Origin of the sequence: Streptomyces sp. NPDC048424 (assembly GCF_040651555.1) — a bacterium.
Lineage (GTDB): Bacteria > Actinomycetota > Actinomycetes > Streptomycetales > Streptomycetaceae > Streptomyces.
In genome coordinates, this window is record NZ_JBEZKE010000040.1 from 1 (window position 1) to 55204 (window position 55204).

Genomic DNA, 55204 nt, shown 5'->3' on the forward strand with positions numbered 1-55204 from the left:
AGCTCCAGGGCCCGCAGGTGGAGCCGCCGCGACACCCCGTGCCGTTCGGCGTCGAAGGCGATCCACGCGGCGACCTGGCACAGCTCGGCGCGCGCAGCCCGCCCCGCCCGCGTCGGCCGAAGCAAACCGGCAGGCCCCCGCCGGGCCGCGCAACGGGTCCACGCCCGCCCCGTCCGGAGCGGAGCCCCACCCGACACCTCCCACCAGCGCCGAGCCCGGCCCGCCCACGCCCACCCGGACGGTGTCCGGCTCGCCCGCACCCATCGGCGCGCAGGCCGCCCTACCCTCGTCGGCCGACACGAACCGGCAGGCCCCCGCCGGGCCGCGCAACGGGTCCACGCCCACCCCGTCCGGGGCGGCGCCCCACCCGACGCCTCCCGCCGGCGCCGAGCCGGGCCCGCCTGCGCCCGCCCGGGCGGAGTCCGGCCCGCCCACGCCCACCGGGGCAGAGTCGGCCCCGTCCGCGCCCGCCGGTGCGCAGGCTGCCCCGCGCGCGGCGGGCGACGCGGACCGGCAGGCCCCCGCCGGGACGGCCTGGCGGCTGCCCTGGCAGCGCGGACGGTCGGCCCGGTCCACGCCCACCGCCTCGCAGGCCAACCCGCCCGCGCCCACCGGGGTCGAGTCCAACCCGGCCACGCCCCCCGCCTCGCAGGCCAACCCGCCCGCGCCCACCAGGGCCGAGTCCAACCCGCCCGCACCCGCCGGGACGGCCCGGCGGCTGCCCTGGCTGCGCTGGCGGTCCAACCCGGCCGCGCCCACCGCCTCGGAGCCCCGCCCGGCCACGCCCACCGGGGCAGAGGCCGGCCCGGCCGCGCCCGGCCCCGCCACGCCCGCCCGGACAGAGCCCGGCCCCGCCGAGTCACGCCCGGCCGCAGGCCCCGCGGCGGTGCCCCCGGCTTCGCCCGCCGCCAGGCGACCCGCCGCGCCCGAGCCCGTCGCGCCCCGGGCACCCGCCCAACCCGCCACCCCAGCGGGAGCGACAACGTCGCCTCAGCCCGTGCAGCCCGCCAGGGCGGTCGCCCCGCGCCCCGTCGTGCGGCCCGCCGCGGTCAGCGACGACGTCGCCGGCGTCCCGTGCCCCGCCTGCGGCACGCCCAACCCACCGGACCGCCGCTTCTGCCGCCGTTGCGCGGCTCCGCTCACGCCCAGCACCGCACCGCCTCCCCTCCCGTGGTGGCGGACGGTCTGGCCGCTGCGCCGCCGCACCCGCGCCGGATCGGGCCGGATGGTGCGCTTCCTGGTGGTCCTGGCCGTCGTACTGGCCCTGTGCGCGGGCGGCTTCCTGCTGCTGCCGGCCGGACGCCACCTGATCGAGGACACCCGGGACAAGCTCGGCAAGGCCAAGGCGGTGACCGCCACCCGCGTCGAGGCGAGCGCCGAGGTTCCCGGGCACCCCGTGGGCAACAGCACGGACGGGCTCAACAACCGCTACTGGGGCGCGCCCGCCCCCGGCGCCTCCGCGACGTACACCTTCGCCAAGCCCTTCCGCCTGGTCGCCGTGATCATCACCAACGGCGCCTCCTCGTCGCCCGAGGACTACGCGAAGCAGGCGCGCGCACTCCAGATCGACATGGAGGTGACGGCGCGGGACGGCCGGAAGGTCCACAAGAAGTTCACCCTGAGCGACAAACCCGGTCCCCAGACCTTCCCCACCGGCATCAGCGACGCCACGACGATCGGCCTGACCCTCGACGCACCCGCCGGGTCGGCCCCGGACCGCCATCTCGCCCTGGCGGAGGTGGAGTTCTTCCAGCGAAGCTGACGAGCCCCCGGTCACCCTGACCCACCGCACCACCCACGACAGCGCGAAGTGGACCGGGGGATGAAGCCGGACCGCCGCACGCACCGGCCGCATACCGTGGGTCCCCATGGAGACACGTGTGCGGCTGGAGCCGTGGGGTGACGGGGACTTCTGGCTGCTGGAGCGCAAGAACGAACCCGCGATGACCGAGCATCTCGGCGGGCCGGAGACCCCGGAGAAGCTCGCCGACCGCCAGCGGCGGTACGAGGCCCTGAGCGCGCGGGAGCCGGCCGCCGGGCGGATGTTCCGGGTCGTGCTGGAGCCGACCGGCGAGAGCGTCGGCTCCGTCGGCTTCTGGGAGCGCGAGTGGCGGGGCGAGCCGGTCTACGAGGTCGGCTGGGGCGTGCTGCCCGAGTTCCAGGGCCGCGGGCTGGCGGTGGCGGCGCTCACGGAACTGCTCGCCTACGTCCGCCTCCACGGCACCCGCGACAGCGTCCACGCCTTCCCGGGGACGGACCACCCGGCGTCGAACGCGGTCTGCCGGCGTGCGGGGTTCGAGAACCTGGGAGAGGTCGACTTCGAGTACCCGCCCGGGGTGCCCCACCCGAGCTTCGACTGGCGCTACCGGATGGGCCGGCGACCCGGAACCACCCCGCCGGCCGGAACCGTCCCCTCGGCCGGAACCACCCCGCCGGCCGGACCCACGCCCTCGGCCGGGATCACGCCGTCAGGATGATGCGGCCGCGGACCCCCGCCGTGGCGAGGCGTTCGTGCGCCTTCGGCGCCTCGGCCAGCGCAACGGTCTCCGCGACCCGGAGCGTGAGCTCGCCCGCGTCCACCAGCGCCACCAGGCGGGCCAGGTGCTCCCCGTCCGCCGCGACCTCCTGCTCCTCGACCCGGATCCCGCGCTCCGCGGCCGGGGCCGCGCCGGGGATCACGCCGATGTAGACCCCGCCGTCGCGGACGAAGCCCAGCGCGGACTCCCCCAGTACGGCCGTGTCCAGGACCCCGTCCACCGGCCCGGCCGGAGCCGCGCCGCGCGGGACGAAGTCAGCCGCGCCCAGGGACCGTACGAGCGCCTCGTCCCCGGCCCCCGCCAGGGCCGTCACCACCAGTCCGGCCCGCGCCGCGAGCTGCACCGCGAGCCCGCCGACCACGCCCGCGGCGCCGGTGACCAGCACCGAGGCGCCGGGGGCGAGCCCCAGCAGGTCCACCGCACGGGCCGCGGTGAGCCCGGCCAGCGGCAGCCCCGCCGCCGCCACGGCGTCCACGGCGACCGGCGCGGCCGCCACCGCCGAGGCGTCGAGCACCACGTACTCCGCGTGCGTGCCGAGCGGCTTCACCGTCCCGTAGTGCAGCCCCACGACCCGGTCGCCACGGCTGTGGCCGGTCACGTCCGCGCCCACCTCGTCGATCTCCCCGGCCACCTCCCAGCCGAGGCCGATCCGCTGCCCGGCGCCGCCGAAGGCGCCGGCGCGGACCGCCCCGTCCACCGGGTTGAGCCCGGCGGCCCGGACCCGGATCCTGACCTGGCCCGCCGCCGGCCGCGGCACCGGGACCTCGGCCAGCTCGACCCGCTCCGGCCCGCCGAACCCGTTCACCACGACCGCCAGCATCGTCCGCTCGTCACCCATGTCGCCATCTCCCCTTGTACGTAACGCAGTTCGTCACCGCGTTGCCGCGTCGCCGCGTTGCCGTGTTTCCGATGGGCACTAACCTAGGGAGAGGTACTCTCTTTCCGTAAGTACGCACTCCAGAGTGCGTACCCGACCCGGAAGTGGGGACCCATGGCCACCAGCACCGCCGCGGCCCGACGCGCGGAAGCCCGCGCCGGCTACGACGCCTTCCTCAAGGAGTGCCCCACCGGCCAACTCCTGGCCCGCATCAGCGACAAGTGGGTCGGCCTCATCGTCAGCGCCCTCGCCGAGGCCGAAAACCGCTCGCTGCGCTACAGCGACCTCGGCCGCAAGATCCCCGGCGTCAGCCAGAAGATGCTCACCCAGACCCTGCGCTCCCTCGAACGCGACGGCCTCGTCGACCGCACCGTCACCCCCACCGTCCCCGTCCGCGTCGACTACCGCCTCACCGACCTCGGCGGCAGCCTCAGCTGCCTCCTCTCCTCCGTGAAGCTCTGGGCCGAGAACCACTTCGACGAGGTCAGCGCCCATCGCGACACGTACGACCAGGCCGCCGGAACCTCATAAATTCAGCCGCGACCACCGCCCCGGCAGTGGCATGCTGGCAGCGTGAACGGACCCGGCATTCAGCTCACCCTCGCCCCCGAACTGCGCCTCTTCGCCCCGCCCAGCCGGCGCGTGGACCGCGTACCGACCGTGACCGACGGCGCCTCCAGCCTCGGCCACGTCGTCGAATCGGCCGGCGTCCCGCTCACCGAGGTCGGCCGCCTCCTCGTCGACGGCCACGAGGTGCCCGCCTCGTACGTCCCCCAAGACGGCCAGGACGTCGAGGTGTTCGGGGTCGAACGCCCCCAGCGGATCCCCGGCGCCCCGCTCCGCTTCCTCCTCGACGTCCACCTCGGCACCCTCGCCCGCCGCCTGCGCCTGCTCGGCGTCGACGCCGCCTACGAGAACGAGGACATCGGCGACCCCGCCCTCGCCACCCGCTCCGCCGCCGAGCAGCGCGTCCTGCTCTCCCGCGACCGCGGACTGCTGCGCCGCCGCGAGCTGTTCGCCGGCGCGTACGTCTACAGCGACAACCCCGACGAACAACTGCGCGACGTCCTCAGCCGGTTCGCACCCGTCCTCGCACCGTGGACCCGCTGCACCGCCTGCAACGGCCCGCTCCACGAAGCCGACAAGGAGAGCGTCGGCGACCGCCTCGAACACGGCACGCACCGCTCCTACGACGTGTTCGCGCAGTGCTCCGCATGCGAGCGCGTCTACTGGCGCGGCGCCCACCACGCCCGCCTGGAACGGATCGTCGAGGACGCCCTCGTCGAATTCGGCACGCCCTGACCGACCAGAGCCCGTCCGGGCGGACAGACGGAGAAGCGGAGAAGCGGACAGGCGGACAGGCGGACAGGCGGACAGGCGGACAGGACGATCACGGAGGAACCTAGAAGGCGTAGGCGTCCCCGGTGTCCAGCGCCAGCACCACGTGCTCGTTGTTCACGTGGTTCCGGTCCGTCGCGCCGCCGTTCCACCACGTGTCGACGCGCAGCACCACCTCCGGCACCCGCTCCCGCAGCGCCAGCGCCAGCCCGATGTGCCGGCCGCGCCCGTGCAGCGGCAGCGGGCCCGTCTCGCACACCACCTCGCGCACACCCGCCCGCGCACAGCCCTCCGCCAGCTGCTGCCGGTCCGCGAGCTCGGCCGACAGCCGCACCCGCACCGTCGCGTTCGCCAGCGCCGCCGGCCCGTCGTTCTCCGGGACCAGCCAGATCCGCAGCTGCGCCCCCGACAGGTGCACCCGGCCGTGGTACGCCACGTCGGCCTCGGCTTCGGCTTCGGGCCCGGGCCCGGCCGACACCGAGGCCCACCCGGGCGGCGCACCCGCACCCGCACCCAGCGCCAGCAACCCCGCCACCACCACACTCCGTACGGCACCACGGCGCACCGCCACCACCTCCTCGCGCGGAGGCTAGCCACCGGCGACCACGGCCGATCGGACCATCACACGAATGAGGGCGGGCCGTACCCCCATCTGCCCCCGCGCGCCCTCATAGGCTTCCAGCCATGCTGATCGCACGCTCCGCCGCACTGTTCGCCCTCGCCGCCCTCCTGGAGATCGGCGGCGCCTGGCTCGTGTGGCAGGGCGTCCGCGAGCACAAGGGCTGGGCCTGGATCGGCGCCGGAGTGATCGCCCTCGGCCTCTACGGCTTCGTCGCCACCCTCCAGCCCCAGGGCGACTTCGCCCGCGTCCTCGCCGCCTACGGCGGGGTCTTCGTCGCCGGATCCCTCCTCTGGGGCGCCGTCGCCGACGGCTACCGCCCCGACCGCTGGGACGTCATCGGAGCCCTCGTCTGCCTCGGCGGCATGGCCGTGATCATGTACGCCCCACGCGGACGCTGATCCACGGTCCACCGGACCACGGGACCACGGGACCACGGGACCACCGGGCCGCCGGGCCGCCGGGCCGCCGGGCCCCGCCTATGCTGGCGGGTAATCGCCCGTACGAACGACCGACGCCACACACGACCGAGGAGCCCGCAGATGAGCACCGCACCGGCCACCCGAACCGCCGTCGTCACCGGCGCGAGCAGTGGCATCGGCGCGGCCACCGCCCGGCAGCTCGCCGCCGCCGGCTACCACGTCGTCCTCACCGCCCGCCGCAAGGACCGCATCGAGGCCCTCGCCGCCGAGCTCACCGAAGCCGGCCACTCCGCGGCCGCCCACGCCCTCGACGTCACCGACCGCACCGCCGTCGACGCTTTCGCAGCCTCCCTCGACCGCTACCCCTCCGTCGACGTACTCGTCAACAACGCGGGCGGCGCCATCGGAGCCGAGCCCGTCGCCACCGGCGACCCCGCCGACTGGCGCACGATGTACGAGGTCAACGTCATCGGCACCCTCAACGTCACCCAGGCCCTGCTCCCCGCCCTCACCGCCTCCGGCGACGGCACGGTCGTGGTCCTCTCCTCCACCGCCGGCCACTCCACGTACGAGGGCGGCGCCGGCTACGTCGCGGCCAAGAACGGCGCCCGCGTCCTCGCCGAGACCCTCCGCCTGGAGATCGTCGGCCAGCCCGTACGCGTCATCGAGATCGCCCCCGGCATGGTCAAGACGGAGGAGTTCGCGAAGACCCGCTTCCGCGGCGACGCCGAGAAGGCGGAGAAGGTCTACGCGGGCGTCGCGGAACCCCTGTCCGCCGACGACGTGGCCGACACCATCACCTGGGCGGTCACCCGCCCCAGCCACGTCAACATCGACCTCCTCGTGGTCCGCCCCCGCGCCCAGGCCTCGAACACGAAGGTCCACCGCGACCTCTAGGCCAGCCCGGCCGCCTTGAGGTGCGGCATCAGGGCCGCGGGCTTCAGCCCCGCGGCCCTCGCCGCGCCCAGCGCCCGCTCCAGATCCGCCGCCAGCGTCGGCGTGAAGTGCAGCAGCACGATGTCCCCGGCCTTCAGCCGCGGCGTGGGCGGGGTCTCGCCCCACGTGGTGAAGTCGTGCGTCCACGTGACGAGCGCCTTCACCCCGCACGCCTTCGCCGCGAGCCGCACCTCGTCGTTCACGGCCCCGTACGGCGGCCGCAGCAGCTTCGGCGCCCGCCCGAACGCCGCCTCGATCCGCTCCCCGGCCCCGCACACCTCGGCATCCTTGCCGACCGCGTCGAGCGTGGTGAGATCCGGATGGTTGACGGTGTGGTTCTCCACACTCGCCCGCCCCTCCTCCGTGAGCCGGGTGAAGTACCCGGTGTCGTACGAGATCGCCCCGGGCAGCAGGAACAACGTCACCGGCACCCGCTTCTCCAGCAGGATCCGAGCCGCCTCCGGATCGTGGTTCCACCCGTCGTCGATCGTGATGAACACGACCTTCTCCCGGGTCGGCACCTGCGCCACGACCCCCGGCAACCCCACCCCGGCCTGCGCGGACCCAGCGGCCCCCAAGGCAAGCGACAACGCCGCGCACACGGCGACCACCACACGAGATCTCCCCATGCCGCCCACCCTGGTCTAGACCATCTCCCACCGTCAACCCTCCTGCGCCGAGCGGAAGTTGACGACCTGCATACCCCGGGCCCGTATGGGTGAATCCGCGCAGAATGTCGGCGGCCACGCCTGCGCTCCGCAACCGTGAGCCGCGAGAAGGAGCAAGCCATGAGCATCACACAAGCCGCCGACCGTCTCGCCCGGGAACTCCCCCGCCACCGTGTGGAGATCCTCCAAGGACGGCTCACCGCCACACCTCACGCCGACGGGGCGCACGCGCTCGCTCTGAGCTGGCTGATCGAGAAGTTCTACGAGGCTGGGGCCAAGAAAGCCGGCCTGCGCTACGTCCAGGGTGTCGGCATCTGGCTGCCCACCGGCCCGGACGACTACGCCATCCCGGACTTCGCACTCGTCAGCAAGGACTTCCTCGCCTTCAAGGGACGCAACGACTGCTACCCGCCCGACGTCTTTCGCCTCATCGTCGAGGTGACCTCCACGAACTGGTCGGATGACCTCGGACCGAAGGTCGACGCCTACGCCAAGGCCGACATCCCCTTCTACATCATCGCCGACCGCCGTCACGACGAGGTCGCGGTCTGCAGCGACCCGCGCAACGGCACCTACCGGCTCCGCACGTCCCACAAGCGGGGCGAGTCCATCACGGTGCCCGAGTACGTCGGGGTGTCCCTCGACCTCCCCGTGAATCTCCTCCTCGACGGCGACGAGGACTGAGCCCTTCCAGGACATGTGACATTCCGCCATACGTTCGAGTGAACGACGTCCGATCCACCTACGGCACGCCACACCCCTACCTAGGTTCAGCCACAACACAAACGGCCCCCGCCCGAGATGGCAGTCCCGGCCGAGGGCCTCACCAACAGGGAAGAAGGACTTCCTCATGGCTGACCAGGACCCTAGCGCCCCCGCGCGCTTCATGGACCTCGAAGACCCCCGCTACGCCTACATGTTCGGCTTCCTCCAAGCCGATGGCCACCTCGCACAGGGCAAGGGCCAGAAGGGCAAGCTCACCGCCGAGATCAACGCACGGGATATCCACATCCTCCGCGAGTTCCAGCAGCTGACGCCCTACTACAGCTCCATCACCGAGCGCGTCCGCAGCACGAACTTCGCCGCCCGCGCCCATTCGGCAACGTGGACCGTCTGCTCACTCGAAGCGAGGAGCATCGTCAACGAGCTCGGGATCCCCTACGGCAAGAAGTCCCTGACCATCAAACCGCCCCGTGCGGACTTCTCCCGCCCCGATTACCTCCGGGGAATCATCGATGCAGACGGGTCGCTCGGCTGGACCGCCCAGGGTTTCCCCTACCTCTCCCTGACCTCGGCCAGCACAGCGGTTGCTGCCTACCTGTGCCACTACGGCAAGAAGGTCACCGGAACAGAGCGCACGATCTCACGCAACACGCGCGATGGCGTGTACAACGTCTGCTACTACAAGGAGACAGCGCAGCAACTCGCCACACACTTCTACTATGACGGCTCCCTCGCGCTCGCGCACAAGAAGGCGAATGCGGAGGCGATCCAGGCCTGGGTTCGTCCTGCGACGATGCGGATCGCTCCGCCGCGACGCCGCTGGACCTCACAGGAGGATCAAGAGCTACTGAGGCTGAACGACCCTGTAGCGGCCGGCATCGCCCTCAATCGAACCAAGCAGAGTTGCTCCGTGCGCCTGTGGCGTCTGCAGAACGACTGCACCTGAGCAAACCCACGCAGAGGGGCCCGGACCGATGGTGATCGGTCCGGGCCCCTCCGTTCGCCCGTCAACCGGGCCGGGCCTCATCCCTTGATGCAGATGACCTGCTTGAGCTTGGCCACGACCTGCACGAGGTCGGTCTGCTGGTCGATGACCTGCTCGATCGACTTGTACGCGCCCGGGATCTCGTCCACGACGCCCGAGTCCTTGCGGCACTCCACACCCTTGGTCTGCTCCACCAGGTCGCGCGCCGAGAACTTCTTCTTCGCCGCCGTCCGGCTCATCTTCCGGCCCGCGCCGTGCGAGGCCGAGTTGAACGACTTCTCGTTGCCCAGGCCCTTCACGATGTACGAGCCCGTGCCCATGGAGCCCGGGATGATCCCGTAGTCGCCGCTGCCGGCGCGGATCGCGCCCTTGCGCGTGACCAGCAGGTCCATCCCGTCGTACCGCTCCTCAGCCACGTAGTTGTGGTGGCAGCTGATTTCCCGGTCGAAGGAGACCTTCGCCTTCCGGAACTCCTTCCGGAACACCTCCTTGAACAGGCTCATCATCACGGCGCGGTTGTACTTCGCGTACTCCTGGGCCCAGAAGAGGTCGTTGCGGTACGCCTCCATCTCCGGCGTGGCCGCGAGGAAGACGGCGAGGTCCCGGTCCACGAGGCCTTGGTTGTGCGAGAGTCCGCGGGCCACGTTGATGTGGAACGCAGCCAACTCGTTGCCGATGTTCCGTGAACCCGAGTGCAGCATGAGCCACACCGAACCGGATGTATCGACACATACCTCACAAAAATGATTCCCTTGGCCAAGGCTTCCCATTTGCCGCATCGCCCGGTCCCGCCGGAACTTCACCGCATCCGCGACGTAGTCGAAGCGCTCCCACAGGTCCCCGAAGCCCGCCTCGGTGAACCCGTACAGCCGCGACGGGTCCACCGCCTCGCGGTGCATCCCGTTCCCCACCGGGATCGCCTGCTCGATCTTCGAGCGGAGCTTGGACAGGTCCCCCGGCAGGTCGTTCGCCGTCAGGGACGTCTTCACCGCCGACATGCCGCAGCCGATGTCCACGCCCACCGCCGCCGGGCAGACCGCGTCCTTCATGGCGATCACCGAGCCGACCGTGGCGCCCTTGCCGTAGTGGACGTCCGGCATGACGGCCAGGCCCTTGATCCACGGGAGGGTGGCGACGTTGCGCAGCTGCTGCATCGCGCCGTCCTCGACCGACGCCGGGTCCGTCCACATCCGGATGGGGACGTTCGCCCCGGGTACCTCTACATACGACATACGGAATCAATCCCCCGAAAACCACAGAAAAGTCAGAATGCGCAAAAAGCCTCGCTCTTGATCCCAAATACGACAGGGGACCGGCGCCAGCACCAGCGTGTGCGATAGACATTGTGTTCAGCCGTGACCAAGTAGCGGCAACGCATTTTCCTGACCACCGGGGTCCCGGCGGTCGAAGGGAGCCAGTGGACGTGCAGCGCAAGGCGGTACGGCGAGGGTCGCGGATCCTGCCAGGCATCGCGGTGCTCACCGCGCTCGCGGCCGGCGCGCTCGGTCTGACCGGGTGCACCGGCGGGAGCAGCGGCGGCGGCACCAGTGACTCGAAGGCGGGCGGCAACCCCGCCGTGCCCGCCCAGCCGGGGAAGTACCGCAGTCTGCCCGCGCCCTGCAAGGCCGGCGTCGACAGCAAGAAGCTCAAGGCCATGCTGCCGGCGGGCGACAGCCTCACTCCCGAGCAGCGCGACCAGATGTACGCCGGCGTCGCGGACTCCTCGTACGACGGGGACCGGCACGTCGGCTGCCGCTGGACCGCGCAGTCGCCCGAGGAGACGCGGCTGCTGTCGGTCGGGTTCGAGCGCGTGGTCTCGTACGACCGGGCCACCGCCAGCGACGACGACAAGGCGAAGCAGGTCTACGTACGACTGCTCACCGACGCGCACCTGCCCTTCCCCGGGCCGGCCACGAGCGCGAGCCCCAATCCCGGCACTCCCGGCACTCCCCCCGCCCCCAACCCGGCCGCCCCCAACCCCTCCGCTCCCTCGGCCGCCGCCACGCCGCCGGCCGGCGCGGCGCCACCGGCCGGCGCTCCGACCCCCGGCGCGACCCCGTCCGCCCCGGTCGAGCTCGGCTCCCGCGTCCTCGACGGACTCGGCAGCGACGCCTTCATCGAGGACAAGCTGAGCCCCGCCGGGGCCACGGCCGCGCAGGCGCGCACCGTGCGGATTGTGTTCCGTACCTCGAATGTCATCGTCAAGGTCGAGTACAGCGTGCAGCCCGCCCTGCCCGGCACGGTCCCGTCGAGTTTGGAAACCCAGGACAGGGCACGGCAGTTGGCGCAGGCCCTGGTGGAGCGTTTCAACGAGTGAGCGGCGCCCGCCGCAGCCGGGCGTGACGCCGCGCACAGCAGGCGGGCACCCGATCGGGCTACCGTTGCCCGGGTCCCGCGTCCGAAGAAGACCCTCACACGCACTGAAGGAACCATGCACCGATCAGCCTCGCGCCTCACCCGCGTTCTCGCCTGCGCAGCCGTCCCGGTGATCCTCACCGTCGCCGGCTGCTCGTCCGACTCGGGCAAGGACTCGGGCTCGAACGACGGCAAGAAGTCCAGTTCCTCCTCGTCGGCCAAGCCCAACGCGAAGTCGTCCGCCCCGCTGGAGAAGGCGGCCTTCGCCACGCTCCCGGACCCCTGCAAGGCGCTCGGGTCGGCGACGATAGACACGGTCGTCCCGGACGCGAAGGACAAGAACGGTACGGGGACCAAGTCGAACGACCTGACCAGCCGTGCCGGCTGTGCCTGGAACGGCCTGCAGTCGGACGGTCTGAAGGGCTCGCAGTACCGCTGGCTGTCGCTCTCCTTCTTCCGTGCCGACTCGCACACCTCGCTCGGCAGCGCCAACAAGCGCGCGGAGGAGGAGTACAGCAAGCAGGTCGAGAAGGCGAAGGCGTCCGAGGGCGCGCAGAACCTGAAGGCCGAGGCCACGGACGGGATCGGCGAGCAGGGCACGTCGGTCGTCTACAGCGTCAAGAAGGACGTCGACTTCTTCAACACGACGATCGTGGCGCGCAACCAGAACGTGGTGGTCACGCTCGACTACAACGGCGCCGCGTACGAGGGTGCCGGCGCTCCGGACCAGGCGAAGCTGCTCCAGGACGCGGTCGCTGCGGCCAAGGAGGCCGTGGCCTCGGTCGACGCCGCCAACAAGCAGCAGGCCGAGCAGCCGCCGGCGGAGCAGCCGCAGTCGCCGCAGCCCCAGTAGTGGTCACGGTGGAGGCCCCGGGGCGGGGCCTCCTGGGGCGCTGACATCCAGTCACCCGTACGCTGTGCCTGCCGCAGCTCGGTAAAGGCTCGGTAAGCACTTCAGCGCTCGGTATGTGCTCGACAAGGGGAGGGGATCGCGGGTGGCCGCGATGCAGCTGACTCGTACGCACCGGATACTCATCGGCGTCGTGGTCGCGGGAGCCGTGGTCATCGCGGGGATCGGCTTCGCGGGCTCGTACGCCGCGGTGCGCGCGCTCGCCGAGCAGAAAGGCTTCGGCAGCTTCTCGCTGGTGTTCCCGATCGGCATCGACGCGGGCATCTGTGTGCTGCTCGCGCTGGACCTGCTGCTGACGTGGCTCCGGATCCCCTTCCCGCTGCTGCGTCAGACGGCCTGGCTGCTGACCGCGGCCACCATCGCCTTCAACGGGGCGGCGTCCTGGCCCGACCCGTTGGGTGTCGGCATGCACGCCGTGATCCCGATCCTGTTCGTGGTGACGGTGGAGGCCGCCCGGCACGCCGTGGGCCGGATCGCGGACATCACCGCGGACCGGCACATGGAGGGCGTGCGCATCACGCGGTGGCTGCTGTCGCCGATACCCACGTTCAAGCTGTGGCGCCGGATGAAGCTGTGGGAGCTGCGCTCCTACGAGCAGGCGGTCGGCATGGAGCAGGACCGGCTGATCTACCAGGCCCGGCTGCAGGCGCGGTACGGGCGCTCCTGGCGGCGGAAGGCGCCGGTGGAGGCGCTGATGCCGCTGAAGCTGGCCCGGATCGGCGTGCCGCTCAAGGAGACGGCTCCGGAGGCGCTGGCGATGACGGGCATCGAGCCGGCGGTGCTGCCCCCGCTGGACCAGCAGGGTGCGGCGGCCGGCGCTCCGGCGCTGGTGGCCGCGGCGGCCGCGCCGGGGCTCGCCCAGCAGGCGGAGCAGGCCCGGCAGGCCGCCGAGGCGCAGGGCGTGGCGCAGGGTGAGGCGCAGGGCGTGGTGCCGGGGCCGCCCGCGGTCGTGCACGGCCCGCCGCCGTTCGCGGTGGAGCCGACGGCCATGCCGGCGGCGCACAACAGCGCGTGGTTCGCCGCGCCGAAGGCGCCGCAGGCGGCGTACGAGGGCGGATACAACCCGCAGTACGTCGAGGGGTTGGAGCCGACTCCGGTCCTGCCTCCGATGGGGCCGGAGGAGCAGCAGCCGGTGCAGCAGGACCTCCCGATCCCGGCGCCCCGCCAGGAGGACCTCCCCCAGGGTGCGCAGGCCGCCCAGGTGCAGCAGGCCCCGGAGGACGGCCCGGAGACCCCCGACGAGGCCGAGTTCGCCGAGGTCGCGTACAAGGTGTTCTGCGCGCTGTCCGACGAGAAGCAGGACTACCCGTCGGCCGAGGCGCTCGACATACACCTCTCGGACGGCTACGGCGTGACCCACCCGCGCAGCGGTTCCCTGCTGCGGCGGATGATCCCGGCGTTCAAGCTGCGCTACAACAAGGACCGCGAGGCCGAGCACATCGCCTGAGCACACCGCCTGAGGCACACCGTCCGACCATGCGGAAGGGCCCGCACCCCGAGGGGTGCGGGCCCTTCCGCGTGATTCCTGCGGCCTGGACGGTGAGGTCTCAGACGGCGAGCAGCTTGCGCACCCGGTCCGCGCCCACCGCCAGCAGCAGCGTGGGCAGTCGCGGCCCGGTCTCCCGGGTCACGAGGAGCCGGTAGAGCAGCGCGAAGAACGTGCGCTGCGCGACCTTGAGCTCGGGCGTCGGCTTGGCGTCGGGCTCCAGCCCGGCCATGACCTTCGGGACGCCGTAGACGAGCGTGGTCAGCCCGTCGAGGGACCAGTGCGAGTCCAGGCCCTCCAGCAGCAGGCGCAGCGACTCGCGGCCCTCGTCGTCCAGGGACGACAGCAGCTCGGTGTCGGCTTCCTCGCGTACGAGGGTGCGCTGGTCGGCCGGGACCTGGGTGGTGATCCAGTTCTCGGCGCGGTCCAGGCGCGGCCGTACCTCGTCGAGGGAGGTGAGCGGCTGCGACGGGTCGAGGTCCGTCAGGATGCGCAGGGTCTGCTCGTCGTGGCCGGCGGTGATGTCGACGACGGACGCGAGCGTCCGGTACGGCATCGGCCGCGGGGTGCGCGGCAGCTCGGCGGTGGCGGTGCGCACGGCGCGGGTGTGCGCGGCGGCGTCGGCGGGCAGGACGGAGCCGTCGGCGACCTTGGACTCCAGCTTGTCCCACTCGTCGTAGAGCCGCTGGATCTCCTGGTCGAAGGCGATCTTGAAGGACTGGTTGGGGCGGCGGCGCGCGTACAGCCAGCGCAGCAGCTGCGGCTCCATGATCTTCAGCGCGTCGGCCGGGGTGGGGACCCCGCCCTTGCTGGAGGACATCTTGGCCATGCCGCTGATGCCGACGAAGGCGTACATCGGTCCGATCGGCTGCTCGCCGCCGAAGATGTGCACGATCTGGCCGCCGACCTGGAAGGACGAGCCGGGCGAGGAGTGGTCGACGCCGGAGGGCTCGAAGATCACGCCCTCGAAGGCCCAGCGCATGGGCCAGTCGACCTTCCAGACGAGCTTGCCGCGGTTGAACTCGCTGAGCTTGACCGTCTCGGTGAACTCGTCCTCGGTGCAGACGTAGGTCATCTCGGTGGTCTCGTCGTCGTACGAGGTGACCTTGGTGAAGTCCTTGCCGCACTCGCCGCAGTACGGCTTGTACGGGAAGTACCCGCCCTCGCCGGTGCTGCCGTCGTCCTCGGCGGCCGCGCCGGAGCCCTCGGCGGCCTCCAGCTCGGCCTCGTCGACCTGCTTCTGCTGGGGCTTCTTGCCGCCCGGCTTCTGCTTGGTGCGGTACTGGTCGAGGACGGCGTCGATGTCGCCGCGGTGTTTCATCGCGAACAGGACCTGCTCGCGGTAGACACCGGTGGTGTACTGCTCGGTCTGGCTGATCGGGTCGTACTCGACGCCCATATCGGCCAGTGCCTCGACGAAGACGGCCTTGAAGTGCTCGGCCCAGTTCGGGTACGCCGAGCCGGCCGGGGCGGGCACGGCGGTCAGCGGGCGCCCGATGTGCTGGGCCCACGACTCGTCGATGCCGGGCACGCCGGCGGGCACCTTGCGGTACCGGTCGTAGTCGTCCCAGGAGATGAGGTGGCGGACCTCGATGCCCCGGCGGCGGATCTCGTCCGCGACCAGGTGCGGGGTCATGACCTCGCGGAGGTTGCCCAGGTGGATGGGGCCGGAGGGGGAGAGTCCGGACGCGACGACGACAGGTTTGCCGGGTGCTCGGCGCTCCGCCTCGGCGATGACCTCGTCCGCGAAACGGGAGACCCAGTCGGTCTCGGTGCTGCTCTGAGCCACGACACGTCCTTCTATCTCGAATGCTGGCTTCAGCCATTCTCCCAGACGGAACGGGCCGCTCCGAGGTTGCTTGCCGACCCGCTCCGGGGTTGCTTGCCGACCGGCGCCGGGCCCGTCAGTCGGCGGCGAGCGGGATCCGCCCGAGGCGCCGCACCGCGGCGAGGATCTGCGGCTTCGTGGCGTCCAGCGCCTGGGGCAGCAGCACGAGCGGGCTGCCGTGCCGCCGGACGTACGCCGCGGCCCGGCGCCCGGGCCGGCTGAAGGGTGCCGCGCTGGGCACCACCGGCAGCTCCACCCCGGGCCGGGGCACCAGCACCACGGCGCCCTTCACGGTGCGGACCTCGCTCAGGTCCCCCCAGGGACCAGCGCGCCGGATCCGGCGGCACGGAGCTCCAGCGGTCCGACCTCGGGGAGAGCCTCCGCGCCGCGCAGGGTGATCCGGTCCATCCCGGCAGAGCAGCGACGGGGAATTCCCGGAATCCGGCTGGTCCCTCCGTGGGATACTCGGCTCTTGTCGGAACAACCAAGTGCACCCACCGGCACAACCTCACAGGAACGGCAGCTCATGGCCTCGGTCCCTTCCCTCGCTTCTTCCGTCAACCAGCGCGTCGCGGACGCCCTCGCCTCCGCCCTGCCGGAGGCCGGTGCCGCCGACCCGCTGCTGCGACGAAGCGACCGGGCCGACTTCCAGGCCAACGGCATCCTGGCGCTCGCGAAGAAGGCGAAGGCCAACCCGCGCGAGCTGGCGACGACCGTGGTCGAGGGCATCCCGACCGGTGACCTGATCCAGGAGATCGAGGTCTCGGGCCCGGGCTTCCTCAACATCACCATCACCGACAGGGCGATCATCGAGACCCTCGCGGCGCGTGCGCTCGACGACCGCCTCGGGGTCCCGCTCGCGGCGAACCCGGGCACCACGGTGATCGACTACGCGCAGCCGAACGTCGCGAAGGAGATGCACGTCGGGCACCTGCGCTCCGCCGTGATCGGCGCGGCGATGGTGGAGATCCTGGAGTTCACGGGCGAGAAGGTGGTCCGTCGCCACCACATCGGCGACTGGGGCACCCAGTTCGGCATGCTCATCCAGTACCTGCTGGAGCACCCGCACGAGCTGGACCACAAGTCGGACGAGGAGGTCTCCGGCGAGGAGGCCATGTCCAACCTCAACCGCCTCTACAAGGCCTCGCGCGGCCTCTTCGACTCCGACGAGGAGTTCAAGACGCGGGCCCGGGCCCGGGTGGTGGACCTGCAGGCGGGCGACCCGGAGACCCTCGCCCTGTGGCAGCGGTTCGTGGACGAGTCGAAGATCTACTTCTACTCCGTCTTCAACAAGCTGGACATGGACATCCAGGACCCGGACGTGGTCGGCGAGTCCGGCTACAACGACATGCTGGTGGAGACCTGCAAGCTGCTGGAGGAGTCGGGCGTCGCCGTCCGCTCCAACGGCGCGCTCTGCGTGTTCTTCGACGACGTCAAGGGCCCGGACGGCAACCCGACCCCGCTGATCGTGCAGAAGTCGGACGGCGGTTTCGGCTACGCGGCCACCGACCTGTCGGCGATCCGCGACCGCGTGGGGAACTTGGGCGCGACCGAGCTGATCTACGTGGTCGACGCGCGGCAGTCCCTGCACTTCAAGATGGTCTTCGAGACGGCCCGCCGCGCGGGCTGGCTGAACGACGAGGTCAAGGCCGTGCAGCTGGCCTTCGGTACGGTCCTCGGCAAGGACGGCAAGCCGTTCAAGACCCGTGAGGGCGAGACGGTCCGGCTGGTGGACCTGCTGGACGAGGCCGTCGACCGCGCCACGGCCGTCGTGCGGGAGAAGGCCGAGAGGGTCGGCCTGACCGAGGCGGAGATCGTCGAGAACGGCCAGTACGTGGGCATCGGCGCCGTGAAGTACGCGGACCTGTCCACCTCGGCCTCGCGCGACTACAAGTTCGACCTGGACCAGATGGTCTCGCTGACCGGCGACACGTCCGTGTACCTCCAGTACGCGTACGCCCGGATCAAGTCCATCCTGCGCAAGGCGGGCGAGGGCGACCGCAAGCCGGCCGCCCACCCGGAGCTGGAGCTGGCCCCGGCCGAGCGCGCGCTGGGCCTGCACCTGGACCAGTTCGGCGAGGTCATCGCCGAGGCGGCCGCGGAGCACGCCCCGCACAAGGTGGCGGCGTACCTCTACCAGCTGTCCTCGCTGTTCGCGACGTTCTACGAGCAGTGCCCTGTCGTGAAGCCCGAGCCCGAGCTCGTCGTCGGCGAGAACCGGCTGTTCCTGTGCGACCTGACGGCCCGCACCCTCTCGAAGGGCATGTCCCTCCTCGGGATCCGGACGCCCGAGAAGCTCTGACATCCGGAATCAGGACAGAACGCACGAAAGGCCAACGACCCCGGCATTCGCCGCCGGGGTCGTTGGCCTTTCGTGATGTTTAAGCCATCAACTTTCACGCCGACCCCACTAATCTGATCATGTTCAAAAGATCTGTATGGGGGAAACAAGTGAAGAAGATCAAGCGCATGGCCGCGGTCGCCGCGGTCGCCGTGGCCGGACCGACCATCCTGACCGCCACGCCCGCCATGGCCGCCGACCAGCCCGCCGTGATCGTTCCTGACGTGGCGCCGAAGGACGACGCCACCGCCGACGCCGGTGCGCCGACCACGCCCGGCGCCGAGAAGCCCGGGGCGGAGAAGCCCGTCGCCGAGAAGCCCGCGCCCGTCGCGGAGAAGCCGGCGCCCGTCGTCGAGGCGCCCGCGCCGACCACCCCGGCCCCGGCGCCCGCCGAGCAGCCCGCGAAGGACGCCGGGCCCGCCGCGGACAAGCAGCACGCCGACTCCGACGGCATCATGATGGGCCCCGACGTCACCGTCGCGGGCATCCCGAAGAACGGCTTCAAGCCGGGCGGCGACTGGACCCAGCTGAAGGTGTCGGTCGACAACTCGGGCGGCGACTGGATCACCGGGCTCGCGCCCCGCCTCTCGGTCGACAAGGCCGGCGGCAAGCTGAAGGCCAGCCACTACGAGATCGAGACCCGCATCGTCCGCACGGACGGCAGCAGCTACTGGTGGCCCGCGACGGCGCTCGACCACGACACCGACGCCACCAGCATGAGCGACTACTTCATCGGCACCGTCGACACCGTAGGCACCCTCGACCGCGGCGAGAGCCGCGACCTCGACGTGCGCATCCGCTTCACCGCGGACGCCCCGCGCATCAACTTCGACATGGCCTCCGACGCCGTGAAGATCAGCGCCGACGGCTGGAAGTACGGCCCCAGCAGCTGGTACGACGCGAAGATCGAAGGCGCCGAGGACGGCGAAGAGGACCCGTTCGTCGAGGGCCCCGCGCTGGCGGTGAACGGCGTGCCGGAGACCGTCAAGGCCGGCGGCGACTGGACCAACCTGTCCGTCCGCGTCGACAACTCCGGCAAGAAGGCCCTGGACGGCTTCAACGTCGGCCTGCTCCTGGCCCGCCCGGACTGGGTCCCGATGAAGAGCTCGCAGGTCAAGGTCGAGGTCCTCAGCAAGGACAAGAACGGCAAGGCCGGCTGGCACGAGGCCGAGATCCGGAACGAGGAGGAGGGCGTGTTCCTCGGAGTCGACCTCGCGGGCGGCCCCGTCGCGGACGGCCAGAGCTTCGACATCCAGGTCCGCATCCGCCTGACGGCCGACGCGCCGCTCGGCGACCTGCGCATCTCCTCCTGGGGCACGTCCCAGGTCGGCCCGGAGACCCCGAAGCCGTGGGCGACTTCGTACTCCAAGGCCCGCCTGACGAAGGTCGTCGCCGCCGACCCGGCCACCGGCGGGAACGGCAACCAGCCGAACCCGAACGGCTCCGCGAAGCCGATCGTCGACGACACCACCGGCCACACCGGCGGCGAACTCGCCGCCACCGGCGCCGACGCGGCCACCACCTGGGCCCTCGGCGGCGCGGGCGTGGCCCTCGCCATGGGCGTCGCCCTGGTCGCGGGCACCGGCCGCCGCCGCCGCGCCACCGCCTGAGCCGACACCACTGCCTGAGCCGACACCTCGGCTCCGGCCGGCACGTGGCCATGTGAGGGGGCCCACAGGGAATGTTCTCCCTGTGGGCCCCCTCTTTCGAGGCATGAAGACCGAGACCGAGACCACCACCCGGCGCCGCGCCGGACTCGCCGTCGCCGCCCTCCTCGCCGCCGACGGACTGCTGCACCTCTACTGGGCCACCGGCGCGACCTGGCCCGCCGCCGACGAGCGCGCGCTGTCACTGGCCGTCCTCGGCCTGGAGACCTCCTTCGGGCCCCCAGTGGTGCTGCCGCTGGCCGCCGTGACCCTGGCGGGCGCCACCGCGGTCCTGGCCCACTCCCGCGGCCGCGGCGGCCGCATCACTCGGGCCGTCACCGCCGCCGTCGCCACCGGGCTGGCCGTACGGGGCCTCGCGGGCCTCGGCTGGGCGGCCGGGCTCCTCGACAGCCCGGCCGGCAGCCCCTTCCACTGGCTCAACCTCGCGCTGTACACGCCCGCTTGCCTGGTCTTCGGCTGGGCGGCCGCCCGCCTCGCCCTCACACCCACCGTTCACCCGAACGGCCCGATTGTGTCCGTGCACCCCGGGTAGGGGACGGCCCGTCCTTCCCCCACCGCGACCACCGGAGGCCTCCGTGCCCGACATGAACGGCCCCTACAAGCCCGGCACCCCCTGCTGGATCGACCTGATGGTCCCCGACCAGCAGGCCGCCCTCGACTTCTACAAGGACCTCTTCGGCTGGCAGGGCGAGGTCGGACCGGCCGAACAGGGCGGCTACTCCGTCTGCACCCTCAAGGGCAAGCCGGTCGCCGGCATCATGAAGGCGAGCAACCCGGACGGCACCGTCCCGGACCCGATGCCGCCGGTCGCGTGGACCACGTACCTGGCCACCGACTCCCTCGACTCCACCCTCAAGTCGGTCACCGACGCCGGCGGCTCGGTGATGATGGGCGCGATGGACGTCATGGACCTCGGCCGGATGGCCGTGATCACCGACCCCACCGGCGCAGCGGTCGGCCTGTGGCAGGCCGGCACCTTCGACGGCGCCGGCATCGTCAACGAACACGGCGCCCTCATCTGGAACGAGCTGAACACCCCCGACGTCCCCGCCGCGGCCGCCTTCTACAGCGCCGTCCTGCCCGTCACCACGGCCCGGTCCACGATGCCGGACGCCGGGGACTACACCGAGTTCAAGGTCGGCGACCGCGCCGTCGGCGGGATGATGGACCTGGCCAAGCTGCCGGCGGGGGTGCCGCCGCACTGGATGCCGTACTTCCACGTGGACGGCGTCGACGAGATCCAGGCCGCCGTCGTACGGGCCGGGGGCAGCGTCATGGCCCCGGCCTTCGACATGGTGGCGGGCCGGATGGCCGTCCTCGCCGACCCCCAGGGCGGCGTCTTCTCGGTGATCACGGCGCGCGCCCCGGAACAGGTCGGCTGATGTCACCCGGCGCACGGGGAACCCGCTCCCCGTGCGCCGCACCTCACCTCGTGAACCGGTGCCACCAGCGGCGCCGGGCCGCCTCGCGCATCTCCGCGGCCTCCTCCCTGCACTTGGCCTCCCGCTCCGCGTCGCCGACCGCGGCGAAGCCCGCCGCGGCCCGCTCGAAGGCCTCCGCCGCCTCCGCGAAGCGGCGCAGGCCGGCCAGGGTGCCGGCCAGTGCCCGCACCGCAGCGGCCTGGTCCCCCACAGTGTCCAAGAGCGCGCAGGCCCGCTCGTGCGCCTCCAACGCCTGCGTCCACCGCCCCTCCCGCTGGTGCAGCAGGCCGAGGTTGATCATCACCACGCCTTCGCCGTCCCGGTCTCCCCCTGCGGTGAAGAGGCTCAGCGCCTCCTCGAAACGGGCCCGCACCTCGTGCGACGAACCCGTGGACATAAGCGATAACCCCATCCGGTTCAGGATCCACGCCATGCGGGTCCGGTAGCCCAGATCCCGCACGATGACGAGTGCCTCTTCCCATACGACCAGGCACTCCTCGCCCTGTCCCGCCGCCCAGAGCGCCTGACCAAGTGCGTCCAGCACGATGACCTCACGGTGCCTGTCGTCCAGCTCCCGCATGAGGGCGAGAGACTGCCGGTGCATGGCGATCGCCTCATCCAGCCGTCCCAGGTGGTGGAGGTCGCTGCCCAGCGCCAGCAGCACCGCGGCTTCCGCGTGCAGGAACCCCACCTCGCGGTAAATCTCCAACGCTCGCTGGTGAGCTTGCCGTGCCTCCTCAAAACGGTGCGCGGCAGCGTACGAGGTGCCCAACAGGGTCAGCGCCCTGCCCTCCCCGTCCCTGTCAGAGGCCTCGCGGAACAGGGCGAGGGCCTCCGTCAGCGGCTCGGTGGCCTCCCCGTCGTCCGCCTGCCACAGTGCGCTGCCGAGGTCGCAGAGCGCGACGCCCAGGCCGTCGGGCCTGCCCGTCGTGCGCACGGCCGCGAGTACGTGGCGCGCGATCAGCAGGTTTTCTTGTGTATGCCCGTAGAGCTGGAAGTAGGAAGACAGGAGGCCGGCCAGTTTCACAGCGGTCTCCACCCGACCGGAGTCGGCGGCGAAGCCCACGGCGGCGACCAGCGTCGGCCGCTCCATGTCGAGATGGTCCAGCACCTGCGCAACGGAGGGCAGTCCCGGCGCACGAAGGCCCGGCGTGTTCACTCCCAGGAGATCCAGCGCCACTCCGGTGCTCAAGACCAGGTCGGCCAGGAAGGCGTCCGTCGCCTCCTCCCGCCCGTCCTCCTCGGCGCACTCCTCGCCCCGCTCCAGCGCGTACAGCCGCAGCAGGTCGTGCATCCGCCACCGCCCCGAGCCGACGGGCTGCTCGGTCAGCAGGCTGGCCCGTACGAGCGCGGCCAGCTTGAGCCGTACGTCCTCGCCCTCACCGGTGAACCGGCCGGCGTACTCGGTGCGGCAGTCCGGGCCGGGATTGACCGTCAGCAGCCGGAAGATCCGCGCCTGGTCGGCGGGCAGCCGCGCGTACGAGAGGTCGAACGCGGCCCGCACCCCCACCGGTACGCCGCCCTCGTCGAAGGTCAGCGCCTCCAGCCGGCTCCGGGCTTCGGCCAGCCGCTGCGCCAGCTCCCCCGCGGACAGTCCGGGATCGCCCGCCAGCACCGCCCCCGCCACCGCGAGGGCCAGCGGCAGCCGTCCGCACCGCCGGGCGATCCCGGCCAGCGCCTCCGGCTCCCGTACGGGCCGGGGGTCGTCCGGCCACGCGCGCAGCACCGCGTCGGCGAGGAGTTCGGCCGCGGGCTCCTCCGCCAGTTCGTCCAGCGGGAGCACCCGCCCCGCGAACCCGGGCGCCACGAGCCGGTGCCGCGAGGTCACCAGCAGCCGGTGCGCGTCCGCGGCCGGTACGAGGTCGCGCACCTGCCCGACCGCACCCGCGTCGTCGGCCACGATCAGCACGCGCTGCCCGGCCTGGGCGAAGGCCGCCAGCTTCGCCCGGTACAGCGCGACCCGGCCCTCCGGCGACTCCGGCATGTCCGTGTCGCGGACCCCCAGGTGGCGCAGGATCTCCTGGACCGCCTGCGGCCCGCTCACCCCGCCGTCGGGGGCGTAGCCGCGCAGCGACAGGAAGAACACTCGGTCGCCGAACCAGCCCAGTTCCACGGCCCGGTGGGCCGTGGCCACCGCCAGCGCGCTCTTGCCGACGCCGGCCAGCCCGGCCACCACGACGACCGGCGGGCCGCCCTCCGCGAGCAGGCCCACCAGTTCCTTGACCGGCCCGTCGCGCCCGACCAGGGCCGGGGGCGCGTCGGGAAGGCCGAGCAGCGCCCGGGGCGCGGGGCCGGCCCCGGCCGCGTAGGTGATGTGGTCACCGGCGACCTGGGTGATCCACGCGTTCCCGTCGGCGCGGGCCCTCTGCTCGTTGCCCACTAGGGGGTGGGGGTGGTGGGCGTGGTGCCCGTGCCCGTGCCGGGGGTCGGGTCGGCGGTCTGCCGCACCCGGGAGTCGCCGTCGGCCCGTGCCCACTGGTCCACGACGTCCGGCGCCGAACCTCCGCCGGACTGGGTGATCTGACCGGTCCCGGAGGCGCGGGCCCGCTGCCGCACGACGGTCTGCCCGGCGCCGGTGGCCCCCGGCCCGCTGCTCGCCCACCAGGCCCCGGCCAGCCCGAAGGCCGCCGCCATGGCCCCGGCGAAGCCGGCGGCGGCCGCCACCTTGTCCGAGTCCTTGTCCGGCAACCAGCCGAAGGGGTCCACCTGGCCCAGCTTGAAGCTGAGCAGGAACACGATCGCCGTTCCCCCGATGACGACAGCCCACCGCAACGGACGTGACACTGGCCCCCCTTGATGCGTCTTCCGAGCATCCGAAGCTAGCAGGCACCCCCGCGGAACTCGCACCAGACGACCTTCCCCGGCGTCCGTGCCAGCACCCCCCAGTCATCGGAGAGCGCGGCGACGAGCGTGAGCCCGTGCCCGTGCGGCCGCCCGGTGATCCGGGAGAACCCGGGCCCGCTGTCATGCACCTCGATGCGGAGGGTCGCGTCCTCGAAGCCGAACAGCCGCAGCAGGTACCCCCGGCCGCGCGGGACCCCGTACCGCAGCGCGTTGGTCGCCAGCTCGCTCACGCAGAGCAACATGTCGTCGAGGCGTTCGGTGGCCGCCCATGCCCGCAAGGTGTCACGTGTGAAGTGCCGCGCAGCTGCGACGGTTCGGGGTGAGCGCAGGTAGAGACGCTCGCGCATGAGCGCCGCCTGAATAGTTGGATTCACGGGACGATCGTCGCGTTGCGTGACTAGCGTGTGGCTGAGCGCCGACCCGTACTCCTTGATGAGTACGGGTCCGCACGGGGTATTCCGCATGCGTGGGTGGGGAGTTCGCAGTCATGCCACCAAGGAAACGAGTACGGCCGAACGCGACGACCATGAAGATGGTCGGCACGCAGGTGGCCGCGGCCCGAACCGCCAAGAACCTGACCCAGAAGCAGCTCGGAGAGCTGATCCGGCTGGACGAGGAGACCGTCGCGTCCATCGAGCAGGGCCGACGCACTCTGATGCCGAACGTCGCGGAGCTGATGGACCAACACCTCGGGCTCCCCGGGCTGTTGTCCGTCGCTGCTCACGGGATGCCCGAGAAGGATCCGACGCCCACGTGGTCCGACGAGTACATGGACCTGGAGAAACGCGCCATCGCGTTCTCCTGGTACGAGGTGGTGGTGCTACCGGGCCTGCTGCAGACCGAGAGCTACATGCGGGCGTTGTTCCGCGGTCGTGTCCCGGCATTCGTTCAGGAGGAGATCGAGACTCTGACATCCCGCCGGATGGCTCGGACCAAGCTGCTGCACCGGGAGCGTCCGCCGAGCCTTTCCTTCGTGGTGTCGGAAGCAGCACTCCGGGACCGGATCGGCGGCAACGCCGTCTACGGCGAGCAGGTGCGCCATCTGCTGACCTGCATGGAGTTGCCGCACGTGACACTCCAAGTGCTGCCGTTCGGCCAGATCTCCCACCCCGGTCTCTCCGGTTCGTTCGTCATGCTGGAAACACCGGAGCACGAGCACCGCGCCTACATCGAATCCCAGCGCAGCAGCCAGCGCGTCGCCAACCCCGACGACATCAGCATCCTGACCCTGCGGTATGCCATGCTGCGAACTCAGGCCCTCAACCCCAAAGAGACCGCGGCCTTTTTGGGCCGACTGGTAGGAGAGCTATGAGCACCGCACTGCAGTGGTTCAAGTCCAGCTACAGCACCGATGAGGGCGACGCCTGCGTCGAGGTGGCCACCGGCCCGGGCACGTTCCACGTCCGGGACTCGAAGGTCCAGGACGGCCCCGTCCTGGACCTCGCGCCGGCGAGCTGGGCGGCGCTGACCGGCTGGCTGGCTCGATGACGGAAGCCTGCATCGATGATGCGAGCAACATACTCATCGCGCCTTCGACGTTGCACGGCAACGACCTGGTCAGGGACTTCTTCGGGTCCGTGATCACACCGGAGGACCTCGCTTCCGGTGCGACCGACCTCGCGCGGAAGACCGTCTACCTGTGCGGCGACACAGCCACAATCCACAGCAACCAACTGGACTCGGCGGAGCGGGTGTTCGTCGTCCGGGAGCTGTCGCACGGTTACGACGGAGGCGTCGACACGCCCTGGACCCTCGTCGATGTCGGCCGAGTTCCCCTCCGGGTGCACGGGGCCGGCGTGTACTACCGCCGTTTCTTCGACCTCGACGCCGATCACTTCGGACGGATCCGCGCGGAGCACGCCTTCCAGTCCCTGACGGAGTCCACCAAGCCCGGAACGGCCCATCGCAGCGGAATCTATTTGACGCCCGTCAAGCAGCACGGTGACGAACTGCATTTCCGCCTGCTCCGGTGCTCCACGAATCTCTCGGGGCCGACCGAGGGATTTCGTGCGACCGACACCCGCATCGTCGAGGCCCTGAATCGCGAGGCCGCCACCGTCTTCAGGAACCACGCACCGCTGAATCACGTCCTCGCGCAGATCTACCACAACACCCTCGCCACGGCGGAGCGCAAGCAGTCCAAGGCCAGGATTTCGGCCCATGCCGACAAGACCAAGGACATGCCCGTCAACGGCGTCATGGCCTTCTGTACCTTCTATGACGGGCTCGAAAAGCTGAAGCCCATGGCCGAAGACCCCTTCGACTACGGTGTGAAGCGTGCCAGCGGGCTGACCAGGCTCCGCTTTCGCCTCAAGGAGCCGATCGGGGAACACGACGGGGTCGCGCTCCCGCCGCAGTTCGAGCTGACGCTCTATCCCGGCTCGGTGTTCTTCATGCCGCTGTCCACCAACCGTCTGTACACGCACGAGATCCGGCCCTCGACGCTGGACGCCGAGACGCTTCCGACCCGTCTGGGGTACGTGGTGCGCTGTTCGAGCGCCGAGGCCGTCCACAAGGACGGCCGTACGTTCCTCAAAGCGGCCGGGGACCTGGTGGAGCTGGGGCCGCCCACACCAGAGGGCATGGACGAGCTGCGCAGGCTGTACGCCGAGGAGAACAGGACCTCGTCCTTCATCGACTACGGCGACGCATTCCTCTTCAGCATGAACACGGGAGACTATGTTGCCCCCCGCGTCTAGGATCTCGGACGAGATCATCTCGCACTCGTTGCCGGCCGGGCAGGATCTCTTCAAGGAGCTGTCCACGTCGGCACACCTGGAAGACGTGGGAAAGGGCCGGCAAGGTGCCGTGCTCACCAGGGTCGACGAGGCGGAGGGTGTGGCTCTCGTACGCACCACCACTCAATACGGCAGCCCGGCGCAGCGTTTCCGCGCGGTGCACGAACGGCTGGCGCAACAGATTCAAGAACATGCGGCGATCCCGGTCGGCTTCAACAACGCTCTCATCGAGAGCTACACGAATGCGTACAGAACCATGGGCAGCCATTGCGACCAGGCCCTGGATCTGGCGGAAGGCTCCTTCATCGCCGTCTTCTCCTGTTACCGGAATCCCGAAGCGGGTCCACCACGGAAGCTGATCTTCGAATCAAAGGGGTCCGGTGTCGACACCTTCGACACGTTCGAGATCCCCCTCACCCACAACAGTGTCGTCGCGTTCTCCGTCGACTCGAATCGGCGGTTCAGGCACAAGATCGTGCTGGAGACGCCCGTCCCGACCATGGACAACCAATGGTTGGGCGTGACGTTTCGGACGTCGAAGACCTTCGTCCGGTTTCGCGACGGGCATGCGTACCTCCCGCAGGGCGCGCGCCTCACGTCGGCCGACGACGAGCAGCGGCGCGAGTTCTACCGACTGCGGCGCCGTGAGAACGATGAAACGGACTTCAGGTACCCCCCGTTGACGTACACCGTCAGCGAGAGTGATCTACTGCCGCCCGTCTGACCCCACCAGTGCCGCCAGGCCGTCCAGGATGCGGTCCAGGCCGAAGCGGAACTGGAAGTCCGGCTCGCCGGAGCCGGAGAACGCGTCCGAGTCCAGCAGCCGCGTCACGGCCGGGTGGCTGTCCGGGCCGGTCATGAGCCCCAGCGTGCGGATGTACTGGCCGAGCGCCTGGTCCGGGGCGATCCCGGACTTCACGATGGCGTCCATCATGTCCGCGGCCATGGTGGCCTCGTTCCGCACCAGGCCCCCGATCAGGATGATCGTGGAGAGCTTCTCGCTCTCCCTCAGGCCGGTGTCCGCCAGGGCCGCGAGCCCGCGTTCCATCCAGGCCAGCTGGTTCGGGCTGACCGGGGCCCCGGTGAGCGGGATGCGCAGGATCCACGTGTTGGCCATCAGGACGGCCCGCTGCGCGTACGCCCACTGCGTCAGCAGCTCCCGCCAGTCCCCCGGCCGCACTTCCGGAGGAGTGCCGACGCCCGCGTCCGCCATCAGGATGTAGAGCTCCTCCTTGGCGGCGACGTAGCGGTAGAGGGACATCGTCGAGACGCCCAGCTCCTTGGCCACCCGGCCCATGGAGACGGCGTCCACCCCCTCGGCGGCGGCCAGCGCCACCGCCGCCTCCACGATCCTCGGCAGCGTGAGCGTGGGGCGCGGCCCCTTGCCGGGGCGTTCGCGCAGGCCCCAGGCCAGTTCCAGGCTCGCGGGGAGCCCTGTGCCGCTGTCCTCGTCCGCCATGACCGCCCACTCCTCGATTGACCCCCATCCTAGTTCTGTGTATTACTTACACAGAAGAGCGTAAGGCATACGCAGAAGCTGGGAAGGGAGCACCATCCCCCATGACCACGCACGCCTCCGGCGGCCTCGGCATCCACGCCACCGGCCTCACCAAGTCCTACGGTGACCTCCGCGTCCTCGACGGCATCGACCTCGCCGTCCCGCGCGGCAGCGTCCTCGCCCTCCTCGGCCCCAACGGCGCCGGCAAGACCACCACGGTCCGGATCCTCGCCACCCTCACCGCCGCCGACTCCGGCACCGTCCGCATCGCCGGGCACGACACCGTCACCGAACGCTCCCGGGTCCGCGAACTCATCTCCCTCACCGGCCAGTTCGCCGCCCTCGACGAGCTCCTGACCGGTACCGAGACCCTGCGCATGATGGGCCGGCTCGCCGGGCTCTCCCCGCGCTCCGCCCGCACCCGCGCCGAGGAACTCCTCACCCGCTTCGGCCTCACCGAGGCCGCCGGCCGCACCGCGAAGACGTACTCGGGCGGTATGCGGCGGCGCCTCGACCTCGCCGCGAGCCTCGTCTCCCGCCCCGAGGTGGTCTTCCTGGACGAGCCGACCAACGGCCTCGACCCGCGCAGCCGCCAGGACCTGTGGGACCTCGTACGGGAACTGCGCGCCGACGGCACCACCGTCCTGCTGACCACCCAGTACCTGGAGGAGGCCGACCGGCTCGCCGACCGCGTCGCCGTCCTCTCCGACGGCCGCATCGCCGCCGAGGGCACCCCGGCCGAACTCAAGGCCCGCGTCGCCGGACACCGCCTGGACCTGACCCTGGCCACCGGCGCCGCCTACGAGGCCCTCGCCCCGCGCGCCGTCCACCTCGACCCCGACGCCCTCACCCTCGGCCTGCCCACCGACGGCACCGCCGCCCACGTCCGAGCCCTGCTCGACGAACTCGACCCGGACCGCACCGCCGTGGACCGCTTCGCCGTCCGCAGCGCCACCCTCGACGACGTGTTCCTCACCCTGACGGGAGCCGACCGATGACCGCCATGCCCGTGAGCGCCTTCGCCCTGGCCGGCCGCAGCCTGCGCATCAGCAGCCGCCGGCCCGACGCGCTGATCGCCGCCCTGATGCTGCCCGTCATGCTGATGCTGATCTTCGTCTACTTCTTCGGCGGGGCCATCGACACCGGCACGACGTACGTGACGTACGTGGTCCCCGGCGCCATGCTGCTCTGCGCGGGCTTCGGCGCGGCCTCCACCGCCGTCAGCGTCGCCGAGGACATGACGAACGGCGTCATCGACCGCTTCCGCTCCCTCGACATCGGCGGCATCCCGATCCTCGCCGGCCACGTCACCGCCTCGGTCCTGCGCAACCTGATCTCCACCACCCTGGTCCTCGCCGTGGCCCTCGCCATCGGCTTCCGGCCCCAGGCGGGCCCGGCCGCCTTCCTCGCCGCGGCCGGCCTGCTGCTGACGTACATCACGGCGATCTCGTGGCTCGCCGCCGCACTCGGACTGCTCGCCAAGTCCCCGGAAGCGGCGGGCGGCTTCACCTTCCTGATGATGTTCCTGCCGTACCCGTCCAGCGCCTTCGTCCCCATCGACACCATGCCCGGCTGGCTGCACGGCTTCGCCGACCACCAGCCGCTGACCCCCGTGATCGAATCCCTGCGCGCCCTGCTCCTGGCGCAGCCCGCCGGGGACGCGCCGTGGGTGGCCCTGACCTGGTGCGCGGGCATCACGGCCGCGGCCGTGACCCTGTCCGCGGTCCTGTTCCGCAGCAGGACGCGCTGAGGGGCTCCTCACCAGGAGAAGCCCCTCGTCACGCCGACGGTGCGTACCGCTCAACCATTGAGCGGGTAGGAATGCCGGCCCGTCGCCTCGTCGATCTCGGCGTGGGCCTTCTGCAACATCTGCGACGCGATATCCATGAGCGCGCGAGCGCCCGCGATCTCTTCCCCGACCCTCAGCTGCTCCGGGTCGGAGGGGTGACGCAGGGCATAGCCCCGCGCCTTGATCTCGGAGCCGTCCCCGAGTCTGACCAGGGCCGCCGCACTGGTGCGGTGGCCCTCCTCGGTGAATTCGAGCTCCACATGCCACCCGACGAGCGTGGCCATGGTGCATCACCTCCAGGGGGTCACCCTTCACTCCAGGGTGCGCCCGCGGGAGGGGCGGCGCGAGCCGGGAGCCCGCGGGCTCCGATCGGTCAGCCGGCGGTCAGGGTCGCCGCCACCGTCCGCAGCCACGCCCCGTACGAGAACGGCTCGGGCGGGCTGACCTCCATGCCGAGTTCAGCGGCGGCCAGGGCGTAGTCGCCCTCGTCCAGCGGCAGCGCGATCAGTTCGTGGAGCTCACCGACGAGGCGGGCGACGATCTGCGGGTCGGTGGTGGCCGCGTAGTCCGCGACCGCCGCCTCGTGGTCGGGGAACTCGTCGACGATGTCCTGCGAGAACCAGCCGCCCAGCAGCTGCGCGGTCTCCGGGAACCGTGCGTGCCACTCCCAGTGCGTCTGCGGGTTGGCCGGCGGCGGCACCTCTCCGTCCTCGATGCTCTGCTTGAGGTGGTCGGCGAGCACGAAGAGCCAGTCGCCGATCGCGGCCTGCGGGATCCCGACGTCGGGGACGGCGTAGAACTCGCCGAGGTCGATCCGCAGGCGCCCCGGAGGGTTGCGGCCGTACTCGCGCAGCTGGCGCTCCGCCTCCGCGATGGCCCAGGGGCGGGTGTGCCAGGTGTGGCGCAGGTAGGCGTCCAGCGCGCGGCTGCGCCGCTCCGCCGTGTCGTCGGCGCTCTGGCCGAGGTAGGCGCGCAGCACCTGGTCGAGCTCGCCGTAGCGCCGGTCGTGTTCGAGGGGCTTCATGGACACGGTCGGTCGCCTCTACGGGTAGAACGGGACGGTCGTCAGGACGACGAATCCGTACGGGCTGGCGGGCTCACGGCGCAGGACGACGCGGGCGGCGCGGACGTCGACGGGTCCCTGACCGGCGAGCAGCATCGCCTCCAGCTGCACCCGGCCGACGGGCTCCTCACGGGACGGCCAGGCGGCCTCGAGGGTGAGGCGGGCCCGCGTCCCCTGGGCGAGCCAGCGGTGGATGACCTGCTCGTTGGCGGTCACCACCTGCTGGGTGGCCCACTGGGCGGTCTCCCGGTCGGGGTAGGTGGCGGATCGGGTCAGCATCGGATCATTGTCTCAATTCGCGTTGAACGACCAGAAGACGCCGACCTCGTCCGCCGACACCGCGATCAGGCCGAGGTCCATCATGTAGTCGGTGAAGGGGTGGCCGCCTTCGAGGTCCCGCGCCAGGAAGTCGGGGGCGTCGCTGGTGCGGGCGAGGTCGGAGGAGGTCCAGAACGCCGCGTCGGGGCCGAACCGGTCCAGCAGGGTCCGGGCGTCCGCGAGCACGGCGTCCTTGTCCTCCCGGGACCGGACCGGGGAGCCCTCGAAGAACCACTCCTGCGCGAGCGAGGCGAGCAGCTCGACGGCGGCGCCGGCCGTGATCGGCCGGAGCCCGGCGCGAAGGTCCTCGGCGGTCGGCGCGCGGAACGGGTAGGAGGGGTAGCCGGCCTCCCATCCCTCCTTGAACGTCTCCGAATCCTGGGCGTACCAGCCCCGCGGGTCGGCGACCGACCGCTCCATGACGGCGCGGACGTCCTCGGCCCAGTCCTCGTGCAGCCGGGGCCCGCTCCTGGCGAAGGTGAAGACGTCCTCCAGGAGCCGTAGCAGCGCAGCTTCCCAGGTGCTGCTGTCGAGGGGGTTCATCAAAGTCCCTAAGTTACTGGTCGGGGCGCGGGCATCGACGTGTAGATGATGTACGGCGGATCGAGGCTGGAATCGTACTTGAGGACGGTCTTGACGTAGTTGACGTCGATCGCCTTGGCATTGAGGCCGTGGTCCTTGTAGCCCGTCCCGGGGATCGTGCCCGCGGACCCGTCCTGGTTGGGCGTGGGCTGCTTGGAGACGTAGCTGCCGCTGGCCTCGCCGTTGGGCGTCTTGCTCACGAAGGCCTTGTTCTGGCCGTCCTGCGGGTTGGAGGCGAGCCAGGCGTCGATCTCGGACTGCGTCAGCCGCAGGTTCTGCTCGGTGAGCCGCTGCGCGTCCCCGATCGTCTTGAAGCTCGACGAACCGCCGATGGAGGGCTTGGCGCCCTCGGGCCACGTGTTGGACGGGTCGGACTGGTCGCGCAGGCGCTGCGCGAGCTGCTCGTCTGTCTTGCCGACGTGCTTGTCCAGGGTGTGGCCGCCGCCGAGGTACTCGTTGGCCGCGAGGTCGAAGGCCATGTTGCCGTTCGGGCCCGGAACGGTCCACTGCTGCTCGTGCTTGAAGTCGTTGAGCGAACGGGCGCCGAAGCCGTGGGCGCGGGCGACGCCGGCCTCGAACTTCGGGGCGCTCCTGTGCGCTTCGTTCAGGACGCCCTCAAGCGCGTTCATGCGCGTGGTGAGGCCGTCCACGATGCCGGTGTACTTGTCCACGATCCGGTTGAGCTTGGCCTTGTCCAGCTTCAGGACCGTGTTGACGTCGAACTTCAGCAGGAGACTGGCGGCTCCGCCCGCCCCGCTGACCACGCTGGTGACCGCGCCGACGATGTTCTTGACGCTCGGCTTGTCCTTGGCCTTCTCGATGTCGTCGATGATGCTCATCGCGGCCTTCTTCATGGCCCGCTTGAGTTCTTCGAAGACATCGTGGTTCAGCTCGACGGCGGCTTCCGCGTACTCGCGCAGACAGTCGCTGATCTTGATCGCCACGTCGTTGAGCACGCTCATCACCGGCTCGCTGCCCGTGGCCACCCTCGCCCCGTGCGGACCGGTGGTGTGCGCCCACTGGTAGCCGTGCCGGGTCGGACCGGACTGGCCCCAGTCCGTCGCGCCCCACAGCGCGCTGCAGAAGGTCCGCATGGCCGCTTCCCAGTCGGCCTTCTGGTGGTTGGTGATCGTGCCCATGGTCCTGGTGAGGCCGTCCGCCGTGCCCATGACGACGGTCGAGACGTTCATCCAGCTGTGACAGTGCGAGTTGAGGTAGTGCTGCTGCGGGAAGGGATAAACGTCCGCCACCTTGCCGACACGGAAGATGTTCTTCGCGACGGGCTGCAGGACGTCCCGGATCATCTCCGGTATGCCCTCCATCGCACCCCGGAGCAGGTCGTCGCCGCCGTCGTCGTCACCCCACTTGATGTCGGGGACGCTGTCGAACTTGGGGTCCTTGTCGATGACCGTGGGCAGGGGGCGCTGCTCCGCGCTCTTGCCGGGCTTGGGGTGGGCTGCGGCATCGGCCTTGGTGTAGGCGTTGGCGGTCTCCGTGAAGCCGACGGCGACGCCGCCGACGCTGACCACGCTCTTGCCCCACACCTCCAGCCAGCGGTTGCCTATCTTCTTGTAGGCCTCCGCGAACTTCTGGGCCTCGTCGCCCGCGCCGCCGGCGTCCGGGTACTCCTTCAGCTCCGTCAGGAGCGTGTTCGCACCGCGCATCATGCCGTCCTGCTGCTTGGCGACCTGCCCGGAGACGGTCCACAGGCTCGACGGCTTGACGTCGATGTTGCCGGCTCCCGCGGGCGGCTGCGCCGGGGTGGAGCTCGGCGGGCCGGAGCTCGGCGGGCCCGGGGTGGGGCCGGCCATCAGGCGCCGCCTCCCCAGCCCTGGAGCACGGACTTGTTCGCCGCGGCGTAGTTGAGGTGCCCCTTGACCACGACCTCGTGCAGCCAGGCCTGCGCCGCCTTGAGGTCCTGGGCCGAGCGGTCCCACTTGTCCAGCTCGTCGATGAACGCCTGCCGGGCCTCGCCGTCCCAGCTCAGCACGGCCTTCTTGGAGCGCTCGTAGAGCAGCTCCAGCTTCTCGTTGAGGTCCTTGAGGATCTCCTCCAAGTCCCCCGACAGGCGCTGCAAGGTGGCGAAATCGACAGTTATCCGGTCGTCGTCATCCGACATGTTGGTGCTGTTCCTCGCTGCTCTCAGATGTCCTGCAGACGGCTGTGCGGGGCGGCCGGCTGGTCCGGCACGGTCAGCTCCGCGGCGGACGCGGTCACGTCCTCCTGGCTCTGGACGCGCCTGAACGCGGCCAGGACCTCCAGCTCCTGGGCCGTGAACCCGTCACGCGAGGCCCTGGTCGCCCGTTCGAGGAGGGCGAGCACCTGCCGGATCCGCACGGCGTCCTCGGCCGCCCCCCGGTGCAGGGCGCGGTAGGCCGTGGCCGTGGGCCCCTGCCAGCCCGCCGCGATGCTGTCGACCACCCGGTCCATGTTCCGGATCTGGCGCTCCAGATGACCCTGCATCGCATCGAGGTCGTCCGCGAGTTTGCTGAGGCCGTCCTCCGAGACCCTCAGATCGCCGTCCGTCATGTCCACCCCTCTTCGGCGCCGCCACGCCACATACGTACGTACGTGCGCCTAAGAGTTTCGCAGGTGGACCACCAGAGTCACCTGAGTATGCGCACTCATGTTCCAGTTCTTCGCAAGGAGTTCACTGGATCCATGACCCCGGACACCGCCCGCCACCCCCGTGCGTTCGTCGCCCCGCTCGTCTCCACGCTGCTCACGCTGCCGCTCGCGGCCGTCGCGTTCTTCTTCGTCGGGCTGTCCCCGATGGCCTGCGACTCCTGCGGTGAAGCGGCGAGCGACCGGTTCGACGCCTCGTACGGCACCGCCTTCACCGTCTTCGGCTTCGGACTGCTGGTGGTCCTGGCCGTGTTGCTCGCCGCGTGGGCCCTGCCCTGGCAGCGGCGGCACGCCGCCGCCAGGGTGTGGCTGGCCGTCGTCGCCCCGGCGGCCGTCGTCTTCGACTTCGTCGTCTTCAACGGCCTCGTCGACTGGCCGTAGAGCGGATCAGGCGTTGCGCAGCCAGCCGGCGACCTCGGTCGCCCAGTAGGTGAGGATCGTGTCGGCGCCCGCCCGCTTGATGCCCAACAGGGTCTCCAGGATGGCCCGGTCGCGCTCGATCCAGCCCTTCTCCGCAGCCGCCTCGATCATCGCGAACTCGCCGCTGATCTGGTACGCCGCCACCGGGACGTCCACCGCCTGCGCGACCCGGTACAGGATGTCGAGGTAGGGGCCGGCCGGCTTGACCATGACCATGTCCGCGCCCTCCTCCAGGTCGAGGGCCAGCTCCCGCAGCGACTCCCGGGCGTTGGCCGGGTCCTGCTGGTACGTCTTGCGGTCGCCCTGCAACGACGAGGCGACGGCCTCGCGGAAGGGACCGTAGAAGGCGGACGAGTACTTCGCCGTGTACGCGAGGATCGAGACGTCCTCGTGCCCGGTCTCGTCCAACGCGTCGCGGATGACGCCGACCTGACCGTCCATCATCCCGCTCGGGCCCACCACGTGCACGCCCGCGTCGGCCTGGACCTGCGCCATCTCGGCGTACCGCTCCAGCGTCGCGTCGTTGTCCACGCGCCCGTGCTCGTCCAGCACGCCGCAGTGCCCGTGATCGGTGTACTCGTCCAGGCACAGGTCGGACATGATCACCAGGTCGTCCCCGACCTCGGCCTTCACGTCGCGGATCGCGACCTGCAGGATCCCGTCCGGCTCCGTGCCCGCCGTGCCCAGCGCGTCCTTGTTCTCGTCGGCCGGCACGCCGAACAGCATGATCCCCGCGACCCCCGCCTCGACCGCCTCCACGGCGGCCTTCCGCAGCGTGTCCCGGGTGTGCTGGACGACGCCGGGCATCGCCGAGATCGCCAGGGGCTCGCTGATGCCCTCCCGTACGAACGCGGGGAGGATCAGGTCCGAGGGGTGCAGCCGGTTCTCCGCGACCATCCGCCGCATCGCCGGGGTGGTGCGCAGCCGGCGGGGCCGCGAGCCGGGGAAGGATCCGTACGTGCTCATGTTCCAGTCGCCTCTTCGAGCATCGACAGCAGTCGCCCCCCAGCCTAGAGCCCGCCCGGCCTGGAGCCCGCCCGGCCTAGGGAGCGTCCGGCCTAGGGAGCGTCCGGCTCGTTGCGCATGCTCCACCGCCACAGTCCGTCCCAGCGGTGCTCGTGTTCGCACTCGTGCTCCCCGTCCCGCGGCCCCACCCGCCCGTACGCCTCGCGCGTGCGCGGGTCGTCCCGCACGGCGAGACCGAACGCCCCGTTCAGGCGCAGCACCTGCTCCTGCGCGTCAAGGAGTCCGAACAGGGCCTCGGTGACGGCCGGTGAGCGGTCGCGGCCCGAGGCCACGGCGTAGGAGGCCCTGCTCCGCACCTGCGGATCCGGGTCCCGGAACAGGGAGACCAGCAGCTCCCGGTCCTCGCCCGACCACACTTCCGGCCAGGCCAGTGACTCCGCGGCGGCGACCCGCACCTCCGGCTCCGCGTCGCGCGCGAGGACGCGCAGGGCCGCGGCGACCTCGCCGGTCCGCGGCGGGTCGAAGAGGAAGGGCACCTCCCCCCGCACCCGCGGATCCGGATGCCCCGCGTGACGCAGCCCGACGGCCGGCGCGCCCGGATGCTCCTCCAGGCGCATGACCGCGAGCACCTCGGCCAGGACACCGCCGTCGGTCTCCGTCTCCGCCCAGGAGACGAGCAGCCGGCCCCGCTCCCGCTCGTACCAGCGCTCGTGCATGGTCATGGACGCCTGCATCGCCCCGGAGCGCAGGAAGTCGGCGACGAAGGCGCGGTGCACGGGTGAGGGGTGCCGGTGGAACGCCACCACCTGCGACCACGTCCCGGCGCTCCGCCGACAGGCCAGGGCCCAGGAGGAGGCGGACCAGTCGACGTGGTCGTCCGCGTGCCGCACCGCACGGGCCACCAGCTCCTCCACCGGCGTCAGGATCCGCAGCGCCTGCTCCAGCTCGGTGAGGACCGCTCCGTGCCCGGCCCGTACGGTCCGCCCGCCGAGCGTGACCGCCTCGACGTGGAGGAACTCGCCGTCCTGCACGCGGGCGGTGCGTGCCGGACCCCGCGCTCCCGTGCGGCGGCGCAGTTCCGCCTCCGCGCCCGTCTCGTACCAGTGCCGGGCCGCGGCGAGCAGCCGCTCCCGCTGTTCCCGCGGCAACCGCAGCGCCCCGGCGTTGACCGCCGAGACCGTCGCCGGGGAGCCTCCCTCGACGGCCCGCAGCAGCGGGGTCGTCCCGTCCGGCAGCTGCCGGTCCGGGTCCGCGCCGCCCTCCACCAGGGCCTCGGCCACCTCGTGCGCGAACGCCTCCACCGCCGAACACAGCACCGGCAGCCCGTCGGCGCCCGCCGCGTCCGGGTCCGCTCCCGCCTCGATCAGGGCGCGCACCTCCCCGGCGTCCCCCACCCGCACCGCCGCCGCCAACCGCACGTCCGGTCCCGTCACCCGCCACCCTCCGGTCCGGCCGTGATCCTCCACGGCCGGACGGCAAGGGCACAACCGGATTGCGCCCGGCCCCCTGGGCTACTCCGGCGGGGCCGGGTGTGTGCCGGGGCGATCCCCGCAGGGCGCCGAACACAACGGGGCTCCGCTCTCCGACCCCCCGAGACGTTCGGCGCCCGAGGAGACGCCCCGGCGCGCGCCCGGCCCCACCCTTCCGACCGCCCCGGCACGACAAGGGCGGGGCCCGGCGCACCAGCGCCGAACCCCGCCCACATCACTGCTCACTGCTCAGCCCACTGCTAGGTGGTACGACGACGCCGCGCCCCCGGCCGGCGCTCGCTCGGCCGGAACACCGTCTCGCCGGCCTCCTTGGCCGCCTCGCGGCGCGCCGCGCCGTACTCGGCCAGCGCCTCCGCCAGCTTGCCGACGCTCGGCTCCGGGGACAGGACGTCGACCCGCAGCCCGTGCTCCTCCGCGGTCTTGGCCGTCGCCGGCCCGATGCACGCGATGACGGTCACGTTGTGCGGCTTGCCGGCGATGCCCACCAGGTTCCGCACGGTGCTCGACGAGGTGAAGAGCACGGCGTCGAACCCGCCGCCCTTGATCGCCTCGCGCGTGTCCGCCGGCGGCGGCGACGCCCGCACGGTCCGGTAGGCCGTGACGTCGTCGACCTCCCACCCGAGCTCGATCAGCCCGGCGACCAGCGTCTCGGTCGCGATGTCGGCGCGCGGCAGGAACACGCGGTCGATCGGGTCGAAGACCGGGTCGTACGGCGGCCAGTCCTCCAGCAGTCCGGCCGCGGACTGCTCACCGCTCGGCACCAGGTCCGGCTTCACGCCGAACTCCACCAGCGCGGCCGCGGTCTGCTCACCCACCGCGGCGACCTTGATGCCCGCGAAGGCACGCGCGTCGAGCCCGTACTCCTCGAACTTCTCGCGCACCGCCTTCACGGCGTTCACGCTCGTGAAAGCGATCCACTCGTAGCGGCCCGTCACCAGGCCCTTCACCGCGCGCTCCATCTGCTGCGGGGTGCGCGGCGGCTCCACGGCGATGGTCGGCACCTCGTGCGGCACCGCGCCGTACGAACGCAGTTGGTCGGAGAGCGAGGCGGCCTGCTCCTTGGTGCGCGGTACGAGGACCCGCCAGCCGAACAGCGGCTTCGACTCGAACCAGGCCAGGTCCTCGCGCCGCGCGGCGGCGCTGTGCTCACCGACCACGGCTATGACGGGCCGGGCGCCCTCGGGGGACGGGAGCACCTTGCCCTGCTTGAACACCTGGGCGATCGTGCCCAGCGTCGCGCACCAGGTCCGCTGCCGCGTGGTGGTGCCGGCGACGGTCACCGTCAGCGGGGTGTCGGGCTTGCGCCCGGCGCTCACCAGCTCGGCGGCGGCCGCCGAGACGGTCTCCAGGGTCGCGGAGACGACGAGGATCCCGTCGCTCGCGCCGACCTCGCTCCAGCAGCGCGCCGAGGCCGTCTTCGCGTCGACGAAGCGGACGTCCGCGCCCTGCTTGTCGCGCAGCGGGACACCGGCGTACGCGGGCACGCCGACCGCGGTCGCGACTCCGGGCACCACCTCGAAGGGGATGCCGGCGGTCGCGCAGACGAGCATCTCCTCGGCCGCGTTGCCGTCGAGCCCGGGGTCGCCCGTGACGGCACGTACGACCCGCCTGCCGGAGCGTGCGGCCTCCATGACAAGATTGGCCGCGTCCCGGATCACCGGGACCCCGGCGGCTGCTGACACTTCGTCAGCAATCGTCAGCTGCGGCGTGTCGACATTCGCGCGCGCATGCGTCCGTACGACCTCGAGCACCTCGGGCTCCGCGATCAGTACGTCCGCGGCGGCGAGCGCCTCGACGGCGCGCAGCGTCAGCAGACCCGGGTCGCCGGGGCCGGCACCGAGGAAGGTGACGCGTCCGTGGGCGGCGACGGCCGGATAGGCGGAGGTGGTCGGAATTGAGGGGTTCAAAGCGATCGCTCCCCCATCAGACCGGCCGCGCCCTTGGCCAGCATCTCGTCCGCGAGTTCGCGGCCGAGCGCCATGGCCTCGTCGTACGACTGGGGCACGGGACCGGTGGTGGACAGCTGCACCAGCGTCGAGCCGTCGAGGGTTCCGACGACGCCGCGCAGGCGCATTTCATTGACAATCTCCCCGTCCGCCAGAAGGTCGGCGAACGCGCCCACGGGTGCGCTGCAGCCGGCCTCCAGGGCGGCGAGCAGGGAACGCTCGGCGGTCACGGCGGCCCGGGTGTGCGGGTCGTCGAGTTCGCCGAGCGCGGCGATGAGGTCCGTATCGGACGCGAGGCACTCCACGGCCAGGGCACCCTGGCCGGGGGCCGGCAGGACGCTGTCGACGGAGAGCAGGTCGGTCGCCTCGTCACCGCGACCGATCCGGTTGAGGCCGGCGGCCGCGAGCACGACGGCATCGAGCTCGCCGTCGCGGACGAAGCCGATCCGGGTGTCGACGTTGCCGCGGATGGGCACCGTCTCGATCCGCTTGCCGAGGGACAGCGCCAGGTGGTTGAGCTGGGCGGTGCGCCGCGGCGACCCCGTGCCGATGCGGGCACCGTCGGGCAGCTGCTCGAAGGTCAGGCCGTCCCGTGCGACGAGCGCGTCCCGGGCGTCCTCGCGCAGCGGCATGGCCGCGATCACGAGGTCGTCGGGCTGCGCCGTCGGCAGGTCCTTCAGCGAGTGCACGGCGAAGTCGACCTCGCCCCGCAGCAGCGCGTCACGCAGGGCGGTGACGAACACGCCCGTCCCGCCGATCTGCGCGAGGTGCTCGCGCGAGACGTCGCCGTAGGTCGTGATCTCCACGAGCTCGACGGCCCGGCCGGTGATCGCCCGTACCGCGTCGGCGACGTGCCCCGACTGGGACATGGCCAGCTTGCTCCGCCGCGTACCGAGCCGCAGCGGCTGGTCGGGACGTGTGTTCATGATGCCCGTCCTGGGTCGTCGTCGTTCATCGGATCGGCCGCGTCCGCCCGGCTGACGGAAGCAACCGTCTGAGGGTCGAGGTCGAAGAGTTCGCGCAGCGCCTCCGCGTACCCGGCGCCGCCGGGCTCGCTGGCGAGCTGCTTGACGCGCACGGTCGGCGCGTGGAGGAGCTTGTCGACGACGCGGCGCACGGTCTGGGTGACCTCTGCCCGCTGCCGTTCGTCGAGGTCGGGCACCCGCCCGTCGAGCCGCGCCACTTCCATGGCCACGACCTCGGCCGCCATCGCCCGCAGGGCCACGACGGTGGGCGTGATGTGCGCGGCCCGCTGTGCGGCCCCGAAGGCGGCCACTTCCCCGGCGACTATGCCGCGGACGGCGTCGACGTCGGCCGCCATCGGCGCGTCGGCCGACGCCTCGGCCAGGCTTTCGATGTCGACGAGTCGCACCCCGGGGATCCGGTGCACGGCGGCGTCGATGTCGCGCGGCATGGCCAGGTCCAGCAGGGCCAGCCGTACGGGCGCCCCGTCGACCAGGCTGCGGGCGCCCTTGCGGGGCTGCCGCTGCGCGGCGGCCTCGCCCTGGTCGGCCCAGGTCCCGTGCAGTTCGAGGGAGTTCGCGTCGACCCCGGTCAGCGCAGCCCGCCCATCGGGCCCGACCGGACACCCGTCGGCCTCGACGCCCCCGGAAATGGTCCGCACGGCCCCGGCATCGGCAAGCCGCCCCCCGTCCCGAGCGGCAGCAACCAGCCGCTCGATGACGGCAGCATCCGCCGATCCCAGCCCGGCCGGCACATCCAGCCCGGCCGGCACATCCAGCCCCGCCGGCGTTTGAGGCGCGGGGTCTGGGGCAGCGCCCCAGGACACGGCGGCGAGCACGTCATCGGCGGTCAGCACGAGCCCGGTGGCCCCGGTGCAGGACACCACGACATCGACTCGTGTCAGTTCATCGGGCACGCGAGCCATCGGCACGGCCACCGCCGCGACCCCGGTGCCCGAGGCAACCAGAATCTCCGCGAGCCGCTCCGCCCGCTCCGCGGTCCGGTTCGCCACCACGATCTCCGCGACGCCGACCCGCGCCAGCGTCGCCGCCGCCAGCGACGACATCGACCCGGCACCGATCACCAGCGCCCGCTTCCCCGCGGCCCACTCCGCGACCGGCACCCGCACGGCCAGCTGCTCCAACCCGAAGGTCACCAGCGACTGGCCCGCGCGGTCGATCCCGGTCTCCGAGTGCGCCCGCTTGCCGACCCGCAGCGCCTGCTGGAACAGGTCGTTGATCAGCCGGCCGGCGGTGTGCAGCTCCTGCCCCAGCGCCAGCGCGTCCTTGATCTGGCCGAGGATCTGCCCCTCGCCCACGACCATCGAGTCCAGACCGCACGCCACCGAGAACAGGTGGTGCACCGCCCGGTCCTCGTAGTGCACGTACAGGTACGGAGTGAGCTCTTCGAGCGCCACCCCGCTGTGCTGGGCCAGCAGCGTGGACAGCTCGGCCACGCCCGCGTGGAACTTGTCCACGTCCGCGTACAGCTCGATCCGGTTGCACGTGGCGAGCACCGCCGCCTCCGTCGCGGGTTCCGCGGCGAGGGTGTCGTGCAGCAGCTTGATCTTGGCGTCCGCGGACAGCGAGGCCCGCTCCAGGACGCTCACGGGTGCGCTGCGGTGGCTCAGCCCTACGACGAGCAGACTCATGCCGGCATCACCGCCGGGTGGTCACCCTCGGGGTTGCCCTTGCGCGCCTCGGCGGCCGCGCGCCCGGCCGGCGGCACGACGGCCGCGGCGGGGGCGGCGCCGCCCACGGAGGAGCCGCCGGCGGCAGCGGCGGCGGCCGCTTCCTCGCCGGCCTTGCGCTGCTCGTGGAACGCCAGGATCTGGAGCTCGATGGAGAGGTCGACCTTGCGCACGTCCACGCCGTCGGGCACGGACAGCACGGTCGGCGCGAAGTTCAGGATGGAGGTGACTCCGGCCGCGATCAGCCGCTCGCTGACCTGCTGGGCCGCACCGGCCGGCGTCGCGATGACCCCGATCGAGACACCGTTCTCCGAGATGATCTTCTCCAGATCATCGGTGTGCTGCACGGCCATGCCCGCGACCGGCTTGCCGGCCATCGCCGGGTCCGCGTCGATGAGGGCCGCGACACGGAAGCCGCGCGCGGAGAAACCGCCGTAGTTGGCGAGCGCGGCGCCGAGGTTGCCGATGCCGACGATGACGACCGGCCAGTCCTGGGTCAGGCCGAGCTCGCGGGAGATCTGGTAGACGAGGTACTCGACGTCGTAGCCGACGCCGCGGGTCCCGTAGGAACCGAGGTACGAGAAGTCCTTGCGCAGCTTCGCGGAGTTGACTCCGGCGGCGGCTGCGAGCTCCTCGGAGGACACCGTGGGCACCGATCGCTCGGAGAGCGCGGTGAGGGCACGCAAGTACAGCGGAAGCCGGGCGACAGTGGCCTCGGGAATACCTCGGCTGCGGGTCGCCGGTCGGTGAGTTCGGCCAGTTGCCACGATGCTCCTGCGGGATGAGCGGGGCTGCAGGCGGTCACTTGTCCCAAGACCGCCCCGTCGACAGCAGGCTATGCCTTTGTGAACGCGTGCACAAAGATTGTGTCCGGTTTGTCCGACCAAAGTGACCGGGGTCACGCAACCTCGGCACGCAAACCCGGAACCAGTGGCACGCCGAACCCGTTCAAATCCCAAAGGGGGCAAAACCGTGCACACTCCTCACAGATATGCCCCCGAGACCCCACAAATCGCCCATGATGGTAACCGGGAAAGGGGTCAGGCCTCCAACGCCCGCCGGAGCCGGTCCGGGTTCACCCTCCAGAAGGTGTGCTGTTCGCCGTCGACGAGCACCACCGGAATCTGCTCCCAGTGCAGCCGGTACAGCTCCTCGTCCTTTGAGATGTCCTTCTTCTCCCACTGCGCCCCGGTCTCGGCGCAGACCTTCGCGACCACCTCCTCGGCCTCGTCGCACAGGTGACACCCGGGCTTCCCGATCAGCGTCACCATCCGCTCGCCGGGACGCTTCTTTTCCTTACGGCGCAACAAAGGGCTCATGACTCCATTCTCCCGAAGTGTTAACGCCTCCGTTTCCCATCGGTTCGGGAAGTTCCGAACACAGTGGCTATGCTCGCCGCATGGCCGCTCTCGGATGGCTCACCCCTCGTAGACGCTCCGCAACCGCGCGGAGCGTGCTGGCAGGCGAGGCCTCTGCGGAGGCCGCCCGCAAGACCGCGCTGGTCGAAGCCGGGGCCGAGGCCGGGATCGAGGCGCCGACGGTCGAGGCGCCCCTGGAAGAGCCGCCGGCCGAACCCGAGTTCCCGGTTGCCGGCGACGACCTCGCCGCCGCCTTCTTCGACCTCGACAACACCGTCATGCAGGGCGCCGCGATCTTCCACTTCGGCCGCGGCCTCTACAAGCGCGAGTTCTTCCGGCGCCGCGAACTCGCCCGCTTCGCCTGGCAGCAGGCCTGGTTCCGGCTCGCCGGGGTCGAGGACCCCGAGCACATGCAGGACGCCCGCGACAGCGCCCTGTCCATCGTCAAGGGCCACAAGGTCTCCGAGCTGATGGCCATCGGCGAGGAGATCTACGACGAGTACATGGCCGAGCGGATCTGGCCGGGCACCCGCGCCCTGGCCCAGGCCCACCTCGACGCCGGCCAGAAGGTGTGGCTGGTCACCGCCGCCCCGGTGGAGACGGCCACGATCATCGCCCGCAGACTGGGCCTGACCGGCGCCCTGGGCACCGTCGCCGAGTCCGTCGACGGCGTCTACACCGGCCGCCTGGTCGGCGAGCCGCTGCACGGCCCCGCCAAGGCCGAGGCCGTCCGCGCCCTGGCCGCCGCCGAGGGCCTGGACCTCGCGCGCTGCGCCGCGTACAGCGATTCGCACAACGACATCCCGATGCTGTCGCTGGTCGGACATCCGTACGCGATCAATCCGGACACAAAACTGCGCAAGCATGCCCGTACCAACGACTGGCGGCTGCGCGACTATCGGACCGGCCGCAAGGCCGTGAAGGTCGGCGTCCCGGCGGCCGCCGGCGTCGGCGCGATCGCGGGCGGCGCGGCCGCCGCCATCGCCCTGCACCGCCGCCGCAAGTAACAACGGCAGGCCCGGCCCCCTCCCACCCCGCCCGCGCCGTCCCCACGGCGCGGGCCCGGGCATTCGCTCACCTCTACCCGCGCCCTCGGCGCGGCACTCCGGCCTGCCCGACTCGGTCGCGAGCTCCCTTGGAAGCGTCCATTCCGAGCGCCCAAGTGATCAAGAATCGATCACCAACAGCGACTGAATATGCCCTCGACACGCAACAGAAGTGTCGGAACCGGTGATTTGAGCAACTGGGTGTAGCACTGCCTGTACGAAGCGTTATTCTCCTCAAACGCATGCCACCGGCCATCTGTCGCCACGACGGGTGAACGGTTCCGCACTGCACGTGATGGAAGCTCTGCCTCTGGGAGTCCCGTGTACCCACCTGTCGGGGTTGACGCCTCGGGCCTGGCTCAGCTGCGCGCAACGGTCCTCGACCACCTGCGCGGCTTCGTCCCCACCGCGTACGCCGTCCCCGCCTTCGCCGCCGCGGTCCCCGCCGGTATCGGCCCGGCCGGTCCTTGCTATGCCCTGACCGACGGCGGAGCGACGGTGGGCAGACGAGGTCGCGCGGCCGGGGGCTCGAACGGCGCAGCCGGCACGAGCACCCAGGCCACCCCCCGCCGCCCCACGGCGGACAGCGACCAGGCCCGCATGATGGACCTGGTCGAACGCGCCCAGGCGGGCGAGGCCGACGCCTTCGGCCGCCTCTACGACCAGTACAGCGACACGGTCTACCGCTACATCTACTACCGGGTCGGAGGGAAGGCGACCGCGGAGGACCTCACCAGCGAGACCTTCCTGCGCGCGCTGCGCCGGATCTCCACCTTCACCTGGCAGGGCCGCGACTTCGGCGCCTGGCTCGTGACGATCGCCAGGAACCTGGTGGCGGACCACTTCAAGTCCAGCCGCTTCCGGCTGGAGGTCACCACCGGCGAGATGCTCGACGCCAACGAGGTCGAGCGCAGCCCCGAGGACTCCGTCCTGGAGTCCCTCTCCAACGCGGCCCTGCTGGAGGCCGTACGGAAGCTCAATCCGCAGCAGCAGGAGTGCGTGACCCTGCGCTTCCTGCAGGGCCTCTCGGTCGCCGAGACGGCCCGGGTCATGGGAAAGAACGAAGGAGCGATCAAGACGCTCCAGTACCGGGCGGTCCGCACGCTGGCCCGCCTCCTCCCGGACGACGCCCGCTGACCCCCTCGTAAATCAACACAACCTCACATACATCCGGTGACCCCTCGATGACGCTGTGGTCCGATCATCCTTCGTCCGTAACCCAAGTGCCGCGACGCTCGTTGTGCGGAATGCAGACCCCCTGTGGACACGCCCTGCCCGAAGCCGCTCACTCGAAAGTGTGGATGTGCTCAAGGAAGGCAACCTTCCGGACACCTTGGGGAGTCGATCGTCATGACGAGAGGAGGTGCCGCCAGTGATCGCGAACGTGACTCCGCACCGGCGGGCGAACGCCTTCGCCCAGGCCCTGGAAGATCGGACCCCGTCCGACCTTTCGGAACCGGACTCGGCGGCCGAGCAGTCCGAGGCACCTGCCGAACCTGCCGACCACGACCGGTTGTTGGCCCTGGCGAGCGTGCTCGGCGAAAGAATGCCGCGCCCGGTGCTGGATCCCGAGGTCAAGGTGGTGCAGCGAGCCCAGCTCGTTGCCGCCATGGAGGCCATGGTGTTGGAAGAGAGGGCCGGGGGCGGTGCCGCCTCGGACCCTCAGGTGCCCGAGCAGCGGACCGGCCGCGGCGCCCACCGGGCGACCCCGCTCCGGAAATTGCGGCCCCGCTCCCGCTGGTCCAAGGGCATCGCAGCGGGCGGCCTCACCGTGGGTGTGGCCGCGGGGGCCTTCAGCGGAGTGGCCGCTGCCAGTTCCGACGCCCTGCCCGGTGACCACCTCTACCCCGTGAAGCGGGGCATGGAGGACCTGAAGCTGGGCATGGCCGACGACGACTCGGACCGGGGCGAGCTCTATCTCGACCAGGCCTCGAACCGTCTGTCGGAAGCCCGCAGGCTGATGGAACGGGGCCGACTGGGCGACCTGGACCACGAGTCCCTGGGCGCGATCCGCCGGGCCCTGGCGGGCGTGAAGCACGACGCGGAGGAGGGCCACCGGCTCCTCCAGGCGGCATACGAACGGGACGGCTCGCTCGGCCCGATCCAGAAGCTGTCGTCGTTCTCCCGCTCCCACCGCGACGCTTGGGGCAAGCTCCGCGAGAGGCTCCCGGCGCAGCTCACGGACGTGGGCGGTGAGGTGGAGTCGGTCTTCCAGGCCATAGACGAAGACGTGGCGCCGCTCCAGAACCTGCTCCCGAAGCCGCCGGAGCAGAGCCGCGGCACCAGCACGCCCGGCAGCCCCTCCACCAAGCCGGGCGCCCCCAGCGGAGCGCACCAGTCCGCCCCGACCGCGGGGACGCCCTCCGGCAGCCCCGCGCCGTCCCCCTCGGGCAGCACCCGGCCACCGGCCGGCGGCCTCCTGGGCGGTACGGGCGACCTGCTCAACCCGCCCGCGGGAGAGTCGGCCCCGCCCCCCTCGGGCACCCCGGAGCAAGCCCGTCCGGACATCACCCTCCCGCCCCTCCTCCCGGGCATCCTCCCGGGCCTGGGCCTGGGCGCGGAGGACGCGGAGTAGACGAAAGGCGGGGCTGCGCGAGCAGCCCCGCCTCACGTCCTCAGCGGCTCCATCCTCAGCGGCGGATCAGAAGAACACGGACCGCCGCTGCACCAGCAGTTTGTACAGCGTGTGCTGGATCTGCTCCCGCACCTGATCCGTCAGGTTGAACATCAGCATCGGATCCTCCGCCGCCTCGGCCGCGTACCCCGCCGTGGGAATCGGCTCGCCGAACTGGATCGTCCACTTCGTCGGCAACGGCACGGCCCCCAACGGCCCCAGCCACGGAAACGTCGGCGTGATCGGGAAGTACGGGACCCCCAGCAGCCGCGCCAGCGTCTTCGCGTTGCCGACCATCGGGTAGATCTCCTCCGCCCCCACGATCGAGCACGGCACGATCGGCGTCCCCGCCCGCAGCGCCGTCGACACGAACCCGCCCCGGCCGAACCGCTGCAGCTTGTACCGGTCCCCGAACGGCTTCCCTATCCCCTTGAAGCCCTCCGGCATCACACCGACGAGTTCCCCGGCCTCCAGCAGCCGCTGCGCGTCCTCCGCGCACGCCAGGGTGTGCCCCGCCTTCCGGGCCAGCTCGTTGACCACCGGCAGCATGAACACCAGGTCCGCCGCCAGCAGCCGCAGGTGGCGCTGTGCCGGGTGACGGTCGTGCACGGCGACCTGGAGCATCAGCCCGTCCAGCGGGAGCGTCCCGGAGTGGTTGGCCACGATCAGCGCGCCGCCCTCCGCCGGGATGTTCTCGATGCCCCTGACCTCGACGCGGAAGTACTTGTCGTAGAGCGGCCGCATCAGGGACATCAGGACCTGGTCCGTCAGTTCCTTGTCGTAGCCGAACTCGTCGACCTCGTAGTCCCCGGTGACCCGCCGCCGCAGGAACGCCAGCCCGCCCGCGATCCGCCGGTCCCAGCCGTCACCGGACCCCGCCGGAGCCGGCTCCGGCTCGGGGGCCGGCGGCGGCTCCACCGGCTCGGGAACGGACAACGCCCGCACCCGGCGGGGGATCCGCCGGCGCGGCCGGTCCTCGTCGAACGGAATGACCTTGGCGTCCGCCACTATCGCTTCGCTCCTTCAACCGCGTCGGCATCGACATCAAGCCCGTCTGCCCCCACCATGGCCGCCATCCGGTCCACGGCCCGCCCGACCCGCTCCGGTGGCAGCAGCCCGCTCCCCCGGCTCCGCGCGAAGTCCGAGAAGGTCTCCGCCGTCGTGTAGAGCGGCTCGAAGCCGAGGACGTCCCGCATCTGCGAGGTCTCCACGACCCGGCCGTGCGTGAGCAGCTTCATCTGCTCCGCCGAGAACTCCGTGACCCCGACCGCCCGCAGGGCGGAGCCCACCCACGTCAGCGCGGGCAGCAGCAGCGGCACCGTGGGCCGCCCCAGCCGCCGCGAGCACTGCGACAGCAGCAGTACGCCGTCACCCGCGATGTTGAAGGTCCCGCTGTTCAGCGTCCCGCGTCTGGGCTCCTGCGCGGCGAGCCGCAGCACGTCGAGGACATCGTCCTCGTGCACGAACTGCAGCCGCGGGTCGTAGCCCAGCACGGTGGGCATCACCGGGATCGAGAAGTACTCGGCGAGCGCCGAGTCCGCGAAGGGTCCCAGGATGTTCGCGAACCGCAGGACGCACACCGCGACGTCGGGCCGCCTGCGCGCGAAGCCCCGTACGTATCCCTCGACCTCGGCGGCGTCCTTGGCGAAGCCGCCCGCCGGCAGCGATTTCGGTTCGGTGGTCTCGGTGAAGACGGCCGGGTCCCTGGAGGTGCCCCCGTACACGCTGGTACTGGACTTCACCACGAGCCGTCGTACCGTCGGCGACTTCTGGCAGGCCCCGAGGAGCTGCATCGTCCCGATGACGTTCGTTTCCTTGACGGCGCTGCGCGCGCCGCCTGCGCCGGCGGCGCTCCCGCTGACCGCCAGGTGGACCACCGTGTCCACGGCGTGCTCGGCGAGCACGCGGGCGATCGCCGACTGTCTGATGTCCGTACGGACGAACTCTGCCGATCCGAGCCGGTGCGGCGGTGTCACCGCGTCCACCGCGATCACCCGCTCGACGTCCGGGTCACGCTGGATCCGGCGCACGAAGCGGCCGCCCAGCTGCCGGGCTGCCCCGGTGACGAGTACGACCTTCCCCACGAGCTCAGCGCCTCCCTCGAAGAAGTCCCCCGGCTGCACCGCAGCCCCTCCACCAGGATGGTGGAGGGGCTGCGGAGAACACGTACAGCTGCCGTTTACTTCTTGTTACGGCGCTGGACGCGGGTGCGCTTGAGCAGCTTGCGGTGCTTCTTCTTAGCCATCCGCTTGCGCCGCTTCTTGATAACAGAGCCCACGACTACCCTCGCTCACTTCTCTTCATTCGGTGCGGGGCGTCGGGGCCCACACGACCTACGTCGGCCTAGCCTACCGTCCCGAGCTCTGAGCTTGTAATCCGAGGGCGTGCCGGGGTCAGTCTCAGGCCGACTCCACCCCCACATAGGACTCTCGGAGGTACTCGTGGACCGCGTTCTCGGGGACCCGGAAGGACCGGCCCACCCGGATTGCGGGCAGATGACCGTTGTGCACCAGCCGGTACACGGTCATCTTCGACACTCGCATCACCGAGGCAACCTCCGCCACGGTCAGGAACTGAACCTCGCTGAGAGGCCTCTCGCCAGCAGCCATGACACACCTTGACCTTCCGCGCATGACGGGCACCGGCTTCCCCTCCGGTTACTCCTCGTCGTCGCACGCTCACTCCCCAGAGTAGGGGCGCGTGATACGAGTGGGGAAGAGGAGCTACGGCCACTCCTGCCGGGCCGTCAGACTCGCCCTGCCGAGAACGTAGCGCGTAAGCGGTCGGTAGTAGTCCGCTCGCACCGCGTCATCAAGTGGAACGGCCACCGACACCCGCCCCTCGGCCTCCCCGACGAACAGCGCGGGATCATCCGTGTCCGCCAGCCCGATCACCTCCACACCGAGCTGACCTGCGCCGCAGACCCACCCGTGGTCCCCCACGACCAGCTCCGGCAGCGGCCCGCCGGCCTCCGCGAGGGCCCCCAGCGCCATCCGAACCGGCAGGGGTGAATGGGTGTGCACGCCGGTCGCACTCCCCGGCACCCGCGCGCCGGGTTCCCGCACCAGCGCGACCCCCCGTACGTATTCGATGCGGTACGTGCGTACGCCGAACCGGGTCGTCATGTCGACACTCGCCCCCTGCGCCGGGGTGAGGACAACACATCCCGCCGCCGACATCGCCTCGGCCAAACCGGCGTAGAAGCCCAGGAGCCGGTGCGGATGACCGGTCCCGAACAGCACCGGCGACCGCGCCCGCGCCGCCTCCCGCAGCCGCCCCGCGAAGGCCTCCAGCGCCGCCACCGTCCGCTCCGGGTCGATCACGTCCGGCCCGCTGACGTGCGCGGGGTCCGCCGAGACACCACACTTGTCCGCCATCAGCCTCAGCAGGTCACCCACGCCCCAGCCCCACTCCGGCTCCAGCCCCAGCAGGACCCGCGGATCGCGCGCCGCGAACAGCCGGTAGCTGCGTAGGCTCTCCTCCCGGGAGGTGGCGACGGGCCCGGCCAACCGGGCGGCCAGCAGATGCGCACGCAGCGCGCCGGTGCTCAACACCCTCCGATGCTGCCCCCAACACATCTGGCAGGTCATCAATTCCGGCGAACAGCCCCACAGTTGGCGTAACGATGCATCAAGGTCACCAAGAGGGGGTCAGGTCAGCATTCCGCGCAGCGGGAAGACCGCCCGGCGCGTCGCGAGAACGGCCTGATCCGTACGGTCCGCCGGGTCGTAGCCCGCGTCCCAGTCCCGCCACGAAGGCGTCCGCCCGTCCGTCATCCGGGCCGGCGCCAACTGCCGCGTCCGCGCGTACACCTCGTCCCGCCACGACGCCGGGACCGCCGCCGCCGGATCCACCGGCCGGTGCGCGGCGATCGCCACCAGGTGCGTCCACGACCTCGGTACGACGTCCACCACCGCGTACCCGCCGCCGCCCAGCGCCAGCCACCGCCCGTCCGCGTACTCGTGCGCGAGCCCGTGACAGGCCTCCTGGACGGCCCGCTGGGCGTCCAGGGACACCGCCAGGTGCGCGAGGGGGTCCTCGAAGTGCGTATCGGCCCCGTGCTGGGTCACCAGCACCTGCGGCCGGAAGTCCGCCAGCAGCTCCGGCACGACGCCGTGGAAGGCCCGCAGCCACCCCTCGTCCCCGGTCCCGGCGGGCAGCGCGATGTTCACCGCCGACCCCTCGGCCTCCGGCCCGCCGGTCTCCTCCGGCCAGCCGGTCTGCGGGAACAGCGTCCGCGGGTGCTCGTGCATCGAGATCGTCAGCACCCGCGGGTCGTCCCAGAAGGCCGCCTGCACGCCGTCCCCGTGGTGGACGTCCACATCCACGTACGCGACCCGCTCGGCCCCCAGCTCCAGCAGCCGCGCGATCGCCAGCGACGCGTCGTTGTACACGCAGAAACCGGCCGCCCCGCCCGGCATGGCGTGGTGCAGCCCGCCCGCGAAGTTCACCGCGTGCTCCGCCTCCCCGTGCCACAGCGCCTCCGCGCCCGCCACGGACTGCCCGGCGATCAGCGCCGACGCCTCGTGCATGCCGTGGAAGGCCGGATCGTCGACGGTGCCCAGCCCGTACGACCCGTCGGCGATCCCCGGGTCCGCGGACACCTCGCGCACCGCGGCGACGTAGTCCTCCCGGTGGACCAGCCGCAGCGTCGAATCACCGGCCGCGGGGGCCGCCCGCACCTCCATCGCCCGGTCCAGCCCGAAGGCGCGCACCAGGCCCATGGTCAGCGCCAGGCGCACCGGGTCCATCGGATGGCTCGGTCCGAAGTCATACCTCGTTACCGCCTCGTCCCACATCAACAGCCCGGTCACCGGCTCGCCGCTCATGCCGGACACCGTATCGGGCCTTCTCCGAGCCGAACGAGCGGGCTTGGAGCAGGGTCACCAGCACCAGCGCCATCGGCACCAGCATCGCGCCCCGGTAGCTCCAGGCGTCGCCGACCGCCCCGACGAGCGGCGACCCGATGAGGAAGCCGACGTAATTGAAGATGTTGAGCCGCGCGACGGCCGTGTCGGACGCCCCCGGGAACAGCCGCCCCGCCGCGGCGAAGGTCTGCGGCACGATCACGCACAGCCCGATCCCCAACAGGGTGAAGCCGAGCATCCCCACCCACGCCCCCGGCGCGGCCGCGACGACGGCGAAGCCGGCCGCGGCGACCAGCGTCCCGGCCCGCACCACGGCCGCGGCCCCGAACCGGCGCACGCCCAGGTCCCCGACGGCCCGCCCGATGAGGGTGGTCACCATGTAGACGTTGTAGGGGACGGTCGCCATCTGCTCCGAGCTCCCGAGCACGTCCTGGAGGTACTTGGCACTCCAGTTCGCCACCGTCGAGTCACCGATGTACGCGCACGCCATCACCAGGCAGAGCGGCAGCAGCAGCTTGAACCCGCCGCTGCCCAGCCCCTTCTCCTGCTCCTGCACGTCGCCGGGGCCCGCACCGTCCACGTAGCGCCGGCTCAGCACCACCACGAGCGGCACCAGCACGACCACGGCCGGCAGATAGCCGGTGAACAGGCTCAGGTGCCAGTGCGCCCCGGCCCACGCCGCCGACGCGCCCAGGATCCCGCCGAGGCTGTACGCGGCGTGGAAGCCGAGCATGATGCTCCGCCCGTACGCCCGCTGGAGGCTGACCCCGAGCATGTTCATCGAGGCGTCCAGCGCACCCACCGACAGCCCGAACGCCCCCAGGGCCACCGCCACGTGCCACATCTGGCCGCCGGTGGCGACGCCCAGCAGGGACAGCAGCACGAGCGGCTGCGCCCACCGCAGTACGGCGCTGGGCGCCACCCGCTTCACCAGGTGCTCGGTGGCCACGCTCGACACCCCGGCGAGGATCGGCACGGCCGCGAGGAAGGCGGGCAGCAGCCCGTCGGATATCCCGTACCGGTCCTGGATGGCCGGGATCCGGGTCACGAGCAGCGCGAAGGCCACGCCCTGCGCGAAGAAACTGAACCCCAGAGCGCCCCGGCCGCGCCGCAGCCGCACATCGTCCGTCATGGCGCGTCAGCGTAGGCCCCGGGGCTACCCGTGGGTAGAGCGATCACACAGGCAGTTGCAGGAGCAGCGGGACCTGCATCATGTCCCCGAAGTACCCGGTGGCTCCGGGCAACTGCTCGGCGGGAAGCATCGCCGTGTACGCGTACACGTCCATGCCGGCGGCGACGGCGGCCTGGATCCCGCGGGGGCTGTCCTCGATGACGACGCACCGCGCGGGCTCGACGCCCATCTGCCGTGCCGCGTGCAGGAACAGATCGGGTGCCGGCTTGCCCTGGCCCACGTCCTCGGAGCTGAAGATCCACTCCTCCTCGAACCACCCGTCGATCCCCGCCGCCAGGTGCCCCGCCCTGATCCGCTCGTGGCTCCCGGAGGAGGCGAGGCAGTACCCGACCCCGCTCGCGGTCAGCGCCCCGAGCACGTCCTCGATGCCGGCGACCGGCTTCAGCTCCCGCTCGAACGCGGCGACGGTCCGCGCGGCCAGCGTCGCGTCGAAGTCCGCGGGCAGCCGCTCCCCGGTCCGCTCCAGGACGAGGTCGTGCACCCGGTGCACGGCCGCCCCCATGTAGTCGCGGAGCGAGTCCTCGTACGTGGTCGTGTGCCCCAGCTCGGTCAGATACCCGGCGAGGACGCTGTTGGCGAGCGGCTCACTGTCCACCAGCACGCCGTCGTTGTCGAAGATGACGAGGTCATAGCCCATACCCCAACCCTACGATCCGTCAGCTCAGCTCCCCGGCAACCCGGAGCTGGTGAACGGACGAACGGCAGAAGTTTCTCAGCGCATCCGGAGGACCGCCCCAAGGGCTGGCCCGCAGTAACCGCTCACAGCTTCGGGAAGGGCGGGGTGTCGTCCATGACCTGCAACAAATTCCGAGCAGGCGTCGCTTCCTCTGGCCGTACGGAGGAGGCCACGCCCTCGATGACTGGCCGGCCTGCGTACACGGCTGCCCTTGAGGCCGCCTCCCAGCCGGGTTGCTGCCGGTAGCTCGCGTCGCGCTTGCGGTCCTGCGCCGCCGCAGCGGCGGCGTGCCATTGGTCCGTCTGGCAGATGCTTCCCAGCAGGTCCAGCAACTCGGCCTTGCAAGCCACGTGCGGGGACCCGGCCAGTTCGATGAGGAACGGGACCGTGGGAGCCGTCGCCTGGCCGACAACGAACCCCAGCGCACAGATGGCATCGCCCAGGTCATCGATGGCGATGCGGGCCGTGTCCGCATCGCCAAATGCGATCCGAGACAGCAGTGGGGGGATACCCCCAGCCGCAGCCCCCGTCGCATCGCGCAGTTCTCCCCAGCGAACCTCGGAGAGGTTCCTCAACAGACTTCCCACGCCCTGCTCCTCACCGGAACCCCGCACCGGCCCCGGCGGTGCCCAGGCATGGTGCGGCCATGAGTGATCACGGCAACTCAGTACTGCCAGCGCGGCTGGCTGCCGTCCAGGCGGCAGTGGATGACGCGCCCGTTACCGGCGTGCGTGGACCGCCCCAGATCGGCTTTCCGGCAGAACTGGCCCGCGTTGTAGCAGTTGCCGGCATTGGAGACGATCTCGCAGTCGGCCTTCGGCGGCTGGGTCGGCGCCTTCGTCGTGGCCACCGGCTTCGGCGTCTGTGGGGCGGGCGGCTTCGGATCGACCTTCCGAGTCGCCACGGGCACCGGCGTGCTCGGCGACGCCTTCGGCTCGGCAGAAGCCGCCGAGAGCGAGGGCGTCGGTGTGGGCGTCGGTGAAGGTGAAACCGACTGGGAGGGCTGGGCGGACGTCTGCGCCGGCACCGCCGTCGACGCGACAGGCGGCAGCGACACGGCCGGCCCGTCCCCCTCCGCGGGCCCACAGGCAACGGTGACCCCGACCACCACCAGCCCGACCAGCAACCGCCGTACGAAGCCCCCCGTACGTCTTCCGCCCCGCTCGTCCCCGCCGCTGACTCTGCGCATCCGTACCCCCACCCGAAGCCGAAGCCGTTCGAAGGAGGCACATCATATGAACGGAGGTCCGCCCCCGACAGCTTTTCGCCAAACTGCGGACCCGGTCCCGGCACGCCCCGAACTGCCGGTAAACGCAGAAAAGCCCCGCACCGAGCCCGAAGGCTTGGTGCGGGGCTTCCCACAATGATTGTTCGGCGGCGTCCTACTCTCCCACAGGGTCCCCCC

At 71.4% G+C, this 55204-nt stretch carries 60 protein-coding genes; 26 read left to right on the plus strand and 34 right to left on the minus strand.

What is annotated here, in order from left to right; all coding sequences use genetic code 11:
- Positions 1–241: 241 nt before the first annotated feature.
- Together AB0D29_RS34475 and AB0D29_RS34480 are read left to right on the plus strand one after the other, a co-directional pair.
- The gene (locus tag AB0D29_RS34475) at positions 242–1762 is read left to right on the plus strand and encodes a zinc ribbon domain-containing protein (protein WP_362859686.1); all 1521 of its coding nucleotides are present in this window, start codon (positions 242–244) and stop codon (positions 1760–1762) included.
- 106 nt (positions 1763–1868) lie between these two features.
- On the plus strand, positions 1869–2477 hold the full coding sequence (locus tag AB0D29_RS34480; protein WP_362859687.1) for a GNAT family N-acetyltransferase: 609 nt from the start codon (positions 1869–1871) through the stop codon (positions 2475–2477).
- Here AB0D29_RS34480 and AB0D29_RS34485 read toward each other — a convergent pair.
- Positions 2461–3357: an NADP-dependent oxidoreductase gene (locus AB0D29_RS34485; protein WP_362859762.1), complete on the minus strand. Its 897-nt coding sequence runs from the start codon at positions 3355–3357 to the stop codon at positions 2461–2463. The two genes, AB0D29_RS34480 and AB0D29_RS34485, sit on opposite strands and share 17 nt — an antisense overlap.
- Positions 3358–3528: 171 nt before the next feature.
- Between AB0D29_RS34485 and AB0D29_RS34490 the strand changes: the two genes are divergently transcribed.
- Both AB0D29_RS34490 and AB0D29_RS34495 read left to right on the plus strand, forming a co-directional pair.
- Positions 3529–3945, plus strand: coding sequence for a helix-turn-helix domain-containing protein (locus AB0D29_RS34490; protein ID WP_362859688.1), 417 nt, complete (start codon positions 3529–3531; stop codon positions 3943–3945).
- 42 nt (positions 3946–3987) lie between these two features.
- Complete coding sequence (locus tag AB0D29_RS34495) at positions 3988–4716, plus strand: Mut7-C RNAse domain-containing protein (RefSeq protein ID WP_362859690.1); 729 nt, start codon at positions 3988–3990, stop codon at positions 4714–4716.
- Between the two features lie 100 nt (positions 4717–4816).
- Here AB0D29_RS34495 and AB0D29_RS34500 read toward each other — a convergent pair whose 3' ends face one another.
- Positions 4817–5317, minus strand: coding sequence for a hypothetical protein (locus tag AB0D29_RS34500; RefSeq protein WP_362859691.1), 501 nt, complete (start codon positions 5315–5317; stop codon positions 4817–4819).
- Between the two features lie 119 nt (positions 5318–5436).
- Here AB0D29_RS34500 and AB0D29_RS34505 point away from each other — a divergent pair, with 119 nt between their 5' ends.
- Both AB0D29_RS34505 and AB0D29_RS34510 read left to right on the plus strand, forming a co-directional pair.
- Positions 5437–5772, plus strand: a complete 336-nt coding sequence (locus AB0D29_RS34505) for a YnfA family protein (RefSeq protein ID WP_362859693.1) — start codon at positions 5437–5439, stop codon at positions 5770–5772.
- 141 nt (positions 5773–5913) lie between these two features.
- Positions 5914–6690, plus strand: coding sequence for an SDR family oxidoreductase (locus AB0D29_RS34510; protein WP_362859695.1), 777 nt, complete (start codon positions 5914–5916; stop codon positions 6688–6690).
- Here the strand turns inward: AB0D29_RS34510 and AB0D29_RS34515 are convergent.
- Complete coding sequence (locus AB0D29_RS34515) at positions 6687–7229, minus strand: polysaccharide deacetylase family protein (RefSeq protein ID WP_362859697.1); 543 nt, start codon at positions 7227–7229, stop codon at positions 6687–6689. The genes AB0D29_RS34510 and AB0D29_RS34515 overlap by 4 nt on opposite strands.
- Here AB0D29_RS34515 and AB0D29_RS34520 point away from each other — a divergent pair.
- From AB0D29_RS34520 to AB0D29_RS34530, 3 genes are all read left to right on the plus strand, one after another.
- Positions 7222–7377 carry a hypothetical protein gene (locus AB0D29_RS34520; RefSeq protein WP_362859698.1) on the plus strand — a complete coding sequence of 52 codons (156 nt, stop codon included), beginning with the start codon at positions 7222–7224 and terminating at the stop codon, positions 7375–7377. The genes AB0D29_RS34515 and AB0D29_RS34520 overlap by 8 nt on opposite strands.
- A gap of 140 nt (positions 7378–7517) precedes the next feature.
- Complete coding sequence (locus AB0D29_RS34525) at positions 7518–8081, plus strand: Uma2 family endonuclease (RefSeq protein WP_362859699.1); 564 nt, start codon at positions 7518–7520, stop codon at positions 8079–8081.
- A 166-nt stretch (positions 8082–8247) separates the two neighbouring features.
- A complete protein-coding gene (locus tag AB0D29_RS34530; RefSeq protein WP_362859701.1) occupies positions 8248–9066 on the plus strand; it encodes a hypothetical protein in 819 nt (272 codons plus the stop codon).
- A 77-nt stretch (positions 9067–9143) separates the two neighbouring features.
- Here the strand turns inward: AB0D29_RS34530 and AB0D29_RS34535 are convergent, their stop codons facing one another.
- Complete coding sequence (locus AB0D29_RS34535) at positions 9144–10337, minus strand: RtcB family protein (RefSeq protein ID WP_362859702.1); 1194 nt, start codon at positions 10335–10337, stop codon at positions 9144–9146.
- Positions 10338–10528: 191 nt separating this feature from the next.
- Between AB0D29_RS34535 and AB0D29_RS34540 the strand changes: the two genes are divergently transcribed.
- The 3 genes from AB0D29_RS34540 (at position 10529) to AB0D29_RS34550 (ending at position 13817) form a co-directional block, all read left to right on the plus strand.
- Positions 10529–11422 carry a DUF3558 domain-containing protein gene (locus tag AB0D29_RS34540; RefSeq protein ID WP_362859704.1) on the plus strand — a complete coding sequence of 298 codons (894 nt, stop codon included), beginning with the start codon at positions 10529–10531 and terminating at the stop codon, positions 11420–11422.
- A 114-nt stretch (positions 11423–11536) separates the two neighbouring features.
- The gene (locus tag AB0D29_RS34545; RefSeq protein WP_362859705.1) at positions 11537–12313 is read left to right on the plus strand and encodes a DUF3558 domain-containing protein; all 777 of its coding nucleotides are present in this window, start codon (positions 11537–11539) and stop codon (positions 12311–12313) included.
- Between the two features lie 142 nt (positions 12314–12455).
- Positions 12456–13817, plus strand: coding sequence for a DUF2637 domain-containing protein (locus AB0D29_RS34550; RefSeq protein ID WP_362859706.1), 1362 nt, complete (start codon positions 12456–12458; stop codon positions 13815–13817).
- A gap of 100 nt (positions 13818–13917) precedes the next feature.
- On the opposite strand, the gene lysS is transcribed toward AB0D29_RS34550, so the two are convergent.
- Together lysS and AB0D29_RS34560 are read right to left on the minus strand one after the other, a co-directional pair.
- Complete coding sequence (gene lysS, locus AB0D29_RS34555) at positions 13918–15645, minus strand: lysine--tRNA ligase (protein ID WP_362859707.1); 1728 nt, start codon at positions 15643–15645, stop codon at positions 13918–13920.
- Between the two features lie 115 nt (positions 15646–15760).
- Positions 15761–15976: a hypothetical protein gene (locus AB0D29_RS34560; protein WP_362859708.1), complete on the minus strand. Its 216-nt coding sequence runs from the start codon at positions 15974–15976 to the stop codon at positions 15761–15763.
- 234 nt (positions 15977–16210) lie between these two features.
- Between AB0D29_RS34560 and argS the strand changes: the two genes are divergently transcribed.
- The 4 genes from argS (at position 16211) to AB0D29_RS34580 (ending at position 21074) form a co-directional block, all read left to right on the plus strand.
- On the plus strand, positions 16211–17986 hold the full coding sequence (gene argS / locus AB0D29_RS34565; RefSeq protein WP_362859709.1) for an arginine--tRNA ligase: 1776 nt from the start codon (positions 16211–16213) through the stop codon (positions 17984–17986).
- Between the two features lie 149 nt (positions 17987–18135).
- Complete coding sequence (locus AB0D29_RS34570; protein WP_362859711.1) at positions 18136–19635, plus strand: hypothetical protein; 1500 nt, start codon at positions 18136–18138, stop codon at positions 19633–19635.
- Between the two features lie 103 nt (positions 19636–19738).
- Complete coding sequence (locus AB0D29_RS34575; RefSeq protein ID WP_362859712.1) at positions 19739–20224, plus strand: DUF3995 domain-containing protein; 486 nt, start codon at positions 19739–19741, stop codon at positions 20222–20224.
- Between the two features lie 52 nt (positions 20225–20276).
- Complete coding sequence (locus AB0D29_RS34580) at positions 20277–21074, plus strand: VOC family protein (RefSeq protein WP_362859764.1); 798 nt, start codon at positions 20277–20279, stop codon at positions 21072–21074.
- A 43-nt stretch (positions 21075–21117) separates the two neighbouring features.
- Here the strand turns inward: AB0D29_RS34580 and AB0D29_RS34585 are convergent, their stop codons facing one another.
- Genes AB0D29_RS34585 through AB0D29_RS34595 form a run of 3 tightly spaced genes read right to left on the minus strand, consistent with a single transcriptional unit; the run spans position 21118 to position 24304 of the window.
- Complete coding sequence (locus AB0D29_RS34585) at positions 21118–23493, minus strand: tetratricopeptide repeat protein (RefSeq protein WP_362859713.1); 2376 nt, start codon at positions 23491–23493, stop codon at positions 21118–21120.
- Positions 23493–23897 (minus strand): hypothetical protein, encoded by a 405-nt coding sequence (locus tag AB0D29_RS34590; RefSeq protein WP_362859715.1) that lies wholly within the window; start codon positions 23895–23897, stop codon positions 23493–23495. The genes AB0D29_RS34585 and AB0D29_RS34590 overlap by 1 nt, the downstream gene beginning before the upstream one ends.
- 35 nt (positions 23898–23932) lie before the next feature.
- Positions 23933–24304 carry an ATP-binding protein gene (locus AB0D29_RS34595; RefSeq protein ID WP_362859717.1) on the minus strand — a complete coding sequence of 124 codons (372 nt, stop codon included), beginning with the start codon at positions 24302–24304 and terminating at the stop codon, positions 23933–23935.
- A 179-nt stretch (positions 24305–24483) separates the two neighbouring features.
- On the opposite strand from AB0D29_RS34595, the gene AB0D29_RS34600 reads away from it, so the two are divergent.
- From AB0D29_RS34600 to AB0D29_RS34615, 4 genes are read left to right on the plus strand one after another with little or no spacing between them, the layout of a single operon-like run.
- Positions 24484–25269, plus strand: a complete 786-nt coding sequence (locus AB0D29_RS34600) for a helix-turn-helix transcriptional regulator (protein ID WP_362859718.1) — start codon at positions 24484–24486, stop codon at positions 25267–25269.
- Positions 25266–25445, plus strand: a complete 180-nt coding sequence (locus AB0D29_RS34605; RefSeq protein WP_362859720.1) for a DUF397 domain-containing protein — start codon at positions 25266–25268, stop codon at positions 25443–25445. Before AB0D29_RS34600 ends, AB0D29_RS34605 begins: the two co-directional genes overlap by 4 nt.
- The gene (locus AB0D29_RS34610) at positions 25442–26656 is read left to right on the plus strand and encodes a hypothetical protein (protein ID WP_362859721.1); all 1215 of its coding nucleotides are present in this window, start codon (positions 25442–25444) and stop codon (positions 26654–26656) included. The genes AB0D29_RS34605 and AB0D29_RS34610 overlap by 4 nt, the downstream gene beginning before the upstream one ends.
- A complete protein-coding gene (locus AB0D29_RS34615) occupies positions 26640–27419 on the plus strand; it encodes an alpha-ketoglutarate-dependent dioxygenase AlkB (RefSeq protein WP_362859766.1) in 780 nt (259 codons plus the stop codon). The genes AB0D29_RS34610 and AB0D29_RS34615 overlap by 17 nt, the downstream gene beginning before the upstream one ends.
- Here AB0D29_RS34615 and AB0D29_RS34620 read toward each other — a convergent pair.
- Entirely contained in the window at positions 27402–28154 is a 753-nt protein-coding gene (locus tag AB0D29_RS34620) for a TetR/AcrR family transcriptional regulator (RefSeq protein ID WP_362859723.1), read from the minus strand. The two genes, AB0D29_RS34615 and AB0D29_RS34620, sit on opposite strands and share 18 nt — an antisense overlap.
- Positions 28155–28255: 101 nt before the next feature.
- On the opposite strand from AB0D29_RS34620, the gene AB0D29_RS34625 reads away from it, so the two are divergent.
- Together AB0D29_RS34625 and AB0D29_RS34630 are read left to right on the plus strand one after the other, a co-directional pair.
- Complete coding sequence (locus AB0D29_RS34625; protein ID WP_362859725.1) at positions 28256–29191, plus strand: ATP-binding cassette domain-containing protein; 936 nt, start codon at positions 28256–28258, stop codon at positions 29189–29191.
- Positions 29192–29196: 5 nt separating this feature from the next.
- Positions 29197–29943 (plus strand): ABC transporter permease, encoded by a 747-nt coding sequence (locus AB0D29_RS34630; RefSeq protein WP_362859767.1) that lies wholly within the window; start codon positions 29197–29199, stop codon positions 29941–29943.
- 50 nt (positions 29944–29993) lie between these two features.
- Here AB0D29_RS34630 and AB0D29_RS34635 read toward each other — a convergent pair whose 3' ends face one another.
- The 7 genes from AB0D29_RS34635 to AB0D29_RS34665 all read right to left on the minus strand — a co-directional run bounded on the left by AB0D29_RS34635 (position 29994) and on the right by AB0D29_RS34665 (position 34474).
- Positions 29994–30266, minus strand: coding sequence for a DUF1876 domain-containing protein (locus AB0D29_RS34635; RefSeq protein ID WP_362859727.1), 273 nt, complete (start codon positions 30264–30266; stop codon positions 29994–29996).
- 89 nt (positions 30267–30355) lie between these two features.
- Positions 30356–31012, minus strand: a complete 657-nt coding sequence (locus AB0D29_RS34640) for a contact-dependent growth inhibition system immunity protein (RefSeq protein WP_362859729.1) — start codon at positions 31010–31012, stop codon at positions 30356–30358.
- A 12-nt stretch (positions 31013–31024) separates the two neighbouring features.
- On the minus strand, positions 31025–31324 hold the full coding sequence (locus tag AB0D29_RS34645; protein WP_266483190.1) for an RNase A-like domain-containing protein: 300 nt from the start codon (positions 31322–31324) through the stop codon (positions 31025–31027).
- A gap of 12 nt (positions 31325–31336) precedes the next feature.
- Positions 31337–31906: a hypothetical protein gene (locus AB0D29_RS34650; protein WP_362859731.1), complete on the minus strand. Its 570-nt coding sequence runs from the start codon at positions 31904–31906 to the stop codon at positions 31337–31339.
- A gap of 8 nt (positions 31907–31914) precedes the next feature.
- A complete protein-coding gene (locus AB0D29_RS34655) occupies positions 31915–33756 on the minus strand; it encodes an RNase A-like domain-containing protein (protein WP_362859733.1) in 1842 nt (613 codons plus the stop codon).
- Positions 33756–34064 carry a WXG100 family type VII secretion target gene (locus AB0D29_RS34660; protein ID WP_362859734.1) on the minus strand — a complete coding sequence of 103 codons (309 nt, stop codon included), beginning with the start codon at positions 34062–34064 and terminating at the stop codon, positions 33756–33758. Before AB0D29_RS34660 ends, AB0D29_RS34655 begins: the two co-directional genes overlap by 1 nt.
- Before the next feature lie 23 nt (positions 34065–34087).
- Complete coding sequence (locus AB0D29_RS34665; protein WP_362859736.1) at positions 34088–34474, minus strand: WXG100 family type VII secretion target; 387 nt, start codon at positions 34472–34474, stop codon at positions 34088–34090.
- A gap of 132 nt (positions 34475–34606) precedes the next feature.
- Between AB0D29_RS34665 and AB0D29_RS34670 the strand changes: the two genes are divergently transcribed.
- The gene (locus AB0D29_RS34670) at positions 34607–34951 is read left to right on the plus strand and encodes a hypothetical protein (RefSeq protein WP_362859738.1); all 345 of its coding nucleotides are present in this window, start codon (positions 34607–34609) and stop codon (positions 34949–34951) included.
- 6 nt (positions 34952–34957) lie between these two features.
- On the opposite strand, the gene hemB is transcribed toward AB0D29_RS34670, so the two are convergent.
- The 7 genes from hemB to AB0D29_RS34705 all read right to left on the minus strand — a co-directional run bounded on the left by hemB (position 34958) and on the right by AB0D29_RS34705 (position 43364).
- Positions 34958–35956, minus strand: a complete 999-nt coding sequence (gene hemB, locus AB0D29_RS34675) for a porphobilinogen synthase (protein WP_362401935.1) — start codon at positions 35954–35956, stop codon at positions 34958–34960.
- Between the two features lie 92 nt (positions 35957–36048).
- Positions 36049–37389, minus strand: coding sequence for a HEAT repeat domain-containing protein (locus tag AB0D29_RS34680; protein WP_362859739.1), 1341 nt, complete (start codon positions 37387–37389; stop codon positions 36049–36051).
- A 296-nt stretch (positions 37390–37685) separates the two neighbouring features.
- Complete coding sequence (locus AB0D29_RS34685) at positions 37686–39353, minus strand: bifunctional uroporphyrinogen-III C-methyltransferase/uroporphyrinogen-III synthase (protein WP_362859740.1); 1668 nt, start codon at positions 39351–39353, stop codon at positions 37686–37688.
- Positions 39350–40318: a hydroxymethylbilane synthase gene (gene hemC, locus AB0D29_RS34690; protein WP_362859742.1), complete on the minus strand. Its 969-nt coding sequence runs from the start codon at positions 40316–40318 to the stop codon at positions 39350–39352. The genes AB0D29_RS34685 and hemC overlap by 4 nt, the downstream gene beginning before the upstream one ends.
- Positions 40315–42006, minus strand: coding sequence for a glutamyl-tRNA reductase (locus AB0D29_RS34695; protein ID WP_362859744.1), 1692 nt, complete (start codon positions 42004–42006; stop codon positions 40315–40317). Before AB0D29_RS34695 ends, hemC begins: the two co-directional genes overlap by 4 nt.
- Complete coding sequence (locus AB0D29_RS34700; protein WP_362859746.1) at positions 42003–42812, minus strand: redox-sensing transcriptional repressor Rex; 810 nt, start codon at positions 42810–42812, stop codon at positions 42003–42005. Before AB0D29_RS34700 ends, AB0D29_RS34695 begins: the two co-directional genes overlap by 4 nt.
- Before the next feature lie 273 nt (positions 42813–43085).
- A complete protein-coding gene (locus AB0D29_RS34705; protein WP_362859748.1) occupies positions 43086–43364 on the minus strand; it encodes a glutaredoxin family protein in 279 nt (92 codons plus the stop codon).
- An 80-nt stretch (positions 43365–43444) separates the two neighbouring features.
- On the opposite strand from AB0D29_RS34705, the gene AB0D29_RS34710 reads away from it, so the two are divergent.
- The 3 genes from AB0D29_RS34710 (at position 43445) to AB0D29_RS34720 (ending at position 47024) form a co-directional block, all read left to right on the plus strand.
- Positions 43445–44410: an HAD-IB family hydrolase gene (locus AB0D29_RS34710; RefSeq protein WP_362859750.1), complete on the plus strand. Its 966-nt coding sequence runs from the start codon at positions 43445–43447 to the stop codon at positions 44408–44410.
- Positions 44411–44770: 360 nt separating this feature from the next.
- Entirely contained in the window at positions 44771–45586 is an 816-nt protein-coding gene (locus AB0D29_RS34715) for an ECF subfamily RNA polymerase sigma factor, BldN family (RefSeq protein WP_030721275.1), read from the plus strand.
- Between the two features lie 235 nt (positions 45587–45821).
- Complete coding sequence (locus AB0D29_RS34720; protein WP_362859751.1) at positions 45822–47024, plus strand: DUF5667 domain-containing protein; 1203 nt, start codon at positions 45822–45824, stop codon at positions 47022–47024.
- Positions 47025–47090: 66 nt separating this feature from the next.
- On the opposite strand, the gene AB0D29_RS34725 is transcribed toward AB0D29_RS34720, so the two are convergent.
- The 10 genes from AB0D29_RS34725 to AB0D29_RS34770 form a co-directional block, all read right to left on the minus strand.
- On the minus strand, positions 47091–48071 hold the full coding sequence (locus AB0D29_RS34725; RefSeq protein ID WP_362859752.1) for a lysophospholipid acyltransferase family protein: 981 nt from the start codon (positions 48069–48071) through the stop codon (positions 47091–47093).
- The gene (locus tag AB0D29_RS34730; RefSeq protein ID WP_362859753.1) at positions 48071–49147 is read right to left on the minus strand and encodes an NAD-dependent epimerase/dehydratase family protein; all 1077 of its coding nucleotides are present in this window, start codon (positions 49145–49147) and stop codon (positions 48071–48073) included. The genes AB0D29_RS34725 and AB0D29_RS34730 overlap by 1 nt, the downstream gene beginning before the upstream one ends.
- Positions 49148–49242: 95 nt before the next feature.
- Entirely contained in the window at positions 49243–49341 is a 99-nt protein-coding gene (locus AB0D29_RS34735; protein ID WP_003948845.1) for an AURKAIP1/COX24 domain-containing protein, read from the minus strand.
- 121 nt (positions 49342–49462) lie between these two features.
- Positions 49463–49672: a helix-turn-helix domain-containing protein gene (locus AB0D29_RS34740; protein WP_008738568.1), complete on the minus strand. Its 210-nt coding sequence runs from the start codon at positions 49670–49672 to the stop codon at positions 49463–49465.
- A gap of 114 nt (positions 49673–49786) precedes the next feature.
- On the minus strand, positions 49787–50617 hold the full coding sequence (locus AB0D29_RS34745) for a phosphatase (protein ID WP_362859755.1): 831 nt from the start codon (positions 50615–50617) through the stop codon (positions 49787–49789).
- A 96-nt stretch (positions 50618–50713) separates the two neighbouring features.
- A complete protein-coding gene (locus AB0D29_RS34750) occupies positions 50714–51862 on the minus strand; it encodes an acetoin utilization protein AcuC (RefSeq protein ID WP_362859769.1) in 1149 nt (382 codons plus the stop codon).
- Positions 51834–53063 (minus strand): MFS transporter, encoded by a 1230-nt coding sequence (locus AB0D29_RS34755; RefSeq protein ID WP_362859756.1) that lies wholly within the window; start codon positions 53061–53063, stop codon positions 51834–51836. The genes AB0D29_RS34750 and AB0D29_RS34755 overlap by 29 nt, the downstream gene beginning before the upstream one ends.
- A gap of 43 nt (positions 53064–53106) precedes the next feature.
- Positions 53107–53760 carry an HAD family hydrolase gene (locus tag AB0D29_RS34760; RefSeq protein WP_362859757.1) on the minus strand — a complete coding sequence of 218 codons (654 nt, stop codon included), beginning with the start codon at positions 53758–53760 and terminating at the stop codon, positions 53107–53109.
- A 122-nt stretch (positions 53761–53882) separates the two neighbouring features.
- Positions 53883–54386 carry a hypothetical protein gene (locus tag AB0D29_RS34765; RefSeq protein ID WP_362859759.1) on the minus strand — a complete coding sequence of 168 codons (504 nt, stop codon included), beginning with the start codon at positions 54384–54386 and terminating at the stop codon, positions 53883–53885.
- Between the two features lie 77 nt (positions 54387–54463).
- Positions 54464–54703 (minus strand): hypothetical protein, encoded by a 240-nt coding sequence (locus AB0D29_RS34770; RefSeq protein WP_362859760.1) that lies wholly within the window; start codon positions 54701–54703, stop codon positions 54464–54466.
- Positions 54704–55204 lie beyond the last annotated feature (501 nt).

Bases quoted from the DNA above. Each gene is read 5' to 3' on its own strand.
- AB0D29_RS34740 (WP_008738568.1), bottom strand. From the start codon at position 49,672: ATGGCTGCTGGCGAGAGGCCTCTCAGCGAGGTTCAGTTCCTGACCGTG.
- AB0D29_RS34580 (WP_362859764.1), top strand. From the start codon at position 20,277: ATGAACGGCCCCTACAAGCCCGGCACCCCCTGCTGGATCGACCTGATG.
- AB0D29_RS34600 (WP_362859718.1), top strand. From the start codon at position 24,484: ATGAAGATGGTCGGCACGCAGGTGGCCGCGGCCCGAACCGCCAAGAAC.
- AB0D29_RS34610 (WP_362859721.1), top strand. From the start codon at position 25,442: ATGACGGAAGCCTGCATCGATGATGCGAGCAACATACTCATCGCGCCT.
- AB0D29_RS34645 (WP_266483190.1), bottom strand. From the start codon at position 31,324: ATGCTGACCCGATCCGCCACCTACCCCGACCGGGAGACCGCCCAGTGG.
- AB0D29_RS34520 (WP_362859698.1), top strand. From the start codon at position 7,222: ATGAACACGACCTTCTCCCGGGTCGGCACCTGCGCCACGACCCCCGGC.
- AB0D29_RS34545 (WP_362859705.1), top strand. From the start codon at position 11,537: ATGCACCGATCAGCCTCGCGCCTCACCCGCGTTCTCGCCTGCGCAGCC.
- AB0D29_RS34650 (WP_362859731.1), bottom strand. From the start codon at position 31,906: ATGAACCCCCTCGACAGCAGCACCTGGGAAGCTGCGCTGCTACGGCTC.
- AB0D29_RS34625 (WP_362859725.1), top strand. From the start codon at position 28,256: ATGACCACGCACGCCTCCGGCGGCCTCGGCATCCACGCCACCGGCCTC.
- AB0D29_RS34760 (WP_362859757.1), bottom strand. From the start codon at position 53,760: ATGGGCTATGACCTCGTCATCTTCGACAACGACGGCGTGCTGGTGGAC.
- AB0D29_RS34655 (WP_362859733.1), bottom strand. From the start codon at position 33,756: ATGGCCGGCCCCACCCCGGGCCCGCCGAGCTCCGGCCCGCCGAGCTCC.
- AB0D29_RS34525 (WP_362859699.1), top strand. From the start codon at position 7,518: ATGAGCATCACACAAGCCGCCGACCGTCTCGCCCGGGAACTCCCCCGC.
- AB0D29_RS34575 (WP_362859712.1), top strand. From the start codon at position 19,739: ATGAAGACCGAGACCGAGACCACCACCCGGCGCCGCGCCGGACTCGCC.
- AB0D29_RS34670 (WP_362859738.1), top strand. From the start codon at position 34,607: ATGACCCCGGACACCGCCCGCCACCCCCGTGCGTTCGTCGCCCCGCTC.
- AB0D29_RS34630 (WP_362859767.1), top strand. From the start codon at position 29,197: ATGCCCGTGAGCGCCTTCGCCCTGGCCGGCCGCAGCCTGCGCATCAGC.
- AB0D29_RS34710 (WP_362859750.1), top strand. From the start codon at position 43,445: ATGGCCGCTCTCGGATGGCTCACCCCTCGTAGACGCTCCGCAACCGCG.
- AB0D29_RS34595 (WP_362859717.1), bottom strand. From the start codon at position 24,304: ATGCGCGAGCGTCTCTACCTGCGCTCACCCCGAACCGTCGCAGCTGCG.
- AB0D29_RS34660 (WP_362859734.1), bottom strand. From the start codon at position 34,064: ATGTCGGATGACGACGACCGGATAACTGTCGATTTCGCCACCTTGCAG.
- AB0D29_RS34505 (WP_362859693.1), top strand. From the start codon at position 5,437: ATGCTGATCGCACGCTCCGCCGCACTGTTCGCCCTCGCCGCCCTCCTG.
- AB0D29_RS34750 (WP_362859769.1), bottom strand. From the start codon at position 51,862: ATGTGGGACGAGGCGGTAACGAGGTATGACTTCGGACCGAGCCATCCG.
- AB0D29_RS34605 (WP_362859720.1), top strand. From the start codon at position 25,266: ATGAGCACCGCACTGCAGTGGTTCAAGTCCAGCTACAGCACCGATGAG.
- hemC (WP_362859742.1), bottom strand. From the start codon at position 40,318: ATGAACACACGTCCCGACCAGCCGCTGCGGCTCGGTACGCGGCGGAGC.
- AB0D29_RS34665 (WP_362859736.1), bottom strand. From the start codon at position 34,474: ATGACGGACGGCGATCTGAGGGTCTCGGAGGACGGCCTCAGCAAACTC.
- AB0D29_RS34485 (WP_362859762.1), bottom strand. From the start codon at position 3,357: ATGCTGGCGGTCGTGGTGAACGGGTTCGGCGGGCCGGAGCGGGTCGAG.
- AB0D29_RS34695 (WP_362859744.1), bottom strand. From the start codon at position 42,006: ATGAGTCTGCTCGTCGTAGGGCTGAGCCACCGCAGCGCACCCGTGAGC.
- hemB (WP_362401935.1), bottom strand. From the start codon at position 35,956: ATGAGCACGTACGGATCCTTCCCCGGCTCGCGGCCCCGCCGGCTGCGC.
- AB0D29_RS34755 (WP_362859756.1), bottom strand. From the start codon at position 53,063: ATGACGGACGATGTGCGGCTGCGGCGCGGCCGGGGCGCTCTGGGGTTC.
- AB0D29_RS34535 (WP_362859702.1), bottom strand. From the start codon at position 10,337: ATGTCGTATGTAGAGGTACCCGGGGCGAACGTCCCCATCCGGATGTGG.
- AB0D29_RS34490 (WP_362859688.1), top strand. From the start codon at position 3,529: ATGGCCACCAGCACCGCCGCGGCCCGACGCGCGGAAGCCCGCGCCGGC.
- AB0D29_RS34635 (WP_362859727.1), bottom strand. From the start codon at position 30,266: ATGGCCACGCTCGTCGGGTGGCATGTGGAGCTCGAATTCACCGAGGAG.
- AB0D29_RS34620 (WP_362859723.1), bottom strand. From the start codon at position 28,154: ATGGCGGACGAGGACAGCGGCACAGGGCTCCCCGCGAGCCTGGAACTG.
- AB0D29_RS34705 (WP_362859748.1), bottom strand. From the start codon at position 43,364: ATGAGCCCTTTGTTGCGCCGTAAGGAAAAGAAGCGTCCCGGCGAGCGG.
- argS (WP_362859709.1), top strand. From the start codon at position 16,211: ATGGCCTCGGTCCCTTCCCTCGCTTCTTCCGTCAACCAGCGCGTCGCG.
- AB0D29_RS34480 (WP_362859687.1), top strand. From the start codon at position 1,869: ATGGAGACACGTGTGCGGCTGGAGCCGTGGGGTGACGGGGACTTCTGG.
- AB0D29_RS34530 (WP_362859701.1), top strand. From the start codon at position 8,248: ATGGCTGACCAGGACCCTAGCGCCCCCGCGCGCTTCATGGACCTCGAA.
- AB0D29_RS34510 (WP_362859695.1), top strand. From the start codon at position 5,914: ATGAGCACCGCACCGGCCACCCGAACCGCCGTCGTCACCGGCGCGAGC.